Source organism: Actinophytocola sp. (assembly GCF_036555685.1).
Classification (GTDB): domain Bacteria; phylum Actinomycetota; class Actinomycetes; order Mycobacteriales; family Pseudonocardiaceae; genus Actinophytocola.
Map to the genome: position 1 here is coordinate 1 of NZ_DATBKY010000291.1, position 45,216 is coordinate 45,216.

Genomic DNA, 45,216 nt, shown 5'->3' on the forward strand with positions numbered 1-45,216 from the left:
GCCCTTCGCAAGGTTCTCCGCAACCACCTCGAAGAACTGGCCCTCCTCCGCCGTGCCTTCGGCCAACTGGATGACGTTGGACCCGAGATCGGTGGCGACGATGTCGGCCTGAAGACAGTACCGCTCGATGCGGAGAACCTCATCCTGCTCGATCAGCCCCTCCCTCCCGGCGGTCGGAGATTCGGCTAGCTCCCGTGCAACCTCGTCAACGCGATCCGCGATCACCCGGCCGACGCGCGTAACTAGATCCAGGTGCCGTGCGGCGCGTGACCGCTCGTCTGCCCACGAACGTTCGACCTGCCGGATGAGCGTGCCCTGGTGATCGACCGGAGCGCGCGCAGGTTCGCCGAACACCAGGTAGTCGAGGCTGACGTTGAAGAAATCGGCTAAGGCAAGCAGCTTGTTGAAGCTCGGCCTCGTCTGCCCTCGGGTGTACTGGGACAACGCTGCAGCGGTGATGCCGACTGATTCCAAAATTGCTCGACGATTTCGACTGTATCCGCGACTGTCGATCAAGTCGGCGAGCATTTCCTCCAGCTTTACCTCTCGTCGGGACACTTTACTCTCCCTGGCGGGTTACCGCTCAACTCAGACCCTTCATCACTTCGTGACAAAGTGGCGCTTTACGGATCCGTAGTCACGCTTCGTGCCCCCTCTGGACATTGACGTTACGGCACCTGACACTTGGCGCAAGGGGAACATCGCGTCGGGATCGACGATCTGGGAGAGGCGAGGATTCTGCGGAGAGCAAGGTGGTGTGCGTATGGCGACCGGATATGGGGTTCCGAGTAGCGCTGTCGAGGGGTGCGCCGACACCGGCTGGAGTGGACTTCGTAGATCGAATGGACAAATCTTGGACATGATGTCCGGCCAGCCGCACTACTTCGCATCTGGAGGGCTGGGACATGATGTCGAGTGCTAGCGGTCGCGGCTGTGGAAAACAAGACGCCAACGAAGTCGTCGCGGGCGAGAAACGTGATGACCTTTGTCAGGTTTTCGTCTCCTACTCACATGTGGACGAGGCTGAACGAGTAAGGCTCGACATGCACTTGGCGCCGCTGGTGCGAGAAGGGCTCATTCGGCTGTGGTCCAGTCGCTCGATCGCGCCAGGCTCGGACTGGCAGCGGGACATCGTGAAGGAACTGGAAAACGCGGACATCGTCATCCTCCTCGTGACCGCGGATTTTGTCGCTTCCGTCTTCTGCTTCGAGAAGGAGTTGGCGGCGGCGCTGCGACGCCAACAGCGCGGTGGAGTGCGGATCGTGCCGGTGCTGGTCAAGCCGGTGGACTTCGCGCACCTGTCGTTCGGTCGTTTCCAGGCGCTACCTCGTGACCTGCGGCCGATCAGCAGTTGGGACGACCCGGACGCCGGCTGGCTCGAGGTCGCGCTTGGCGTTCGGGAACTGGCCGAGGAGATCTGTCGTTCCCGCGCTGTCGTTCCGGCTCAGCGGTCGGGCTCGGAGTACGAGTCGGACAAGACGCATCTGGGGCGTCAGCTCAACTCGTACTACGGAGCCAGCAATTGTGTAATCGACGGGCCGGTCGCCGAGGATCGAAATATCGAGTGGATTCCTCTTGATGATGACTTCTCAAACATGCGGTTCGATAATCTCGTTCCCATCAGTACGCGATACCGGGACCGAACCTCGCGTTTCGGCGGTGAGGCCCTGCGGATGACCGCGTTTCGGTTCGGCATAGATCTCATCGCAGGAAACGTGTTCCACAGTGCGCGCCGGCATTTCCATGCCGATGTGCCGTCACTCGCCTTCGGGTGTGTGCGGCTAGGCGACGCCCTGGCGGTGAACTATCCCAACTACTTCGAGGCGCACGACGGCGACGACTGGACCTTTCTCGCGCAGAGTCTGTTCTACCTACCGTACCGAATGCATCCAGCCTTGCTGACGGCGACGCTGTGTCGAGTTCGCCACCGGCTGGCGGCGACGGATCGCTGCCCGAACGGTGCGCTCGCGGCATTGTTGCTCGCGATCGCGAACCTTTACCAGGACGGCGGAAACTGGGATAAGGCCGAGCAACTCTACGAACGGGTGCTCGCATTGAGGACAGCGGACGCTATACGAGCTGACGTACTCCGCCGACGGGCCACAGGGTGGTTGCTCGGCGGCACGAACATCGTATCGATGGACCGGGAGTTCCGGTCCATCGTCGGATATAGGACCAATGCGGACCTTTCGGTGTCACTTGCGATCACACAAGGCTGGTGGCACCTGCTGGAGGCACGCCCGGAACGGTGTCTCCGGGAGCTCGTACCGTTCGACTTCGAAGAGGAGGCGCCGATACCCGCTCCGATGTACAGCCCCCACACTCTCGTCGAGTTCAAGCTTGTTCAGGCTGCTGCGCTCGCGGCCCTTGGGCTCAGCTGCACGCCGCAGGTGCGCTTCGTGCGCCAGCACGCCCGCTCGCGGTTGCGGCCGGTGTTCACTGAGTTCATCGCGCCACGGGTACTGCCCCGACAGTTCGACGAAGTGGTCGAACCGCTCCGGGATCGGCATGCGCTTTCAACCGGCCTGCTCGACGAGACGGCCGCGGCGGTTCTCGCCGCACGGGCGGTGAACGTGTCCGGGCGGCCGATCTGGGTGGACTAAATCGCTGGTCGGCGACGTCTGGTCGCGGCCATGATCGGGCCATGACTTCCGCGGACGGGCGGGCCGGGATCGATGCCGCGCTGGTCGAGCGGCTCATCGGCGCGCAGTTTCCGCAGTGGGCTGGGCTCCCGGTGACGCCGGTGAAGGTTGACGGGTGGGACAACCGGACGTATCGGCTCGGGGACGACATGAGTGTGCGGCTGCCTACGGCGGAGGGCTACGTGCCGGCGGTGGCCAAGGAGAACGCGTGGCTGCCCCGGCTGGCGCCGCAACTGCCGCTGCCCGTGCCGACGGTCCTCGGGGCGGGGGTTCCTGGGGAGGGGTATCCCTACCCGTGGTCGGTGCGGGGGTGGTTGCCGGGGGAGGCGGCGGACCGGGCGCCGATAGCGGACATGGTGCGGTTCGCCCGGGAGCTGGCTGCGTTCATCAGGGCGCTGCAGCGCTGCGACGCGGACGGGGGACCCGCCGCCGGGCGGCACAGTTGGTACCGCGGGGCCTCGCCGGCCTTCTACGACCACGAGACTCGGCGCTGCCTCAACCAGGTCGACGGGCGGGTCGACACAAAGGCCGCCGGCAGGGCATGGGACGCGGCACTCCAAGCCGAGTGGCGCGGCGAGCCGGTCTGGTTCCACGGTGACGTCGCGGCCGGGAACCTCCTCGTCGAGGGCGGGCGGCTCGCCGCGGTCATCGACTTCGGGACGTCCGGGGTCGGGGACCCCGCGTGCGACCTGGTGATCGCCTGGACGATGTTCGACGGCGCGAGCCGCGCGGCGTTCCGGGACGCGGTCGGCCAGGACGACGGGACATGGGCGCGGGCCCGGGGCTGGGCGCTGTGGAAGTCGCTGCTTACGCTGGCCGGGAACCCTGGTCCGGAGCTGGCCGCGGTCAACCACCGCATCATCGACGCGGTCCTCGCGGAGGCATAGCACACCCTCGTTGCACCGTTAGCAGTCGCGTGGGTAGAGTGCCAACCGTACGGCGCCGACACCGCCCCGGCACCCGCGACGGCGGGGTGGCAGGAGCCGCAAGCAAGACAGGTAACTGCCAACGCTTTCGAACAGACCCGTGGAGGTCACCGCGGTGAGCGTGAACATCAAGCCGCTCGAGGACAAGATCGTTGTCCAGGCGAGTGAGGCCGAGGCCACGACGGCGTCGGGCCTGGTCATTCCGGACACTGCCAAGGAGAAGCCCCAGGAGGGCAAGGTCCTGGCGGTGGGCCCGGGCCGCATCGACGACAACGGCAACCGCGTTCCTCTGGACGTGAACGTCGGCGACGTCGTCATCTACTCCAAGTACGGCGGCACCGAGGTCAAGTACAACGGCGAGGACTACCTGATCCTCTCCGCCCGCGACGTGCTGGCCGTCATCAACTGACGACCTGCGGAGTCCGACTCGACGCCCCGGTGGCCCAGTGGGGCTGCCGGGGCGCCCGAGTTCAGAAAGGTAGGACATGCCCAAGGAGATCAGCTTCGACGAGGACGCTCGTCGGGCGCTCGAGCGCGGGGTGAACAAGCTTGCCGACGCGGTCCGCGTGTCGCTCGGCCCGCGCGGTCGGCACGTCGTGCTGGCCAAGAAGTTCGGTGGCCCCACCGTCACGAACGACGGCGTCACCATCGCGCGGGAGATCGAGCTCGAGGACGCGTTCGAGAACCTCGGCGCTCAGTTCGCCAAGAACGTGGCGACCAAGACCAACGACGTCGCCGGTGACGGCACCACCACGGCCACCGTGCTCGCGCAGGCCATGGTCCGCATCGGCATGCGCAACGTGGCCGCCGGCGCCAACCCGGCCGGGCTGGGCCAAGGTATCCAGCTCGCCGCGGACGCCGTGGTCGACGCGCTGAAGAGCAAGGCCACCCCGGTCAAGGGCCGGGACAACGTCGCCCAGGTCGGCACGGTCGCCTCGCGCGACGCGTCGATCGGCGCGCTGCTCGGCGAGGCCATCGAGAAGGTCGGCAACGACGGTGTGATCACCGTGGAGGAGTCCTCCACGATGGCCACCGAGCTCGTCATCACCGAAGGCGTGCAGTTCGACAAGGGCTACCTCTCCGCCTACTTCGCCACCGACCCGGAGGCGCAGGAGGCGGTGCTGGAGAACGCCTACGTGCTGCTGCACCGCGAGAAGATCTCGTCGCTCAACGACCTGCTGCCGATCCTCGAGAAGATCGCCCAGGCCGGCAAGGCGGTGCTGATCGTCGCCGAGGACGTCGACGGCGAGGCGCTGTCGACCCTGGTCGTCAACTCGTTGCGCAAGACAATCCGCGCGGTCGCGGTGAAGGCGCCGTACTTCGGCGACCGGCGCAAGGCGTTCCTCGACGACCTGGGTGTGGTCACCGGCGCGACAGTCGTGTCCTCCGACGTGGGCATCAAGCTCTCCGAGGTCGACCTGGACGTGCTGGGCAACGCCCGCCGCATCGTGGTCACCAAGGACGACACGACGATCGTCGACGGCGCCGGCGCCAAGGCCGACGTCGACGCGCGCGCCGAGCAGATCCGCAAGGAGATCGAGGCGACCGACTCCGACTGGGACCGCGAGAAGCTGCAGGAACGGCTCGCGAAGCTGTCCGGCGGCATCGCCGTGATCCGGGTCGGCGCGGCCACCGAGACCGAGCTGGCCGAGCGCAAGCACCGCATCGAGGACGCGGTCGCCGCGACCAAGGCCGCGGTCGAGGAGGGCGTCGTCCCGGGCGGCGGCTCGTCGCTCTTGCACGTCGGCAAGGAACTCGACAAGCTGCGGGACTCGCTCTCCGGCGACCAGGCGACCGGCGTGCGGATCGTGCAGGCCGCGCTGGCCGCTCCGCTGCAGTGGATCGCGGCCAATGCCGGTGAGGAAGGCGTGGTCATCGTCTCCAAGGTGCGCGACATGAGCTGGGGCCACGGCTTCAACGCCGCGACGCTGACCTACGGCGACCTCGCCGCCGACGGTGTCGTCGACCCGGTGAAGGTCACGCGTTCGGCGGTCACCAACGCGGCGTCCATCGCGCGGATGGTGCTCACCACCGAGGCCTCGGTCGTGGAGAAGAAGGAGGAGGAGCCGGAGGCTGCCGCCGGCCATGGTCACGGCCATGGTCACGGGCACGGCCCCGGATTCTGATTTCTCAGGAGAAACGCCGCGCCCGGCATGCCGGGCGCGGCGTTCTTGTTGTCAGGACGTCACAAATGTGGCGTCAGGTTGCCACTGCCAGAGTTCGCTTCTCGACTTTGATGATCGCCTCACGCTCTCCTTCCGAGAGGCCGCCCCAGATGCCGTACGGCTCGTGGACCGCCAAGGCGTGTCGACGGCACAGTTCCAGGACCGGACATGCCTGACAGATCGCCTTCGCCCTGGCTTCGCGCCGCGCCCGTGCCGGGCCGCGCTCGCCGTCGGGGTGGAAGAAGAACGCGCTGTCCATGCCGCGGCAGGAACCCTCGAGCTGCCAGTCCCACACATCTGCGTTCGGACCGGGGAGCCTGCGAGTGTCCGCCATGTTGTCCGCCTCCCTTGCCGGAAATTTGCACTAACCGGCTACTCCATTCGGCACAGCGGAATCAACGCTAGAACCGCGCCAATACTTGTTCAAGGGTGATCGACTCATTGATTGCCCAGTTCAGCCGATCGGGACGACACGTAGACGCTGCGTATTCGTCGATCCAGTTGCCGGACACCGCTGATCACTCGACGATGGGGAGCGTGGCGACGAAGCAGGCGGCTGTGGGCGATCAAGCTCCGCTGGTGCGCGAGGTGCCGCCGCTGCCGTCAGAAGGGGAGTTGGCCCTCCCGGTCGCTGCCGTGGCGCGGCGGCTCGGCGTCGCACCCGCCACGCTTCGCACCTGGGACCGGCGCTACGGCATCGGGCCGCGCGAGCACACCACCGGACGGCACCGCCGCTACGCACCGGAGGACGTCGCCCGGCTCGAGGTCATGCAGCAGGCGCTGTTGCGTGGCGCGTCCCCGGCGGAGGCCGCGAACTACGCCCTCCGCACGGCTGCGCCGGCCTACGACGTCGACATCGTCGCGCCCCGCGAGCCGCTGCTGCGCGAGGTCGTGTCGCGATCGTCGCAGGTGCAGAGGCTGAGCCGGGCGGCGATGGCCATGGACACCGTCGCGACCGAGCAACTGATCGCGGACTGCATCGCCCGCCTGGGGGTCGTGGCCGTCTGGCACGAGGTGCTGCGGCCGGTGCTCTCCGCGCTCGCGAGCCGCTGGGCGCAGTCCGGCGAGTGCGTCGAGGTCGAGCACCTGGTCAACGAGTGCACGCTGTCGGCCATGATCGGCGCGACGCCCGTGGTCGCCACGCCGCGCAACCCCCGTCCGGTGCTGCTGTGCGGCGCGCCCGGGGAACGGCACGGGCTACCGCTCTACGTGCTGCGCGCCGCGCTCGCCCGGGCCGGCATCGGCACGCAGATGCTCGGCCCGGCCCTGCCGGTCGAGGGGCTCGCCGGGGCGGTGCGCCGGAGCGGGCCGGCCGCGGTCGTCGTCTGGGCGCAGCTGCCGCGCTATCTCGGCCCGGACGTGTTCGAGCGGGTGCCGCGCACGCGGCAGCGGGTGCGGCTGTTCGCGTGCGGGCCGGGGTGGACGGAGCTGCCGAGCCGGGTGGGCCGGCTGGCGGACATCGCGGACGCGGTGCGCCGGATCGAGGCGCTGGTCGGCACGTGAGCGGAACTGATCACGAGCTCGAGCGGGCGGCGTTCGGGGACCGGCCGGACCTATCTATATACGGCACGCCCGCGCGGCCGCGGGACCGGTGGCTCGCGGCGGTCGTCCTCGGCGGCCAGGGCCGGTACGCACGCGCCGCGACGCTGCTCGGCGACCTGCTCACCCACCCGGACCCGGAGCTGGCCGCGCTCGCGTGCGCGACGCTCGCCTCGCACCGACGCCAGCTCGGTGGGCACGCCGCGGCCCGCGTGCTCGACGCGGCCGGGCATGCCCGGCTGTCCGGCCGCCCGGACGCCGTCGAGGCCCGGTCGGACGTCCTGCTCGGGCTCGCCGCCGACGCCGTCGGCGCCGGGCGGCTCGGCGAGGCGCGCCGGCTCGCCGCGCGGGCGCCGGCGGCCGGCTGGCGGGCCGCCGTCCGGGGTGGGTGGGTGAACGCCGAGATCGAGCTGTCCGCGGGCCGGCCGGCGGAAGCGGTCGCGCACGCCGAGCCGGCCGCCGCCCGCGCCGCGGAGTCGGGCTCGGTGCGGCACCGGATCAAGTCCGGGCTGGTTCTCGGCGCCGCACTCGCGGCGCGCGGAGACCATGCCGCCGCCAGGAAGATCGTGGGCCCCGCACTCGACGACGCGCGCGATCTCGAGCTGTTGTCGCTGGTCTGGCCCGGCGCGTTGATCATGGCCGAGCTGGCTCCCGATCGCGCGGACACGAATTGTCAGTGGGCGGCGATAGCTTTACGGAGCGTGTTGCGCCGGGCGGATCCGGTCGGTCGCCGGCTCGCCGAGGAGTCCGCGTGGGTGCCTCGGCTCGCTGGCCCAACCGGGTGACGGGGCGGGTACGGACATCTGGGCGAACTGGTCGGAAGAATTACCACCAGATCGTGTCAAGGTTCGCCCCGAAGCGTCCGATAGGGAGGAGTACGTCACTCGGCTGCAGGAAGGAGTCCCCGTGACGACGGTCTTGATTTGCGACGACCGCCGCGGTGTGCGGGAAGGCTTGACCCGTGTCATGTCCGCGGTTCCAGGGGTTAGTCGCATCGACTGCGTAGCGCACGGTGACGAGCTGCTCGCCAGATTCTCCCGGGCTCCGGTCGATGTCGTACTGGTGGGCACACAACGTGCCGTACCGACCGGGGTCGAGGCGACCCGCCGGCTGGTGTCGGCCAACCCGCAGGCCAACGTGATCGTCTTCGGCGCCCCGGACGACGCCAGCAGCATCGCGGCGGCGATCGCCGGCGGTGCCCGTGGGTACCTCCGCTGGGACGCCTCGCGTCCCGAGCTGGTGGCCGCCCTCGCCCACACGCTTGCGAGCACCTCGGTGCCCGCGCCGCGCCAGCCGTCCGACCCGGGCGTCCAGCTCACCGACCGCGAGCTCCAGGTGCTCCGCGGCATGGCCATGGGCAAGAGCAACGGGCAGATCGGGCGTGAGCTGTACCTGTCCGAGGACACCGTGAAGACCCACGCGCGCCGGCTGTTCCGCAAGCTCGGCGTTCGTGACCGCGCCCAGGCTGTCGCGCACGGCTTCCGGCGTGGCCTCGTCTCCTGACGGACCGGCCGACGAACTGACGTACGACGAACGAGCGTTCCGGACGACGCCACCCGCAGGCCGTGTGGGAGGCGTCGTTCAGCGCGTTTCTGGACTTTTTCTCGCGTGACCGGTAGGACGTCATGTAGAGGTTCGGTCACGGAGAGACACGACGCCGTGTCGCTCACCAGCGCCTAAGGAGCACCATTGTGTCCCACGGTACGGTGGGTGACGCCCGGATGAGTGGCGGCACAAGCCACTACGAGCTGTGACGCCGGGCTGACCGTACCTGCACGTAACACTGAGGCTGCTCGCTGCGATGACCACATTGGGGGACGGACTGGACGCATCAGTAGGTGCTGCCGTCGAGGGCGATCCACGCGCCATTGACCGGGTGCTCGCGTCCATCCGGCCCTTAGTCGTGCGGTACTGCCGCGCGCGAGTAGGCAGGCAGGAGCGTTCGTTCGCTTCGGCAGACGACGTAGCACAGGAGGTGTGTCTCGCGGTGCTCACGGCATTGCCCAGCTACCGCGACCAGGGGCGACCATTCCTGGCGTTCGTGTATGGCATTGCCGCGCACAAGGTCGCCGATGCACATCGGGCGGCAGGCCGTAACCGATCCGAGCCGGTCGCCGACGTTCCTGATGAACCGGAGACCGCTGCCGGTCCGGAGCAACGTGCCATGCAGGCAGACCTCAGCCGTCGGATGAACGACCTGCTGGAGGTCTTACCGGACAAGCAGCGGGACATCGTGCTGCTACGAGTCGTGGTAGGACTCTCGGCCGAGGAGACCGCGGAGGCGGTGGGCTCGACACCGGGAGCGGTCCGGGTGGCGCAACATCGAGCGTTGGCCCGGTTACGAAAGACGTTGTCCGCGGAGGAGGTGGTCTGAATGGGTGATCGGAGAAGTCACGGCGAGCCGGGTATCGGCCTGCCACAGGACGACCGGCCTACCGAGGCCGACCCTTCCGATGGCAACACAGCCGAGTTCGACCTGTCGCTCGTACATGCCGACGACGAGTACCTGGACATGCTGGGTGCCGCCAGCCTCGACGACCCGGACGGCGTGCCCGACGACGAGCTGAGCCGGCTGCTCATGTCGTGGCGCCGCGACGTCGAGACCGAGCCCATCGGCGACCTCGTCGACGAGCAGCTCGCCACAGTCACCGTGCAGGCGGCCCGGCTGCGCCGCAAGCGGCGCCCGCGCCTGCTCGTTCCCGTCGCCGCCGCGGCCGCCGTCCTCGCGATCGCCTTCGCCGGTGTCGGGCTCGCCGCACGCGACGCCCAGCCGGGCGACACGTTATGGGCGCTCACCAAGGTGCTCTACTCCGACCACGCGCGTTCCGTGGAGGCAGCCGAGGCGGTCAAGGCCGACCTGCGGGAGGCGCAGGCCGCGCTGACCGACGGCAACGTGGACGAGGCGAAGTCCAAGCTCGAGGCCGCGCACGCGCAGCTCCCGGTCGTCCTGACCGAGGACGGCCAGAAGGCGCTCGAGAAGCAGCACGCGCAGCTGCTGGCCCAGCTCCCCGGCAGCACGTCCGGCGAGGCGCCGCAGCCGCCGCTGCCCAACCCGACCACCGCGCCCGACCCGGGTACCGGCAGCGGGACCGGCACGGACCCGGGCACCGACCCACAGGAGCCGACCAGCCCGGACACCAGCCAGAGCACGCCGCCGGACACGACGCCGCCGGAAACGACCACGCCGCCGCCGTCCTCGACCGAGAGCCGCAGTGAGGAGCCGCCGAACGGTGACCCGGTGGGCGAGGGCGCGCCCCTCGGTGCCGAGTCCGCACCGGGCGTGAGCGACAGCAGCACCAGTGGCAGTGGCGACGAGACCGGCAGCGGCACGGTCAGCGAGCCGACCGGCTGAGCCCGGCCCGACGAACGCCATGCTCGCAGGTCACGTGTACAGCCAGGCACCGCGCTGCGCGGAATGCGGCGGCCGTGCGCTGCTCGTTGAGGAGGCCGTACGGGCCCTGGTGAGGGAGTCCCTCGGCCGGCTGGTGGCACGCAGGTGCCCGCAGGAGGACGGCTGGCACATCCACGACCCGGCCAACGAGTCCCGCTAGCCGCCGGTCGGCGCGGCCGAACCAGACCGGTCCGGCCGGCCGCGGTGCGTCAGTTCTTCTGTGGGATCGGGGCGCTCTTGGCCGTCGCGGTTACGCCGTCGATGAACCCGCGGCAGTACTCCCACGACACGTATGCCGACGGGTTCGGGTCGAAGGCCGGCTCGTGGGGGCGCATGCGGCCGTCGTTGAGCAGCTGTTCCAGCGAGGCGCGCAGCAGCGCCCAATCGTGGTAGTGGGGCTCCTGGCACTCGGCGCAGTCGACCACCACGCCGCGTACCGCGCGTTGTTCCAGCAGCGCCTGGTAGACGCCGAGGTCCCGTAGATCGGCGAGCAACTCGGCGCGTTCCTGCGCGGTGACCGGCTCCTCGCCGTGTTCGTCGGGGCTGTCCAGGGCCCGCGCCGGGTCGTTCGGATCGCCCGCGAACGGGTCCAGCGGCATCGCGTCTTCCCTCACGCCCCGCACGGTACCGGGCCGACCCCGCAACCAGTCCAGATACCATTGGATATCGGTGTCCAACCTGCACAAACGGAAGGCACACATGTCCACCCCTGACGGCGTCCCGGCCAAGTTCGCCATGCTCGGCCTGACCTTCGACGACGTGCTGCTCCAGCCGTCCGAGTCCGACGTGGTGCCCGGCGAGGTGGACACCAGCACCCGGCTGACCCGCAACGTCTCGCTGCGGATCCCCCTGGTCAGCGCCGCCATGGACACCGTCACCGAGGCCCGCATGGCGATCGCCATGGCGCGCCAGGGCGGCATCGGGATCCTCCAGCGCAACCTCTCGATCGAGGAGCACGCGCGCCAGGCGGAGACCGTCAAGCGCTCCGAGGCCGGCATGGTCACCGACCCGATCACGTGCCTGCCCACCGACACGCTCGCCGAGGTCGACGCGCTCTGCGCCCGCTACCGCATCTCCGGCGTCCCCGTCACCGACGCCGAGGGCACGCTCGTCGGCATCATCACCAACCGCGACATGCGCTTCGAGGTCGACCACACCAAGCAGGTCAGCGAGGTCATGACCAAGGGCCCGCTGGTGACCGCCCAGGTCGGCGTCAGCGCGGACGCGGCGCTCGGGCTGCTGCGCCGGCACAAGGTCGAGAAGCTCCCGATCATCGACAACGCCGGCAAGCTGCGCGGGCTGATTACCGTCAAGGACTTCGTCAAGACCGAGCAGTACCCGTTCGCCACCAAGGACATCGACGGCCGCCTGCTCTGCGGCGCGGCGGTCGGCGTCGGCGACGACGGGTACAAGCGCGCGATGACGCTGGTCGACGCCGGCGTGGACGTGCTCATGGTCGACACCGCCCACGGCCACTCCCGCGGCGTGATCGACATGGTCGCCAAGCTCAAGACCGAGCTGGGCGACGCCGTGGACGTCGTCGGCGGCAACGTCGCCACCCGGGAGGGCGCGCAGGCGCTGGTCGACGCGGGCGCGGACGGCGTGAAGGTCGGCGTCGGGCCCGGCTCGATCTGCACGACGCGCGTCGTGGCCGGCGTCGGGGTCCCGCAGATCACCGCGATCTACCAGGCCGACCTCGCGTGCCGCCCGGCCGGCGTGCCGGTGATCGGCGACGGCGGCATCCAGTACTCCGGCGACATCGCCAAGGCCATCGCGGCCGGCGCGTCCGCGGTCATGCTCGGCAGCCTGCTCGCCGGTACGGCCGAGGCGCCGGGTGACGTGATCCTGGTCAACGGCAAGCAGTTCAAGACCTACCGCGGCATGGGCTCGCTCGCGGCCATGCAGTCGCGCGGCGAGGCCAGGTCGTACTCGAAGGACCGCTACTTCCAGGACGACGTGCTGAGCGAGGACAAGCTCGTGCCCGAGGGCGTGGAGGGGCGGATCCCCTTCCGCGGCCCGCTCTCGCAGGTCGTGCACCAGCTGGTCGGCGGCCTGCGGTCGGGCATGGGCTACACGGGCTCGCGGGCGATCTCCGAGCTGCAGCACGCCCAGCTCGTCCGGATCACCGCGGCCGGGCTCAAGGAGAGCCACCCGCACGACGTGACGATGACCGTCGAGGCGCCCAACTACACGACCCGTTGACGCTGCGCTGAGGCGGCGCATTCAGGAAGGACCACCCCGGTGCCGGATGTTGTCGAGATCGGCATGGGCCGGACGGGCCGGCGCGGATACGGGCTGGACGAGATCCAGATCGTGCCGTCGCGCCGGACCCGCTCGTCCCAGGACGTGTCCACCGCGTGGCAGATCGACGCCTACCGCTTCGACATTCCACTGATCACGCACCCGACGGACGCGGTCGTCTCGCCGGACTCCGCCGTCGCGATCGGCGGGCTCGGTGGGCTCGGCGTGCTCAACGCGGAGGGCCTGTGGGCCCGGCACGCGAACGTCGAGGAGGCGCTCGCCAAGGTCCAGCAGGCTGCTGACGACGCCGACCTCACCGCGCTCACCCGCGTCCTGCAGGAGCTGCACGCCGCGCCGATCCGGCCGGAGCTGGTCGCCGAGGCTATCAAGAAGGTCACCGCGTCCGGGGTCACCGCCGCCGCGCGGGTCAGCCCGCAGCGCGCCGCCGAGCTCACGCCCGACCTGCTCGCGGCCGGCGTCGAGATCCTGGTCGTGCAGGGGACGATCGTGTCCGCCGAGCACGTGGCGAAGGGCGGCGAGCCGCTCAACCTCAAGTCGTTCATCGCCGAGCTCGACGTGCCGGTCATCGCCGGCGGCGTGCACGACTACCGGACCGCCATGCACCTCATGCGCACCGGCGCGGCAGGCGTGCTCGTCGGCTACGGCTCCGGCCCGGTGACCACGACCGACAGCGTGCTGGGCATCGGCGTGCCGATGGCCACCGCGATCATCGACGCGGCCGCCGCGCGGCGGGACTACCTCGACGAGACCGGTGGCCGCTACGTCCACGTGATCGCCGACGGCGGTGTCGAGTGCAGCGGCGACCTCGCGAAGTCGATCGCGTGCGGTGCCGACGCGGTCATGCTCGGCGCGCCGCTCGCGGCGGCGGCCGAGGCGCCCGGCAAGGGGCTGTACTGGACGGCCGCCGCCGCGCACCCGTCGCTGCCGCGCAGCCGGGTCGCGCCGGTCGCCGGCGACGAGGACGTCGTGGACCTGCGCACGCTGCTGTTCGGCCCGTCCTCGGACGCCGAGGGCCTGATCAACCTGTTCGGGGCGCTGCGCCGGGCGATGGCGAAGACGGGCTACTCCGACGTGAAGGAGTTCCAGAAGGTCGGCCTGACGGTGCGCGCATGACGGTTCGCGAGGTGGTGGCCGAGTCCGGCGGGCTGGCCCTGGTCGAGCTGGTCGACGGCGATCTCGAGCACCTCGCGGCGGACAAGGCCGGCCCGTTCGACGTCGACGAGGACCCGCGGCCGCCGCTGCACGAGCCGTGGGTGCACCGGCTGGGCGTGGTGCTCGACGGCGAGCTGGTCGGGACGGTGAGCTGGCACGCCACCGGGTACGGGCACTCGTTCCCCAACACGGCGTGGAACGTGGGCATCGGGCTGGTGTCGGCCGCGCGTGGCAAGGGCACCGGCGTGCGCGCGATGCGGCTGCTGGCCCAGTTCTTGTTCGCCACCACCGAGGTCGACCGTATCGAGGCGCAGACCGGCGTGGACAACACGCCGGCGCAGTGGGCGCTCGCCAAGGCCGGGTTCCAGGCGGAGGGCAAGCTGCGTGGCGCGCAGCAGCGCGACGGGCAGCGGCGGGACATGATCCAGTTCGGCATGCTGCGCACGGACCTCGACGCGCCACCGGCCGGCGGGCCGCGCGACATCGTCATCGAGCGCGACGGCGTGGGGCTCGCCGCGCCGGTGCCGGGTGAGCGCGAGCGGTTCTTCACCGAGGCGGGCGGCGACTTCGAGGTCGACCGGGACGAGCGGCCGAGCATCGCGGGGCCGGTGCGCACGTTCCTGCTGAGCATCCTCGACACGGACTCCGGCGAGCTGCTCGGCGGCGTGAGCTGGCACGCGGTCGACTACGGCGGCACGCTCGGCTGCCAGGCGTGGAACATCGGCATCGGGCTGGTGCCGGCCGCGCGCGGGCGCGGGGTGGGCACGCTCGCGCAGCGGTTGCTGGTCGAGCACCTGTTCGCCACGACCGAGGTGGACCGGGTCGAGGCGGGCACGGACGTCGAGAACGTCGGCGAGCAGCGAGCGCTCGAGAAGGCCGGCTTCCGGCGTGAGGGCGTGCTGCGTGGCACCCAGCTGCGCGGCGGCATCCGGCACAACCTCGTGCACTACGGCATCCTGCGGTCGGATCTCGACCCCGGCGAGGGCCCGCGGAAGACGTTCGCCGAGGGCGCGGGCGTCGTGCTCGCCGAGTCACGGGCCGAAGAACGCCAGCAGGTCTTCGCGGCCGGCGGCCCGTTCGACACCGATCCCGACCCGCGGCCCCGAGCCGGGAACGCCCCGGAGGTGCACCGCGCGTCGGTCCTCGAGGCGGGGACCGGGCGACTGCTCGGCACCACGGACTGGCACGTGGTCGGCTACGGCGACAGCCGTGCGTGCGCGGCGTGGAACTTCGGCATCTCGCTGCTGCCGGAGGTCCGCGGCCGGGGCATCGGCACGATCGCGCAGCGGCTGCTCGCCGAGCACCTGTTCGCCACCACGGACCTCGACCGAGTCGAGGCGGGCACCGACGTCGACAACCTCGCCGAGCGCCGGGCCCTGGAGAAGGCCGGCTTCCGCCAGGACGGTGTCATCCGCGGCGCGCAGCTGCGCGGCGGGCGGCGGACCGACATGGTGATCTACGGGCGCCTGCGGGGTGATCTCGAACCGCCGGCCGGGCCGCGGCGAACGCTCGCCGAGCGCGGCGGCGTGGCGCTCGCCGACCTGCTGCCGGCCGACCGCGAGCAGGTCATGGCCGTGGGCGAGGACGAGTTCGATGTGGACGAGGACCGCAGGCCCCGGCAGGCACCCGCGCCCATCGTGTACCGCGCCGCGATCGTCGACGCGGGCTCCGGCGAGCTGCTCGGCGCCACCAGCTGGCACGCCGTCGACTACGGCCCCACCCTCGGCTGCTCGGCCTGGAACCTCGGCATCGTCGTGCTGCCGTCCGCGCGCGGCCGAGGCGTCGGCACGATCGCGCAGCGGCTGCTCGCCGACCACCTGTTCGCGACCACTGAGCTGGACCGCGTCGAGGCGGGCACCGACGTGGACAACATCGCCGAGCGGCGCGCCCTGGTCAAGGCGGGTTTCATCGAGGACGGCACGATCCGCGGCGCACAGCTGCGGGGCGGGGAACGGCGCGACCTGGTCTTCTACGCCCGGCTTCGTACTGACCGGTAGCTAACGGGGCCGCGGTCAACTAGCGTCGCGCGCATGGATGTGGACTACGACGTCGTGGTGGTCGGCTCGGGGTTCGGGGGGAGCGTCGCGGCGCTGCGCCTCACGGAGAAGGGCTACCGCGTCGCGGTGGTCGAGGCGGGGCGGCGGTTCGCCGACGACGAGTTCGCCAAGACGTCGTGGAACCTGCGCAAGTACCTGTGGGCCCCCGCGCTCGGCTGCTTCGGCATCCAGCGCATCCACCTCCTCAAAGACGTCATGATCCTCGCCGGCTCGGGGGTCGGCGGCGGGTCGCTGGTGTACGCGAACACGCTGTACCGGCCGCTGAAGCCGTTCTACTCCGACCGCCAGTGGGCGCACATCACCGACTGGGAGGCCGAGCTCGCGCCGCACTACGACCAGGCGTCGAAGATGTTCGGCGTGGTCACGAACCCGACGGTCACGCCGTCGGACGAGGTGATGCAGAAGGTCGCCGCGGACCTGGGCGTGCCGGAGACCTACCACCCGACGCCGGTCGGCGTCTTCTTCGGCACGCCGGGCGAGACGGTGCCCGACCCGTACTTCGGGGGCGCGGGGCCGGCGCGGACCGGCTGCACGGAGTGCGGGTCGTGCATGACCGGTTGCCGCGTCGGGGCGAAGAACACGCTGGTCAAGAACTACCTGTACCTGGCCGAGCAGGCGGGGGCGAAGGTGCTGCCGCTGACGACCGTCACCGCCGTGCGGCCGCGTTCGGCGGGCGGCTTCTTCGTCGACCTGCGGCGGACCGGGCGCCGGGTGCGGGCGACGATCACCGCGGGGCAGGTCGTCCTCGCCGCCGGGACGTGGGGGACGCAGCGGCTGCTGCACTCGATGCGCGACGCGGGCGTGCTGCCCGGCCTGTCGCCGCGGCTGGGCGAGCTGACCCGGACGAACTCGGAGTCGATCATCGGCGCGGCACGGACCTCGGTCGACCCCGAGCGGGACTTCAGCCGTGGCGTGGCGATCACGTCGTCGATCCACCCGGACGAGACCACCCACATCGAGCCGGTGCGCTACGGCCGCGGCTCGAACGCGATGGGCCTGCTGCAGACGATCTCCACGGACGGCGCGTCGTCGGTGCCGCGGTGGCTGCAGGCGCTGCGGTTCCTGGTGCGCCACCCGGTCCAGTCGGGGCGGCTGCTGAAGGTCCACCGGTGGAGCGAGCGGACCGTGATCCTGCTGGTGATGCAGAGCCTGGACAACTCGATCACGACGTACACGAAGCGCGGCCTGTTCGGCCGGCGGCGGTACACCTCGCGGCAGGGCCACGGCGAGCCGAGCCCGACGTTCATCCAGGCCGGCTACGACGCGAACCAGCTCGCGGCCAAGCACATCGGCGGCATGGCGGGCGGGACGTGGGGCGAGGTGTTCAACATCCCGCTGACCGCGCACTTCATCGGCGGCTGCCCGATCGGCACGTCGGCTTCCGCCGGCGTCATCGATCCCTACCACCGGGTGTTCGGCTACCCCGGTCTGTCCGTTGTGGACGGCTCGGCCATCTCCGCGAACCTGGGCGTGAACCCGTCCCTGACGATCACCGCCCAGGCCGAGCGGGCCTTCTCCTTCTGGCCGAACAAGGGCGAACCGGACCCGCGCCCGGCGCCGGACGCGCCGTACGAGCGGCTGGCCCCGGTGCCCCCCGCGAACCCGACGGTCCCGGCGGACGCCCCGGCGGCGCTGTTCGTGTCGCCGACCCCGACCAAGAACGCGGAGCGCTTCGCCCCGTAGGCGTGGCAGGGTGGGTGGCGTGGCTAAAGCGTTCGCGTCCAGTGGGGACATCGAGGCCAAGGCGGAGACCTTCGTCGAGCTCGCGCCGGGGGTCTACGCGCTCACGGCCGAGGGGGATCCCAACGTCGGGGCCATCGAGGCCGAGGACTTCCTCGTCTGCTTCGAGGCCAGGGCCACGCCGGTGGCCGCCCGCCGGTGGCTCGGCAAGCTCCGCGAGCGGACCGGCAAGCCCGTCCGCTACCTCGTCCTCTCCCACTACCACGCCGTCCGCGTGCTCGGCGCCGGCGCGTTCGAGGCGCAGGAGATCGTCACCCACGAGCAGACCCGCCGGCTGATCGCCGAGCGCGGCCGGGCCGACTGGGAGTCCGAGCTCGGCCGGATGCCGCGGCTCTTCGAGGAGCCCGAATCGATCCCCGGGCTCACCTGGCCCACGCTGACCTTCAGCGACCGGATGGTCATCCCGCTGGACGGCGAGCGCGGCGAGCGCGAGCTCGTCCTGCAGTACTGCGGGCGCGGGCACACCGCGGGCGACATCGTCGCCTGGCTGCCGCAGGAGAAGATCCTCTTCGCCGGGGACCTCGTCGAGGCGCAGGCCGCGCTCTACACCGGCGACGCCTTCCACGACGACTGGGCTTCCTCCACATTGGACAACGTGGCCGCGTTCGGCGCGGAGCAGCTCGTCGGCGGGCGCGGGGCGGTGGCGCAGGGCGCGGACGCCGTCCGGGCGGCGGTCGCGCAGAGCCGGCACTTCCTCGACGAGCTGCGCCGCACGGTCGGCGCCGTGCACGACGCGGGGGGCGCCCTTGCCGAGGCCTTCAGCAAGGCGCACGACGCCCTCGCGCCCGAGTTCGGCGGGTGGCCGATCTTCGAGCACTGCCTGCCTTTCAACGTGCAGCGGTACTGGGACGAGCTCGACGGCGTCGACTGGCCCCGCATCTGGACCGCCGAGCGCGACCGCGAGGTCTGGGCCGCGCTGCAGGGGGAGTAGATGGATCCGGTCCTCGTCGCCGGCGCCGGGCCCGTGGGCATGGTCAGCGCCCTGCTGCTCGCCCGCCACGGCGTGCCCTGCGTGCTCCTCGAGGCACAGCCCCACCGCACCGCGGAAGGCAGCCGCTCCATCTGCGTCCAGCGCGACGTGCTCGACATCCTCGAGCGCGTCGGCCTCGGCGCGCAGGTCGCCGACGTCGGCGTCACCTGGACCCGCGGGCGCACCTACTACCGCGAGCACCAGGTCCTCGAGATCACCTTCCCCGAGGTCGGCGACTCCGCGTTCCCGCCGTTCGTCAACACCCCGCAGTCCATTGTGGAGCTGCTGCTCGAGCAGCGGGTCAGCGAGGAGCCGCTCGTCGAGCTGCGCTGGGACCACGCGGTCACCGGCGTCACGCAGGACGGCGACGGCGTCCGGGTGGCCACGACGCACGGCGAGCTGGCCGGCACGCACCTGATCGCCGCCGACGGGCCCCGCTCGGCCACCCGCGAGCTGCTGGGCCTGCCGTTCGCCGGAGTGTCCTTTCCGGACAAGTTCCTCATCGCCGACATCCGCGCGGAGCTCGGCTTCGCGGTCCCCGAGCGGCGGTTCTTCTTCGACCCGGTCTGGAACCCCGGCCGCCAGGTCCTGCTGCACCCGCAGCCGGGCGGCGTGTGGCGCATCGACTGGCAGGTACCCGACGACTTCGACCTCGCCGCGGAGCGCGCGGGCGGCGGGCTCGACAAGCGGATCCGGGCCGTCGTGGGCGACAAGGACTACGAGATCGTCTGGCTGTCGGTGTACCGGTTCCACCAGCGTCGGGTGCCGGCGATGCGGATTGGCCGCGTGCTACTCGCCGGCGACGCCGCGCACTCGATGAGCCCGTTCGGCGCCCGCGGGCTCAACTCCGGTATCTGCGACGCCGACAACGCCGCGTGGAAGATCGCCCTCGACCGGGCCGGATGTGCCGGGCCGGAGCTGCTCGAGTCCTACGACGCCGAGCGCGGTGCCGCGGCCGCGGAGAACCTTCGGGTCACCGACGAGACCATGCGCTTCCTCGTACCGCAGAGCGAGGCCGAGCGCGCGCACCGCGTCGACGTGCTCACCCGGTCCGTCGACGACCCGGAAGCACGCAAGGAGATCGACTCCGGCAAGCTCGCCGAACCCTTCTGGTACACCGGCTCCCCGCTCACCACACCCGCGCGCACGTTCCTCCCGTTCCCGACCGAACCCGGCGTCGCGCGGCCCCCCGTGCCGGGTGTGCTGTGCCCGGACGGCCGGCTCGACCGGGGCATGCGGCTGCGCGAGCTCGTCGGGCCGGGGTTCGTCGTGCTGGCGAACTGGTGCCCGTGGTGGCCGGCCGACGAGGACGAGCGGGCCCTCACCGGCCTGCCGGTCCTGCTCGATCAGGAGGAGGACGACCACCTCGCCAAGGCCCTGCGGCTGCCGCCGCGCTCGCTCGCGATCGTCCGGCCCGACGGGCACCTCGCGGCCGTGCTGCACGAGCCGCGGGAGGGTCCGATCGCGCCGCTGGTCACCGCGGCCCTGCGGCGCGCGACCGGCTGGGGAGCCGGACCGGCGGCAACCTGATCCACTACCCGTGCGTCTGCGTGGGGTGGGAGGTGTCGGGGACTTGGTCACCAGGAGAACGTTGCTCGGCGCGGCCGCGCTGACCGCCGTCGCGGGCGCCGCCACCGCGTGCACCGGCGAGCCGGGCACGCCGCGGCCCACGACCACGAGGCCGGCGGAGCCGGGACCACCGGACTGGCCGGCGCTGCGGGAGAAGCTGCGCGGCGGGCTCGTGCTGCCCGGCGACCAGGGTTACCCGGCCGCCGCGCGCGTCTACAACCCGCTGTTCGACGGGCGCAGGCCGGCCGCGGTCGCGCGCTGCGAGCGGCCGGCGGACGTGCGGGCGTGCGTCGAGGTCGCCGCGGGCTCGCGGATCCCGATCGCCGCGCGCTCGGGCGGGCACAGCTATGCCGGCTACAGCAACGCGGACGGCGCGCTGATCGCCGACCTCAGCCCGATGTCCTCAGTGGACGTACGTGGCGGGACCGCGGTGATCGGCGCCGGGGCGAAGCTGATCGACGTCTACGCCGGGCTCGCGGCGCAGGGGCGCTGCCTGCCGGCCGGGTCGTGCCCGACGGTCGGGATCTCCGGACTGACGCTCGGCGGCGGGATCGGCGTGCTGGCCCGCGAGTACGGGCTCACCTGCGACAAGCTGACCGCCGCGGAGGTGGTCACGGCCGACGGCAAGCTGGTCACGGCGTCGGCGGACGCCGAGCCGGACCTGTTCTGGGCGCTGCGCGGCGGAGGCGGCGGCAACTTCGGGATCGTCACCTCGTTCACGTTCGACGCGCCCGAGGCGGCCGACCTCGTCGTCTTCTCGCTGCGATTCGACGGCGCCGCGGCGGACGTCGTGGCCGCGTGGCAGGAGTGGATCGCCGGCCTGCCGAACGAGATGTGGTCGAACTGCGTGGTGTCCGGCGGGTCGCCGCCGACCGCGCGGGTGGGCGGCTGCTTCGTCGGCACCGAACGGGACTGCGAGCGGCTGCTGGCCGGGTTCGGGCCGGCGGCCTCGTCGCGGGTCGTGTCGACCAAGTCCTATTTGGACGCCATGCGGTACTTCGCCGGCTGCTCGGCGCAGAGCGTCCGGCAGTGCCACGCCGCGGCCGCGGGCGGCAACCTCGGCCGGGAGTCCTTCGTGGCCTCCTCGCGGATCCTCGCCGAGCCCGTCGGCGACACGGCCGCGCTGGTCGGGCTGGTGGACGGGCGGGCGAGGACGGACCTGCTGCTGGACTCGCTGGGCGGCGCGGTGGCCGACGTGGCGCCGGACGCGACCGCGTTCCCGCACCGCACCGCACTCGCGAGCGCGCAGATCTACGCGGGCGCGGAGGCCGGCGGCCAGGCGGCCACGCGCGCGGTGGACGAGGTCCGCGACGGGCTCGGCGAGCTCACCGGGCAGCTGGGCTACGTCAACTACATCGACCCGGACATGCCCGACTGGGCGAGCGCGTACTACGGCGACAACCTCGCCCGCCTGCGCGAGGTCGCCGACCGCTACGACCCGGACGGCGTGTTCGCCTTCGCCCAGGGCCTGACCCAACCTCGCTGACCGTCAGCCGGCAGGCCACACGAAGATGCAGAACGGGTGCCCGGCCGGGTCGGCGTACACGCGCAGCGGTTCCTCGGGATCGTCGCTGGCGTCGTGCAGCAGCTCGCCGCCGAGGCCGAGTACGCGCTGGTGCTGGACGTCCATCTCCTCGACCGACGGCACGGTCATGTCGAGGTGCAGCTGCTGCGGCACCCGGATGTCCGGCCACGTCGCCCGCGGCAGCTCGTCGACGTGCTGGAAGGCGAGCGGCGGGCCGTTGGGGTTCCGCAGCACCAGCCAGTCGCGGGCGCATGCGTCGTCCTCGCCCGGCGGCGGTGGCTCGTGGCCCGGCCGGTACACCAGACTCAGCAGCTGCCGGTAGAACTCGGCCAGCGTTCGGATGTCGGTGCCGTCGAGCACCGTGTGCCGCAGCACGGGCACGCTGTCCGCCACCGCCGTCTCCCCGTCAGAGCTCGAGGCCGGTGAGCACCATGATCCGCTCCTCGGTGAGGTCGTTCATGGCGCTGCGCACGCCCTCGCGCCCGAACCCGGAGCCCTTGACGCCGCCGTAGGGCATCGAGTCCGCGCGGAAGGACGGCACGTCGCCGACTATCACGCCGCCGACCTCCAGCTCCGCGCGAGCCCGGAACGCCACCTGCACGTCCTTGGTGAACACGCCCGCCTGCAGGCCGTACTGCGAGTCGTTGACCTGGGCGAACGCGTCGTCGATGCCGTCGGTGACGGACACGACCAGCACCGGGCCGAAGACCTCCTCGGCCCAGACCTTGGCGTCGTGCGGGACGTCGGAGAGCACGGTCGGGGAGACCGACGCGCCGTCGCGCTTGCCGCCCGCGAGCAGCTTGCCGCCCGCGGACACGGCCTCGTTGACCCACGCCTCCACGCGCTCCGCGGCGGCGTCGTCGACCAGCGGGCCGACCTCGACCTCCGGGTCGTGCGGGTCGCCGGTGCGCAGCGCGTTGACCGCGTCGAGGAGCTTCGGCAGGAACGTCTCGGCCACCGACTTGTCGACCAGGACGCGCTGCACGGCGATGCAGGACTGGCCGGCCTGGTAGTTGCCGAACGTCGCGATCCGCTTGGCCGCGAAGTCGAGGTCCGGCCAGTCCGGGCACACGACCGCGGCGCCGTTGCCGCCGAGCTCGAGCACGACGGTCTTGCGCGGCGCGTTGTCCATGATCGACCAGCCGACCGGACCCGAGCCGGTGAACGACACCACCGGCAGGCGCGGGTCCTTGACCAGCTCGACCGTCTCCTCGTTGCCGACCGTGAGGACCGAGAAGGCGCCCTCGGGGAGGTCGGTCTCGGCGAGCAACTCACCGAGCAGCAGCGCCGAGAGCGGCGTGCGCGGCGCGGGCTTGACCACGATCGGCGCGCCCGCGGCGATGGCCGGGGCCATCTTGTGCGCGACCAGGTTCAGCGGGAAGTTGAACGGCGCGATGCCGAGCACGGGCCCGCGCGGGACCCGGCGCACGACGGCCATCCGGCCCTCGGCGGTGGCGTCGGTGTCGAGGCGCTGCAGCTCCCCGGAGAACCGGCGGGCCTCCTCCGCGGCGATGCGGAACGTCGCGACGCAGCGGTTGACCTCGATGGTCGCCCACTTGAGCGGTTTGCCGTTCTCCGCGGTGATCATCTCCGCGACCTCGTCCGCTCTGGCCGCGATCGAGCGGGACACGTGGTCCAGCGCGGCGGCCCGCACGTGCGCGGGCGTGGTGCGGAACGGGACGATCGCGGCCTCGGCCGCGGCGACCGCGCGCTCGACCTGCTCGGCGGTCGGCACGCAGACGGTCGCGATCTCGTTCCCGTCGTAGGGATGGTGCACGCTGAGCGTCTGGTCGCTCTGCTCCGCGCGGCCGGCCACGTAGACGGGCCGGGGTGTCGGCAGGTGCGGCTCTGTCGCGTTCATGCCCTCCACCGTAGGCCCCCGGGCCCGTGACATGCTTCCCCTGTGACGGAACACCAGCACCGGCCGGTTCTCGTGGTCGACTTCGGGGCGCAGTATGCCCAGCTCATCGCCCGCCGGGTGCGGGAGGCGCAGGTGTACTCCGAGGTCGTGCCGCACACCGCGACGGTCGCCGAGATGCTGGCGCGCGACCCGCTCGCGATCGTGCTCTCCGGCGGGCCGTCGTCGGTCTACGCCGAGGGCGCGCCGGCCGTCGACCCCAAGCTGTTCGCTGCGGGCGTGCCGGTGTTCGGTATCTGCTACGGCTTCCAGGCCATGGCGCAGGCGCTCGGCGGCGAGGTCGCGCACACGGGGACCCGGGAGTACGGCCGCACCGAGCTGGGCGCGGCGGGTGGCGTGCTGCACGCGGACCTGCCGGGCCGGCACCCGGTGTGGATGTCGCACGGCGACAGCGTCACGGGGGCACCGCCCGGGTTCACGGTGACGGCCGGCTCGGACGGCGCGCCGGTGGCGGCGTTCGAGGACACCACGCGGCGGCTCGCGGGCGTGCAGTACCACCCGGAGGTGGCGCACTCCCCGCACGGGCAGGAGGTGCTGCGCCGCTTCCTTCACGACATCGCCGGCATCCGTCCTTCGTGGACGATCGCGTCCATTGTGGACGAACAGGTCGAGCGGATCCGGGCGCAGCTCGGACCTGCCGGCCGGGCGATCTGCGGGCTGTCCGGCGGCGTCGACTCGGCGGTCGCGGCGGCGCTCGTGCAGCGGGCCATCGGCGACAGGCTCACCTGCGTGTTCGTCGACCACGGGCTGCTGCGGGCCGGCGAGCGCGGGCAGGTCGAGCGCGACTACGTCGCGGCGACCGGGGTCAAGCTCGTCACCGTCGACGCGGCGGAGAAGTTCCTCGAGGCGCTCGCGGACGTGACCGACCCGGAGCAGAAGCGCAAGATCATCGGGCGCGAGTTCATCCGCGTGTTCGAGCAGGCCGAGCGCGACCTGAAGGCGGCCGGGGACTACCGGTTCCTCGTGCAGGGCACGCTGTACCCGGACGTCGTCGAGTCCGGCGGCGGCAGCGGGGCGGCGAACATCAAGAGCCACCACAACGTCGGCGGGCTGCCCGACGACCTCTCCTTCGAGCTCGTCGAGCCGCTCCGCGAGCTGTTCAAGGACGAGGTCCGCCGCGTCGGGCTGGAGCTCGGCCTGCCGGAGACGATCGTGCACCGCCAGCCGTTCCCCGGCCCGGGCCTGGGCATCCGGGTCATCGGCGCGGTGACCGCCGCGCGGCTGTCCATCCTGCGCGCGGCCGACACGATCGCGCGGGAGGAGCTGACCGCCGCCGGGCTGGACCGCGACATCTGGCAGTGCCCGGTCGTGCTGCTCGCGGACGTCCACTCGGTCGGCGTGCAGGGTGACTTCCGGACCTACGGCCACCCGGTGGTGCTGCGGCCGGTGTCCTCGGAGGACGCGATGACCGCCGACTGGACCCGGTTCCCCTACGACGTCCTGGAGCGCATCTCGACCCGCATCACGAACGAGGTGCCCGAGGTGAACCGGGTCGTCCTGGACGTCACGTCGAAGCCACCGGGGACGATCGAGTGGGAATGAACGACCGAATGCGATACGGGCCGCCGCCACGCAGGACCGCGGGCGCGGCGGCCTCCTGGCTCGTCGGCCTCTTCGTCGCCGTGCTGCTGGTGCGCGCCATGGTCAACGGCACGCTGTCGTTCGTGGTGGGTGCCGCCGGGGTGCTCCTGCTGGTGGCGTGGGCGGTCGTGTGGTGGCGGTACCGGCGGCGTGGCGTGTACGTCGACGTCGAGCGGATCTGGGTGTGCCGCGTGCTCCGCACGGACTCCGTGCCGCTGGGCGACGTCTCGGTCGTCGACACGATGCCGGCGAAGCCCGACGGCGTGCGCCGGCTGGTCCTGCACCTCGAGGACGGCCGGCACGTCGCCACGCCGCTGCGCGGGTACGCGAGGGGCCACGACGACCCGGCCGGGCCGCTCGGCGTGCTGCCCTCGGCGGGGTTCACCTCGGTGCTGACCGACCTGCAGCGGCGGGTGATGGCCGCGGCATAGGCGGCCACATGCGGCGGAACGGCGAAGGGCGGCCTCCCGGTGGGGAGACCGCCCTCGTGAGCGGGAGGTGCGTCAGCGCTTCCGCCGGCTGCCCCGAAGCGACGAGGCCAGCAGCAGTACGCCGACGAACAGGGCCGCGCCCGTGATCAGCCAGCGGGGGTCGACGTGGGGCAGCCACATGGCGCCGTCGGTCAGGACGTAGCCCGACGCGACCAGCGTGGCCAGGCCCATCACCAGGGTGAACACGTCCGGCCAGCGGCGCCGGGTCTCCGTGTCGGTCGCCTTCTCAGCCACGCTGCACCTCCACGCTTCCGGTGTCGACGTCGACGTTCAGGTCCACCTTGAGGCCACCGGCGCCGTCCGTGCCGTTGTCCTCGACCGTCACCAGGTTGTTGTCCGTCCCCGACTGCTGGCGGCCCAGGCAGTTCACGTCGCCCAGCCCGACGTCGCAGCGCACGTCCACGTCCGCGTCCGGCGGCACGATCACCGTGACGTCGCCCAGGCCCAGGTGGATCCGGGTGTGCACGTCGCCGGAGTCCGGCAGCTTCGTCAGGTCGAGGCTCACCGAGCCGGCCCCGCGCTCGTAGTGCGGCCGCACCTCCGACAGCGACATCGGAGTCGCCCTGATGTCGCCCACGCCGCCGTGCACGCCGTTCGGGAAGATCGTGGTCATCCCGATGCCGACCGCGGCCAGCGGCACCGCCAGCGCGATCAGGCCACGCCCGCCGCGGTGGAACGAGCCGATGACCATGCCGAAGCCGAGCACGGCCAGCACGATGCCGACGATGTGCTGCGGGTTGATCCAGCCGCCGGTCACGGTCGACAGCACGGCCGCGGTGATCAGGCCGACGCCGACGGTCAGCAGGCCGATCCGTGACTTGCGGCGCCGCGGCGCGGGCGGCTCCTCGTCCTCGTCGGTCGGCTGCGGGGTCGGGTCCGGCAGATCCCACGCGAACGGCGCGGCACCCAGCGGGTCCCAGGCCGGCGGCGTGTCCCGCGGCTCCTCGCGGCGCTCGGCTACCGGCGGCGGCTCGTTGGTCAGCGGGTCGACCTGCTCCTCGGGCAGCGGCATCGTGGTACCGGAGCCCCGGGTCGACATCGGTGGGGTCGACATCGGCGTGGCCGGCGTCGGTGCGGCCGTCGGTTCGGGCATCGGCGTGGTCGCCGTGTCCGGCCCGTAGGGATGCGGGCGGCCGAGGTGCCCGCGGTGGTAGTGCAGCAGGTACAGCGCCCCGCCCAGCACGACCACGCTCAGGAACCCCGGGAAGCCCGGGAAGAAGCCGCCGAAGAACCAGCTGATCCCCGGGATCAGGCCCAGGCAGAGCACGATGGTGAACGCGTTCGAGGTGGAGCTGCGGCCGCGGCCGATCAGCGACTCGAACGGCGACACCTCGTCGTCCTGCTCGGGCAGGAAGAGCCAGCCGAGCAGGTAGAGCACGATGCCCGCGCCGCCGTACAGCGATGCGACGACGAACGCGACGCGCACGAGCGTCGGGTCGATCCGGTAGCGGTTCGCGATGCCCGCCGCGACGCCCGCGATCTTGCGCCCCCGCCGCGGCCGTCTGGGCCGGGTCGCCCAGAAGTCCTTGACTGTGTCCTCGACACCGGCCATGCCGGTCTGCTGTGTCCCACTCACGCAAACGAGCATGCGTCCTTCGGCGGTCCGGCACATCAGGGAGCGACCCTGATGTTTGACCCCGGGGTATTTCCCGGATGAACGTGCACGGTGAGCATGTGACGATGGACGGGTGGCAGTACAGGTGGTGACCACGTCGATGCAACCGGACGCGCGGGACGTGGAGCGGAAGAAGGCGAACCCGCCGGCGACCGCCGACGACGTCGTGAAGATGCGCCGCCGGCGCAACGGCCGCGCCGTCGCCGGCGTGGCCGGTGGCATCGCCGACCACCTGGAGATCCGTGTCCTGTGGGTGCGCCTGGCGTTCGCGGTCCTCGCGGCGCTCGGCGGGGCCGGGGTGCTCGCCTACGGCCTGCTCTGGGTCTTCGTGCCGCAGCAGTCGCGCGAGGAGGCGCAGAACCAGGTCGAGAAGGAGGTCTCGCGCAAGGAACGCCAGCAGGCCCGCGGCCTGATCGCGCTGGGCATCGGCCTCGCGATCGGTGCGGGCACGCTGTCCGGCACGCTCAACGGCTGGGTCGCCGGCGGCATCGGCGTCACGCTCGTCGGTATCGCCCTGGTGTGGCGGGAGGCCGACGACTCGACCCGGCGCCGCGCGCGCAGCGGCTTCCTCGGCGCGGTGCTCGGCGACGGCGGGCGCAGCGCGCTGATCCGGGTGCTCGCCGGCGCCGCGCTGGCCGTCGCCGGCATCGTCGTTTTCCTGATCCGCAGCGTGGACCTCGACCAGATGCAGTTCGCGCTGCTGTCCGTGCTCGCCACGCTGATCGGCGTGGCCGTGCTGACCGTGCCGTTCTGGCTGCGGCTGGTCCGCGACCTCGGCGAGGAGCGCCGGGCCCGCATCCGTACCGAGGAGCGCGCGGAGATCGCCGCGCACCTCCACGACTCCGTGCTCCAGACGCTCGCGCTGATCCAGAAGCAGGCCGAGGCGCCGCGCGAGGTGCTGCGGCTCGCGCGCGGGCAGGAGCGGCAGCTGCGGGGCTGGCTGTACGGACCGTCCGGCTACGGTCGCAAGACCGACGGCGCCACCCCCGACGGCGCGGAACCGATGGCGCTCGCCGAGGCCATCGCGCAGGCGTGCGGCGAGGTCGAGGACCAGTTCGCGATCCAGGTCCAGCAGGTCGTGGTCGGCGACTGCGACCTCGACGAGAAGCTGACCGGCCTGGTGTTCGCGGCCCGCGAGGCGGTGGTCAACGCGGCGAAGCACGCGGACGTCTCCGAGGTCAGCGTGTACGCCGAGGTGGAGCCGGACCGGGTGACGATCTTCGTGCGCGACCGGGGCAAGGGGTTCGACGCGAGCGCCGTGCCCGAGGACCGGCATGGCCTCGCCGACTCGATCCGGGGCAGGATGGAGCGCAACGGCGGCGAGGTGCGGCTGCGCACGGCGCCGGGTGAGGGCACCGAGGTGGCGCTGCAGATGCCACGCGCCACGGTCGGGGCCTGAGGCGCAGGCGCACAGAAGGAGATTTCCGTGACTGAGGGCGAGAAGCGGCGGGTTCGCGTGTTCCTGGTCGACGACCACGGCCTGTTCCGCGCCGGGGTGCGCGCCGAGCTGGACTCCATCACCGACGAGGTCGAGGTGGTCGGCGAGGCCGGCACCGTCGGCGAGGCGGTCGCGGGCATCGGGCACCGCAAGCCGGACGTCGTGCTCCTCGACGTGCACATGCCCGACGGCGGCGGCGCCGAGGTCCTGCGCCGCGTGCGCAAGGACGACACCGACGTCGTGTTCCTCGCGCTCTCGGTGTCCGACGCCGCCGAGGACGTGATCGCCGTGATCCGCGCGGGCGCGCGCGGGTACGTCACGAAGACGATCTCCAGCCACGAGCTCGTCCGCGCGATCGTCCGGGTGTCCGAGGGCGACGCGGTGTTCTCGCCGCGGTTGGCGGGTTTCGTCCTGGACGCCTTCGCCGACCGGCCCGGGCAGGCGCCGATCTCCGACCCCGAGCTGGACCTGCTGACCCCGCGCGAGCGCGACGTGCTGCGCCTGCTGGCCCGCGGGTACGCCTACAAGGAGATCGCGGCGGAGCTGTTCATCTCGGTGAAGACGGTGGAGACCCACGTGTCCAGCGTCCTGCGCAAGACGCAGCTGTCGAACCGCTACGAGCTGTCCCGCTGGGCCTCGGACCGCAGGCTCGTCTGAACAGGGCTATTCAGCACTGCCGCAAAGGCGTTCTGCGGAGCTACAGTCAGCGGCCATGCGGAGCTTCCTGGTGGCAGTCCAGGTGATCTTGGTCGTGGCCGGCCTCGGTCTCGGCGGATATGTCGGGTACCGCGCGTTCACGCTCATGGGCAAGGACGACACGGGCCAGCTGCAGTCCTACCTCATCCTCGCCGTGCTGGCGCTCGTCCTGGTGGTCGCGGCCGGCGTCGTGAAGCCCGCCGCGGGCGAGCCGGCGGCGTTGTCGGCACCCCAGCGGCGGGCGCCGGGCCAGCCGCAGTTCCAGGCGCCGGGCGGGTACGGGCGCGGTGGCCCGCACACCGGCCAGCAGCCGCCGATCGGGCCGGGCGGACCGCACACCGGCTCGCAGCCCCCGATCGGCGGGCCGGAGCTGTACGGCGGCCGCACCGAGCAGTACCCGCGCCCCTAGCGCGCGGCCACCGCCGGCACCGGATCCGCTTGCCCGGCCGGGGTCCGGCGGCGCACCCGCGGCGTCGCGACCCGGCGAGGTCGACCATGCCGGCGATGACGCGCGGGCCGAGGTCCTCGCCGAGCACGAGCGCGCCGAGCGGCACCGACACGACCGGCAGCGGGTAGCCGACGGTCGCGGCCGGGCGACCCGCAGCGGCGTCGGTCAGCCGCCGTCGCCGACGCGGACGAAGTTCTCGATCAGCAGCTGGCCGTTCTTCTGGACGAGCGCGAAGGAGGTCGCCTCGCGGGAGGTGCGGCCCGACTTGGTCTTGTAGAGCAGCTCCGCCGCGACGCGGTTGCCCTCCACGTCGGTGTCGAGGACGTCGACGGACTCGATCGTGTTCCAGAAGCGCGTGTAGGTCCGCTTCCCGCGAGACTTCTCCTTGGCCCGGCCGGTGAGCAGGTCGTACGCCTCGTCGGTCTGGTCCGGAAGTAGCGCGTAGTAGTCCCGGACCGCCCGGTCGTAGTCTTCCGCCTGCGGTTCGCGCTGGGACGCCGGAGCCTCCTGCGGGGACGTCTGCCGGGCGTTGTCGCCCGAGCTGTTGTTGCCCGTGTTGGACAGCAGCGTCGCCACCAGGATTCCGACCAGCATGGCCGCGACGATCGCCAGCACGGTCAGCGCGACGGACCGGGCACGGTTGCGTTCGCGGGGCGCGCGGGGTAGCCGCGGCGTCGGGCCGGAGGGCATCGGCTCCCGGTGCAGCGAATTCCCCGGCCCGCTCGGTATCGGCTCGGAGAACGGGTGCACGTCGAGCCGCGTCGCCTCCTTCGGCGGTCCGGCCCACTGGTGCGGCGGCGTCGCCGGGCGGGGCGGTGTCGACGGACCAGTGGGAGCCTGCGGCAGCCGGGCGCCGGCGATGCGGTTGGTCGGCGCGCTGGCCGTGTCCATCACCGGGGCCGGCCGCCCGTCGGCGACCGCCGAGAGGCTGTCCCGCGCCACCACGAGCGACGGCCGCTCGGCCGGGTCCACCCGCAGCAGCTGCATCAGCAACGCGGTGAGCGGGCCGGCGTGCCGCGGCGGGGTGATGTTGCCCGCGGCCACGGCGTACAGCAACGCCAGCGTGTTCTCCGAAAGCCCGAACGGCGAGTGCCCCTCGACGGCCGTGTACAGCGTGGAGCCGAGCGAGAAGACGTCCGCCGCCGGCGTCGGGTCCTGGCCCTTCGCGACCTCGGGCGCGAGGTAGGCCGGCGTGCCGGCGAGCATGCCGGTCGCGGTGACCGTGACGTCACCCGTGGCCCGCGAGATGCCGAAGTCGGTGATCTTGACCGTGCCGTCGTCGGCGAGCAGCACGTTGGCCGGCTTGATGTCGCGGTGCACGATGCCCGCGCCGTGCGCGGCCACCAGCGCCGAGGCGACCTGCGTGCCGATCCGGGCGGCCTCCTGCGGGCTCAGCGTGCCCCGCTCGGAGAGGACCGTCGCCAGGCTCTTGGACGGCAGGTACTCCATGACCAGCCACGGGTCGCCCTCGTGCTCGGCGACGTCGTAGACCGTGATCGCGTTGGGATGCGCGAGCCGCGCCGCGATGCGCCCCTCCCGCATACATCTTCGCCGCGCCTCCTCTGCCTGCGCGTCGGTCAGGCCGGGCTGCAGGAGCAGCTGCTTGATCGCCACGGTCCGATGTAGACGTTCGTCGTGGGCCTGCCACACGATCCCCATCGCGCCGCTGCCCAGCCGCTGGCCGAGCCGGTAGCGGCCCGCGACCACGCCCCCTTCACCCGTCACGACATTCCCCCAGCGCCCTCGATCCCGTCCGCGTCCACTTAGCGCCTCACCCCGCCGCGGCCGTGGTGGTCGTGGCGGTCTCTTGCGGTGGCGGTTCCGAAGTCGGTGGTTGGGTGGTCGTGGTGGTGGTCGTCGTCCTCTTGGTGGTGGTCGTCGTCGGCCGCTCGGTCGTCGTGACCTCTTCCTCCGTGGTCGTGGGTTCCTCTGTGGTCGTGGTCGTCGTGGGGGGCGCTTCCGTCGTGGTCGTGGTCTGGGGCGCCGGGGCCTCGTTGTTCACCGTGGGATCGGTCTGCTCCGGCCGCTGGCCGTCCCGCGTGCCCAGCAGCCAGGCGCCCGCGGCGACCAGCGCCGCGAGCAGCACGCCGGCGAACACGAGCGGCTTGCGGGACCGGGAGGACGGGGGTGGGGCGGCGGGCATCGGGCGGACCGCGCGGGTCCGGTCGTCCGCACCGACCAGCTGGGTGGCCTCGTCCCCGTACTCCCCGAACTCGTCGTACTCGTCGTATCCGTCGTAGTCGTCGTACGAGTTCACCATTCGCGTCGCCGCGTCCCCCGCCACCGGAAAGGCACGGGGCATCGACGGCACGGACGGCGTCTCGCCCGCGGCCACGGCGGCGAGCAGGTCACGTGTCCTGGACGTGGACGGGCGGTCCTCGGGGTCGGTGGCGAGCAGCCACGTCAGCACGCCGGTGAGCGGGCCGGCCTGCAGCGGCGGGTTGATCCGGCCGGCCGCGACCGCGTGCAGCAGCTGCAGCGTGTTCTCGGTCAGCCCGAACGGCGGCTCGCCCTCGACCGCGGCGTAGAGCGTGGAGCCGAGGGAGAACACGTCCGACGCGGGCGTCGGCTCGTTGCCGATCGCCGCCTCGGGCGCGAGGTAGGCGGGCGTGCCGGCGATCATGCCGGTCTTGGTGACGGTGACGTCGTCGGTGGCGCGGGAGATGCCGAAGTCGGTGATCTTCACGGTGCCGTCGTCGCCGAGCAGGATGTTGCCCGGCTTGACGTCGCGGTGCACGATGCCGGCCGCGTGCGCGGCGGCGAGCGCGGCCGCCGACTGCGCGCCGATGCGGGCGACCTCGCGGGCGGGCAGCGGGCCGCGCTCGGCCATCACCATCGCGAGGCTCTTGGAGGGCAGGTACTCCATGATCAGGCAGGGCGCGCCCTGCTCGTCGACCACGTCGAAGACAGCGATCGCGTTTGGATGGTGGAGCTTCGCCGCGATGCGGCCCTCGCGCATGACCCGCTCGACGGCTTCGTGCGCCTCGTCGGGAGGCAGGCCCGGCTGCAGCAGGAGTCGCTTCACCGCGACGGTTCTGTTCAACCGCTCGTCGTGCGCCTGCCAGACGACGCCCATCGCACCGGTGCCGATGCGGTAGACCAGACGGTAGCGCCCGGCTACCAGGCGACCCTCATCGGTCATCGCGCCGAGTCCCTCCCTGCCTGCGGGCCATCGCTCATACCGACTCCGGATGTGATTGGTTACCTGGACCGCGGGTCACAGAAACCTCCCCGGCTGGCGGCGGGCGTGTTCATCGCCACACGTAACGTGGCGGGACCCACGTACGCCGACCCGCACCAGGCTAGGCGCTCACTCTGCGCACACGAATACGGACCACACAGTGCACAACGGGTAGAGAGCTTAGTGGATCAGTTGCGTTGCGCCGAAAGCAGCTCGACATCCACGATCCGGCGCGGCGAGTCGGCGACCGTCAGCAGCTGCTGCAGCTGGATGTGCCGGCCGTCGGCGAGCTGCATGCGGATGATCGCGAGCACGCCGTCCGCGCGCTTCTGCAGTCCCAGCACGTCGACCGAGCGCACGCGTGACCAGGACTCGAGGAACCGGCCGAGCGTCGAGTGCAGCAGCTCGGGGGAGATCAGTCCGAACGCGACAGCCGGGTCGCGCGGCACGGTCTCGTAGAACCGGCGGACGACGTCCAGATCCGACACGGGCGTGGGGGCGGCCGCGCCCGTGTCGGCCGGAGCCGTGGCCGGGGCCGTGGTCGTCGTCGTGGCCGGCGGCGGATTCGCCTCGGCTCGAGGCGCCTGCGTGACCGGGTCGGGCGCGGGCGGCGCCACGGCCTTCGCGCCACCGCGCGTCAGGGTCCGGTCGAGCTCGTCGGGCAGCAGAGCCTGCTCGCCGCTGATCGGCTCGGCCGGGCGGTTCGCCGCCTCGTTCTCGACCTGGCGCTGGTGGGCGATCGTGGACGCGATGCCGACCGCGCCGCACAGGACGGCGGTGGCGACCCCGAGTCCGGTGATCTTCGCGAACTGCGCACCGTGCATCGCGGGCCGCCGGTGCGAGGTCGGCGTCCCGCCGGAGACGATCGGCAGGTCCGCGGTCACGTCGACGTCCCCTTGCGGGGACTCGGGTCTTGCGGCCTGTTTGGTGATCAACTCGGTGACGGAAACCGAGCCGGCACGCACCCGCCGACGCCCGGTCGTCAGACGATCCACTTCTCCAGGCCCTTCGTGCGTCTCGAGTAGGGCCAAATAGGTACCGTGCGCCCCTGTTGGACCGCCAGTAAATCGAAGCGGATCACCCGAACGGGTCTTCGCTAGAACCCAAACTTCACTCGATCGGAGTAATTGACGGCGCAATCGTTCGCGGCGCGTTACCGGCCTGTGGCCGAGCCCCACGGCCTCGACGCCCCGCCGTGATCCTAGGGCCGGTCGACTCAGCCGGCCTGGGTGTCGTCGCTGATCTTCGGGTCGCCGCCCCACGTGAACGTGAGCCGCCGCTGCTCGACGGTCTCCGTGCCGTCCTCGTGGACGATCTTCACGGTGCTCGTCGTCATCGCCTGGTTGCGGTCGATCGCGATGTCCTGGACCTCGACGTGGTCCACGCCCGCGTACCGCGACTGGATGCCCTCCGGCCCCTCGCGCGCCATGCTGCCCGTGCACATGTCGTGCGCCGCCTTCGGGTCCTCGGTCACCAGCGCGAAGTACTGCTCCGTCCGGTCGCCCATCGCCTGCGGGTCCGTCGGCGTGACCGGCCGCGGGCCGACCGTCGTCCGCTGCGGCGACGGTGGCTGGGTCGGTGGCTGGGTCGGTGGCCGGGTCGGTGGCCGCGTCGATGCATCGGCCGGGACGCTCCCCGCCGAGCCCGTCCCGTCGGCCGGCGACCCCGGCCACGGTGCGCCGTGCGTGTGGCTGACCGTGTCCGGGCGCGCGCTGGACGACGAGGTCGCGGACGGCCGGTGGGTGGAAGTCGACACCGCCGTCGCCGTCTCGTCGGCCGGCAGCTCACCCAGCGACTGGGTCGGGAACTCCGGCAGCGCGTCGATCGTGTCGCTCGACGTGGGCGAGCCGACCAGCCGCACGGCTGCGAGCGCGAGCCCGCACACCACCGCCGCCGACGTGCTGACCGCGAACCACGCCGCCTTTCGCCCCGACCGCGGCGGGGTCACCGACGCCGGCACGATGCCGAGGTCGAACTTCCGCAGCCCGCGCGGCAGCGTCTCCGACGTCTCCGACGTCTCCGACATGACGCGCGCGACGGCCGCGTCGGACTCGGGTGAGCGTTGCCGCGGCACCAGCGCCATCGGCGTCGTGTCACCGTCCGCCGGCGGTGGCGGACCCCAGCTGACGCGGGCGTGGGACGGGATGCGGCCTACCTCCGGCGGTCGCACCGCCGGGGTCCAGGCCGAGTTCACGTGGCCCCGCCGGTGCCTGCCATGACGCGGCCCCGGCGTGGGCCAGCCCCCGGTGCTCATGGCCGTGCGACCTCTCTGCTCGCGGATCGTGCCGTGTGCGACGGACCGACCACGAGCTCAGCGGGTGTCGACCAGCTGGAAGATCTCGGCGATCCGCCCTTCGCCGAGGCCCGCGGCCCGGGCGATCGCCCCGAACCCCGCGACCGGTGGGCGTGCGGGTTGCGCGAGTCCGGGAACACCGCGGCGAACACGGCCTCGCCGGACGCGCGGTGGTCGGGAAAAACGGTCGCCGGAGGTGCGGACGCTGTACGTGACGGCGATGCCCGCCGCCGTCCACGTCGCGATCGTGCCTGCGGCACCGGAGTCGAGATCGTGCGGATGTGCGGCCACGACGAGTGCGGACCGCACGTCCTCGAGAGGGGCCGGGTGCTCACGTAGCCCAGAGTATGCGGTTGCTCACTGTGCGAGTTTCGGGGCGTGCACGTCGCACCCACGCCACTCGACCGGGTGATGAGCAGGCTTGGGGGTTACCCGCCGGTGCGGTACCGCTCCTGCGTCGACTGGAGAGCCTTGGTCGCGGCGACGCCCGAGCCGCCGGCGAGCAGGATCGCCAGCACGTCGGCGAACCCGGAGCCGCTGGTCAGGATCCACGCGAGCAGCGCCCCGGCGGTGGTGACGCCGGCGACCGGCCAGCGCGACCGCACGTACTGCGCGACCGGCGCCCCGCTCGCGCCCTTCTTGTTCGCGGCGGAGTTCAGCATCGCGAGGTAACCCGCATGGGCAACGGTGGCCACCACCGCGGCGATGGCGATGATGACGGCGATCAGGTTGAGCATGACTCCAGTGTGCCCGGATCGCCGAGCCCGCGGATCGGTGACAACCCTGAATCTGAGTGTTCTCTCAGCGGCCGAGCGGACCCCGGCCGAGGTTCAGCAGGGCCATCGCCAGCCGCCTGCCCTCCGAGCCGAGCTCGCGGTAGCGCGCGAGCACGTCGATCTCCCGGTTGTAGACGATGCGGGGCCCGCCGGCCGCCATTCTCGCCGCGCCGATCGTCTGGGACACCTCGATCCTGCGCTTGACCAGGCGCAGGATCTCCGCGTCGAGCCAGTCGATCTCCTTGCGCAGTTCGGCGATGTCGGCATCGGCCGGCAGGCTGTGCTGATCGTTCACCGTGTCGTCTCCCGCGGTCGGGGTCGTGGAGGGAGTCGTGGAGGGCATGCTCGTGATCCTCGGTTCTGGTGGAGCCCCGGCCCCGCGCGAAAAGCCCCGGGTCCGATGACTCCGGGGCTTCGCTGTCGTTGTTGGGCGCTACGCCACGACGGGAGCCGGAGTCCGGGTCCCGTAGGAAAACTCGAAGTCGTGGTGCCGCACGTTAGGGATTCTGGCACCACGTCTCGTGAACTGTCCACCCACCCGGCTTGCCGCGGCGTCGATGTCGGTGCGGGCCGGTAACGTTGGAGGCAATGAGCACTCTGTTCGAATTGCCTCCGCAAGCCCCTGCCAAGCCGTCGCGCCGCACGTCGGCCGATCTGCTCGCGGACCTCAACGACCAGCAGCGCCGGGCCGTCCAGCACGCGGGCTCGCCGCTGCTGGTGGTCGCGGGCGCCGGCTCCGGCAAGACGCGGGTGCTCACCAGACGGATCGCGTACCTGCTCGCCGAACGCGACGTGCATCCCGGCCAGATCATGGCGATCACGTTCACCAACAAGGCGGCCGCGGAGATGCGCGAGCGCGTGGTGGAGCTCGTCGGCCGCCGTGCGAACGCGATGTGGGTGTCGACGTTCCACTCCATGTGCGTGCGCGTGCTGCGTCGGGACGCGACGACGCTTGGTATGAAGTCGAGCTTCTCGGTCTACGACGCGGACGACACGCGCCGGCTCGTCACGCTGGTGGCGCGCGATCTCGACCTCGACCCCAAGCGGTACACCGCCCGTGGCCTGGCCGCGCACATCTCGAACCTCAAGAACGAGCTGGTCGGCCCGGGTGAGGCCACCGAGTCCGCGGCCAACGACTTCGAGCGCCGGGCGGCCGAGGTCTACGTCGAGTACCAGCGCCGGCTGGGCCTGGCCAACGCGTTCGACTTCGACGACCTGATCATGCGTACGGTCGAGCTGCTGCAGACCTACCCGGACGTGGCCGAGTACTACCGGCGGCGGTTCCGGCACGTGCTGGTCGACGAGTACCAGGACACCAACCACGCGCAGTACATGCTGGTCCGCGAGCTCGTGGGCACCGGCGAGCACGGCACCGAGCCGGGCGAGTTGTGCGTGGTGGGCGACGCGGACCAGTCGATCTACGCCTTCCGCGGCGCGACCATCCGCAACATCGTCGAGTTCGAGCGCGACTACCCGCAGGCCACGACGATCATGCTGGAGCAGAACTACCGATCCACGCAGACGATCCTGTCCGCGGCCAACGCGGTCATCTCCCGCAACCCGAACCGGCGCGACAAGCGGCTGTGGACCGCGCTCGGCGACGGCGAGAAGATCGTCGGCTACGTCGGCGACAACGACCACGACGAGGCCGCGTTCGTGGCCGGCGAGATCGACCGGCTGATGGACGCCGGGGACGGGCTCACCTACGGCGGCGTCGCGGTCTTCTACCGCACGAACAACCAGTCGCGCGTGTTCGAGGAGATCTTCGTCCGCATGGGGCTGCCGTACCGGGTGGTCGGCGGCGTGCGGTTCTACGAGCGGCGCGAGGTACGCGACGCGCTGGCCTACCTTCGAGTGCTGAACAACCCGGAGGACACGGTCAGCCTGCGGCGGATCCTCAACGTGCCCAAGCGGGGCATCGGCGACCGGGCGGAGGCGTGCGTCGCGACCCATGCCGAGCGCGAGCGGATCTCGTTCAACGCCGCGCTGCGCGACGCGGTCGAGGATCGGGTCCCGATGCTGAACCCGCGCTCCCGCAACGCGATCACGGGTTTCGTGGAGCTTGTCGACGGGCTGCGCGAGCTGATCGACGAAGGGGCCGAGGTCGCCGAGATCCTCGAGGCGGTGCTGGAACGCACCGGTTACCGCGTGGAGCTCGAGGAGAGCGACGACCCGCAGGACGCGACGCGGGTGGAGAACCTGACCGAGCTCGTGACGGTGGCGCGCGAGTTCGCGCACGAGCTGGACGGCGTGGAGGACCCGCCGGAGACCGGCGTCGAGCCGGGCTCGCTGGCCGCGTTCCTGGAGCGGGTGTCGCTGGTGGCCGACGCCGACCAGGTGCCGGACGAGGACGAAGAGAACAGCGGCGTCGTCACGCTGATGACCTTGCACACCGCGAAGGGCCTGGAGTACCCGGTCGTGTTCTGCACGGGCTGGGAGGACGGGATCTTCCCGCACATGCGGGCGCTGGGCGATCCGGTGGAGCTGGCGGAGGAGCGGCGGCTGGCGTACGTCGGCATCACCCGGGCACAGCGGCGGCTGTACCTGTCGCGGGCGATCGTGCGGTCGGCGTGGGGCCAGCCGATGACCAACCCGCCGTCGCGGTTCCTGGACGAGATCCCGGCGGACCTCGTCGACTGGCGGCGCGTCCAGCCGGAACGGTCGGCCCCGAGCGCGCCGACGTCGTGGGGCGCACGCCGGTCGGAGGCGATCCGCTCGCGCGGGACGGCCTCGCCGTTCGGCCCGGCGAAGGGCTGGAAGGACACGCCGGCGCTGTCGCTGGACGTGGGCGACCGGGTCAACCACGACAAGTACGGCATGGGGACAGTCGTGGCCACGGACGGCGTAGGCCCGCGGGCGACGGCCACCATCGACTTCGGCACGTCCGGCACGATCCGGCTGATGCTGATCGGCAGCGTTCCCCTGGTCAAGCTGTAGTTCACAAGATCCTCTGGCTGGTTTCGAACTGGTGTGCGAGAATTGTCGGTGCCATCCGGTGTAATCCACACCGACGGGACGCACCGGTCCCGCACGAGGTCAGAGGGGGTCTCTAGGTGTGGACGAGATGTTGTACCGGGTGTTCGCGGAGACGGTCGGCCGCTACCTGGACGGGGTCGACCGGCTCGGCGAGGAGCCGGCCGGGCGGCCGCTCGCGGTCGAGGCGCGGCGGCTGGTCGCCGCGTGGCGGGCGCTGCTCGAGCTGCACCGTCCCGCGGGGCGCCGGTGTGCGGCGTGCGCGCGCAGAGGTTCGATGTGCAGCGTGTGGCGGGTCGCCAACGCCTACTTCGTCCGGCGGTTGCCGGATGAGGTCAGACGTTGATGCCGTGCTCGGCGAGCCAGGGCAGCGGGTCGATCTTCATGCCGCCCGGCTCCCAGACCTCGAAGTGGAGGTGGGTACCGGTCGACTCTCCGCGGTTGCCCATGCGCGCGATCTGCTCGCCGGCCTTGACGTGCTGACCCTCGTAGACCGAGAAGCTGTCCATGTGGCCGTAGACGGTGATGGTGCCGTCGGCGTGCTGGATGCGGACCCAGAGGCCGAAGCCGCTCGCGGGGCCGGCCTCGATCACGACGCCGTCGGCGGCCGCGACGATCGGGGTGCCGAGCGAGTTGGCGATGTCGATGCCGTAGTGGGTCGTGCCCCACCGGGCGCCGAACGTCGAGGTCAGGCGGCCTTCGGCGGGCCTGACGAACTTGGGCCGGTTCTGCTCGGCCCGGATAGCGGCGAGCTTGGCCGCACGGGCGTTGACGATCCGGTCGCTCGCGGCGATCTTCTGCGCCTCGACCGGGGCGCCCGAGGTCTGGACGTTCGGTTTGGCAACGGTCAGGAAGGAGGGGGCCGCCGCTGAGGAGTCCCCGCCGATGCCGATGGCGGCCGACGCGTTCTTGCTGTCCGCGAGCGGCTGCACGTCGGCGGACTGCTGCTGGTCGTCACCCTTGAGGGTCTGCCCGGCAGTGGCGGCGGCGAACGCACCCATGGCAACCGCGGCGATGACCACACGGCCACGCAACGCGGAGGACGGAGGAGACACCCTGTGTACGCCACGGCCGCGGTTCGGGGTGCGCTCTTCCATCGCGTCTTCGAGCGCGATGCACTCCCACGTCTCGCCGCCGGGTGAGCGGTGTCGAGCCAAGACCTTGCTGCCCTTCCGTCTCGGGGAGTCCTGCCTCGAACGCTTCGCTCGTGGGGTACGAGCTCCACGTGGGCGCCAGGCGGGGGATCCCAGCTGGCCGGCAATTCGGGTTGCCGACCCTGCCCATTTCGTGACCGGACCGTGACAACGGACCGGGGGACAGTAACGAAGGGGAAGCGGTTAGGGCAACTTCCGTGAACCGTGTCGGCCAAACGGGTGGCGCCGAACAAGGACACAACCAGGGAAAATGACCAACTGTGAAGTGAAGTTTACCTTCGCGATGTGATCCAGGTTACTAACCCACCATGTTTAAACCCGCGCCGTTGCTCACCGCCCAAACCCACGTCACGCAGCCACAACCCCCGCGAAGGACCCGAATCGAGAACCCCGCCGCCGCCCAACCGCGCGGGGCGACTCCGCCGTCCTGGTGCGTGCCACGACACTCCCCGCTGATTTCCGTGGCCACGACGTCCCCATCGCGCTGAGCTACGCCTACCGTCCCCGGTCGGGAACCGTCGCGACCTCTGCGATTGCTGCTGGCCACCGCCCAGGCCTTCGCCGCCGGTCAGCCGTCCAGATGCCCCAGCCCGTTGCCCGGCAGCGTTCCTGGCTGACGCCGCTCTGGCTGATGCCGCTCTGGCTGATGCCGCTCTGGCTGACGCCGCTGTGGTTGCGATCGCCGCCCGGTCATGGGCCACCGCCTGGTCATCCGGACCGCCTCCGCAGAGGATCCCAGTCGCCAGGCCGCTGCCGTTCCGGCCGAGTCGCCCTGCCCTCATCTCCGTGGCCGCTCGACCTGCCTCTATCGCCTGACCGCAATCGCTCGGCGGCCATCGCTCCGCGGCAATCGGCGGCTTGGCCGCCGTTGGGCGCTGTCGCCGGCCGTTGGCCGTCGTCGGTCGGCTGCCGCTGCTGGGCGCCGTCGCCGGTAGCTGCCGCTGGCCACTATGGCCTGGTCGCTGTCGCCCGGACTGCCGCCGGATCAGTCGCCATGTCGTCCAACCGCCCAGCCAGCGCCGGCGGCCGCCGCTGATCGTCGCGATGGGACTGTGCCGCTGAAACACCGCCGTGCGCTCACCGCAGCACGCGGCCATTTGGGCGAAAACGCGCCGTGGCTTTCGGGCACCGAGCTTCGTCCGGCGCCGGTCTTGCTAGCGTGCTCGGCAATGACTTCGGGGACCCGATCGCCGCGTGGGCGGGTGGACAGGCGGCAGGCCGGCACCCGCCAGTTCGAGCAGGCCGAACGGCTCGGCTGGGCCGACGCACCGCCGCAACTACGCCTTGCGCTGGGACTTTCCGCTCTCGGCGCGGTGCTTCTCATCGCCGGTCCGGAGGTGGGCGTCGTCCAGGACGCGCCCGCGCGCGGGTTCGCCAGCACCGCCCTGCTCGCGATCCTCGCCGCCGCACCACCGCTCGCCGCGGTCGTGCTGATCACGGCCGGACGCGCGCTCACCGCCGCCGGCGTGCTGACCGGCACCGCCCTGCTCGCGCCCGGCCGGGCGCTCGTCGACCTGCAGGTCGTGCAGGACGGGCTCACCGTCTCGCGCCCGGAGCTGTTCGTTCCCACGAGCCTCGCCGCGCTCGCGCCCGCCGCCGGGCTCTGGCTGCTCGTCGGCGGCCACGTCGCCACCGGCGTCGCCGGGCTGCTCGCCGCCGGCCGCGGGGGCGCCGCGCCCGACTCGGCCTACGCGCTCGAGCTCGACGCCGGCCCCACGTCCGAGAAGACGCGCGGCCGCGCCATGGGCTGGTCCCTCGCCCTCGCGACCATCGCGGCGGTCGGGCTCGTCATGCCGCCCTTCCGCTCCACCAACGCCTTCCTCCCCGGCCACGACCTGATCGACAGCCCGCTCCTCGCCCGCGTCGGACTGCTGCTCGTCTGCGCCGCGGTCATCGGCGGCTGCGTGTTCGCGGCCGGCTCGGCACGCCCGGCGGTCGCGCGCGGCGTCGTGCTCGGCGTTCTCCTCGCGACGGCCGGCGTGGCGCTGCCGCAGCTCGTCGCGGGCCTCGCGGTCGACCGGCTCAGCCCGGACCTCGGCCCCTACCTCGCGCTGGCCCCGCTCGCCCTGCTCACGATCCTGATCTTCGTGCTCCGCGGCACGACGCCGCCGCAGGACGACGAGGACGACACCGAGCTCCAGCTCGAGGAGGGCCGCGTCCACCTCGTCACCGGCGTCCTCGGCATCCTCGCCGGCGTGGCCGCGGTCATCGGCGCGGTCGGCCCGCAGCTCGTCGTCGACGGGCTCAACGAACCGGAGAGCTACGCGAACCGCCAGCTCATCCCGGTCGGCATCCTCGTCGCCGTGCTCGGCGCGACTCTCCTGACCAACCGGTGGGCCGCCCCGGTCCGCCCGGCCTTCGTCGTCAGCCTCGGCGCCGTCGTGCTCGTCGTCGCCGCGACGCTCGACTCCGCGTTCACCGGCGCCGGCATCAGCGAGACCGTCCACATCGGCGCCGGCGTCTGGTTCGCCGCTGCCGCCGTCCTCATCGCGGCCGCCGCCGCGGTCAGCGCCGCGATCGCCGGCAGCGCCGAGCGCGATGACGTCGACCTGACCGAACGCAACACCCACCTGTCCGTCGCCGCCCCCGCCGGCGCGGCGATCCTGTTCAGCATCGGCGCGTTCGGCTTCCCGATGATCACCGCGCCCGACTTCGTGGCGCCCGGCATCTGGTCGCAGTTCCGCCTCGCCTCGTGGGGGCTCGTCATCGCGATGGCCGTCGTCATCGCGGCCGGCGCGCTCGCCACCGTCGCCCGCCCGCACCGCGCCACCGCGCTGCTGCTGGGTGCCGCGGCGGTCGTCGGCGTGCACGCGCTCGAGTACCCCATGACGAGCGACCGCACGGCCGACGCCGGAGTCGGCTCCGGCACCTGGTTCGCGCTCGCCGCGTGCGTGGCCTTCCTCGCCGCGGCCGGCGTCGCGCTCGCGGGACCGGCACCGCACGAGGAGCCCGCGGCCAAGGAACCCGAGGCGCCGCAACAGGAACGCACGCCGAGCCGGCCGGTCGGCAAGCGCGGCCGCAGGGCGTGAGGGACCTCACCGGACGCCGCGCGCCGGGCGTCCACGCACGTCGCTAGGGTCTTCTACCGTGCCGAACCCACCGCGGCACGCAGTCGTAGATCAGGAGAGGCGTCGAGTGGATCTGTACGAGTACCAGGCCAAGGACCTCTTCGGGGCCCACGGTGTACCGGTGTTGCCGGGGAAGGTGGCCGACACCCCCGACGATGCCCGCGCGATCGCCGAGGAGCTCGGCCAGACCGTCGTCGTCAAGGCGCAGGTCAAGACCGGCGGCCGCGGCAAGGCCGGCGGCGTGAAGCTGGCCGACGACCCGGACGACACCCGGGCGAAGGCCGAAGCCATCCTCGGGCTGGACATCAAGGGGCACGTCGTGCGCCGGGTGCTCGTCACGCCGGCGTCGGACATCGCCGAGGAGTACTACTTCTCCTTCCTCCTCGATCGCGCCAACCGCACGTTCCTGGCGATGGCGTCGGCCGAGGGCGGCATGGAGATCGAGCAGCTCGCGGTCGAGCGCCCGGAGGCGCTGGCGAAGATCCACGTCGACGCGCTCGCGGGCGTGGACCTGGCCAAGGCGCGGGAGATCGTGACCGCGGCCAAGTACCCGGAGGCCATCGCCGAGCAGGCGGCCGAGGTCGTGGTGAAGCTGTGGGAGACGTTCGTGGCCGAGGACGCCACGCTCGTCGAGGTGAACCCGCTGGTCCGCGACCCGCAGGACAAGATCGTCGCGCTGGACGGCAAGGTCACGCTCGACGACAACGCGAGCTTCCGCCACCCCGGGCACGCCGACCTGGTCGACATCGCCGCCGAGGACCCGCTGGAGGCCGCGGCGAAGGCCAAGGACCTCAACTACGTCAAGCTGGACGGTCAGGTCGGCATCATCGGCAACGGTGCGGGCCTCGTGATGTCCACTTTGGACGTGGTGGCGTACGCGGGGGAGGAGTTCGGCGGCGTGAAGCCCGCGAACTTCCTCGACATCGGTGGTGGCGCGTCGGCCGAGGTGATGGCCAACGGGCTGGAGATCATCCTCTCCGACCGGGACGTGCGCAGCGTGTTCGTCAACGTCTTCGGCGGCATCACCGCCTGCGACGCGGTCGCGAACGGCATCGTGCAGGCCTTCCAGCTGCTCGACAGCCGCGGCGACACGGTGAGCAAGCCGATCGTGGTCCGGCTGGACGGCAACAACGCCGAGGAGGGCCGCCGCATCCTCACCGAGGCCGCGCTTCCCGGCCTGGAGCAGGTCGACACCATGGACAACGCGGCACGCAAGGCCGCCGAGCTTGCCGCACAGGGGGCGTGAGATGGCGATCTTCCTCAACGAGGACAGCAAGATCATCGTGCAGGGCATGACGGGCGCGGAGGGCACCAAGCACACCCGCCGCATGCTCAAGTCCGGCGCGAACGTCGTCGGTGGCGTCACGCCCGGCAAGGGCGGGCAGAGCGCCGACTTCTCCGACGTCAAGGAGGGTCTGACGCTGCCGGTGTTCAACTCCGTCGGCGACGCCATGTCGGCCACGGGGGCGGACGTCACGGTCGTGTTCGTGCCGCCGAAGTTCGCCAAGAGCGCCGTCGTCGAGGCGATCGACGCCGGCATCGGGCTCGCGGTCGTGATCACCGAGGGCATCCCGGTGCACGACACCGCGAGCTTCTGGGCGCACGCCTGCGCGACCGGCAACAAGACGCGCATCGTGGGCCCGAAC

Annotated in this window: 41 protein-coding genes and 1 pseudogene; 27 read left to right on the plus strand and 15 right to left on the minus strand. The window is 71.7% G+C overall.

What is annotated here, in order from left to right; translation table 11 throughout:
* The coding region (locus VH969_RS29400; protein WP_331980132.1) for a helix-turn-helix domain-containing protein at positions 1-558 on the minus strand (558 nt) is incomplete at its 3' end.
* A 347-nt stretch (positions 559-905) separates the two neighbouring features.
* Here VH969_RS29400 and VH969_RS29405 point away from each other — a divergent pair.
* The 4 genes from VH969_RS29405 to groL all read left to right on the plus strand — a co-directional run bounded on the left by VH969_RS29405 (position 906) and on the right by groL (position 5,694).
* Positions 906-2,603, plus strand: coding sequence for a TIR domain-containing protein (locus VH969_RS29405; RefSeq protein WP_331980134.1), 1,698 nt, complete (start codon positions 906-908; stop codon positions 2,601-2,603).
* A 41-nt stretch (positions 2,604-2,644) separates the two neighbouring features.
* The gene (locus tag VH969_RS29410) at positions 2,645-3,529 is read left to right on the plus strand and encodes an aminoglycoside phosphotransferase family protein (protein WP_331980136.1); all 885 of its coding nucleotides are present in this window, start codon (positions 2,645-2,647) and stop codon (positions 3,527-3,529) included.
* Positions 3,530-3,683: 154 nt separating this feature from the next.
* Positions 3,684-3,977, plus strand: coding sequence for a co-chaperone GroES (gene groES, locus VH969_RS29415; protein ID WP_414638634.1), 294 nt, complete (start codon positions 3,684-3,686; stop codon positions 3,975-3,977).
* A 76-nt stretch (positions 3,978-4,053) separates the two neighbouring features.
* Positions 4,054-5,694 carry a chaperonin GroEL gene (groL, locus tag VH969_RS29420; protein WP_331980140.1) on the plus strand — a complete coding sequence of 547 codons (1,641 nt, stop codon included), beginning with the start codon at positions 4,054-4,056 and terminating at the stop codon, positions 5,692-5,694.
* A 73-nt stretch (positions 5,695-5,767) separates the two neighbouring features.
* Here the strand turns inward: groL and VH969_RS29425 are convergent, their stop codons facing one another.
* A complete protein-coding gene (locus VH969_RS29425) occupies positions 5,768-6,067 on the minus strand; it encodes a WhiB family transcriptional regulator (RefSeq protein ID WP_331980142.1) in 300 nt (99 codons plus the stop codon).
* A gap of 203 nt (positions 6,068-6,270) precedes the next feature.
* Here VH969_RS29425 and VH969_RS29430 point away from each other — a divergent pair, with 203 nt between their 5' ends.
* The 6 genes from VH969_RS29430 to VH969_RS29455 all read left to right on the plus strand — a co-directional run bounded on the left by VH969_RS29430 (position 6,271) and on the right by VH969_RS29455 (position 10,823).
* A complete protein-coding gene (locus tag VH969_RS29430) occupies positions 6,271-7,236 on the plus strand; it encodes a MerR family transcriptional regulator (protein WP_331980144.1) in 966 nt (321 codons plus the stop codon).
* Positions 7,233-8,057 carry a hypothetical protein gene (locus VH969_RS29435; protein WP_331980146.1) on the plus strand — a complete coding sequence of 275 codons (825 nt, stop codon included), beginning with the start codon at positions 7,233-7,235 and terminating at the stop codon, positions 8,055-8,057. The genes VH969_RS29430 and VH969_RS29435 overlap by 4 nt, the downstream gene beginning before the upstream one ends.
* 121 nt (positions 8,058-8,178) lie before the next feature.
* A complete protein-coding gene (locus tag VH969_RS29440) occupies positions 8,179-8,775 on the plus strand; it encodes a response regulator transcription factor (protein ID WP_075129007.1) in 597 nt (198 codons plus the stop codon).
* 298 nt (positions 8,776-9,073) lie between these two features.
* Positions 9,074-9,646: a sigma-70 family RNA polymerase sigma factor gene (locus VH969_RS29445; RefSeq protein ID WP_331980151.1), complete on the plus strand. Its 573-nt coding sequence runs from the start codon at positions 9,074-9,076 to the stop codon at positions 9,644-9,646.
* A complete protein-coding gene (locus tag VH969_RS29450) occupies positions 9,647-10,624 on the plus strand; it encodes a hypothetical protein (protein WP_331980153.1) in 978 nt (325 codons plus the stop codon).
* A gap of 34 nt (positions 10,625-10,658) precedes the next feature.
* The gene (locus VH969_RS29455) at positions 10,659-10,823 is read left to right on the plus strand and encodes a hypothetical protein (RefSeq protein ID WP_331980155.1); all 165 of its coding nucleotides are present in this window, start codon (positions 10,659-10,661) and stop codon (positions 10,821-10,823) included.
* A gap of 49 nt (positions 10,824-10,872) precedes the next feature.
* Here VH969_RS29455 and VH969_RS29460 read toward each other — a convergent pair whose 3' ends face one another.
* Positions 10,873-11,262: a DUF5319 domain-containing protein gene (locus VH969_RS29460; protein ID WP_331980211.1), complete on the minus strand. Its 390-nt coding sequence runs from the start codon at positions 11,260-11,262 to the stop codon at positions 10,873-10,875.
* A gap of 100 nt (positions 11,263-11,362) precedes the next feature.
* Between VH969_RS29460 and guaB the strand changes: the two genes are divergently transcribed.
* The 7 genes from guaB to VH969_RS29495 are packed head-to-tail and all read left to right on the plus strand — an operon-like array spanning position 11,363 to position 21,899.
* The gene (gene guaB, locus VH969_RS29465) at positions 11,363-12,865 is read left to right on the plus strand and encodes an IMP dehydrogenase (RefSeq protein WP_331980157.1); all 1,503 of its coding nucleotides are present in this window, start codon (positions 11,363-11,365) and stop codon (positions 12,863-12,865) included.
* Positions 12,866-12,904: 39 nt separating this feature from the next.
* A complete protein-coding gene (locus VH969_RS29470) occupies positions 12,905-14,038 on the plus strand; it encodes a GuaB3 family IMP dehydrogenase-related protein (protein ID WP_331980159.1) in 1,134 nt (377 codons plus the stop codon).
* Positions 14,035-16,074, plus strand: coding sequence for a GNAT family N-acetyltransferase (locus VH969_RS29475; RefSeq protein ID WP_331980161.1), 2,040 nt, complete (start codon positions 14,035-14,037; stop codon positions 16,072-16,074). Before VH969_RS29470 ends, VH969_RS29475 begins: the two co-directional genes overlap by 4 nt.
* A gap of 33 nt (positions 16,075-16,107) precedes the next feature.
* Positions 16,108-17,817, plus strand: a complete 1,710-nt coding sequence (locus tag VH969_RS29480) for a GMC family oxidoreductase N-terminal domain-containing protein (RefSeq protein WP_331980163.1) — start codon at positions 16,108-16,110, stop codon at positions 17,815-17,817.
* A gap of 19 nt (positions 17,818-17,836) precedes the next feature.
* Positions 17,837-18,805 carry an MBL fold metallo-hydrolase gene (locus tag VH969_RS29485; protein ID WP_331980165.1) on the plus strand — a complete coding sequence of 323 codons (969 nt, stop codon included), beginning with the start codon at positions 17,837-17,839 and terminating at the stop codon, positions 18,803-18,805.
* Positions 18,806-20,374, plus strand: coding sequence for an FAD-dependent monooxygenase (locus tag VH969_RS29490; protein WP_331980167.1), 1,569 nt, complete (start codon positions 18,806-18,808; stop codon positions 20,372-20,374). It abuts the gene before it with no gap.
* 43 nt (positions 20,375-20,417) lie between these two features.
* Complete coding sequence (locus tag VH969_RS29495; RefSeq protein WP_331980169.1) at positions 20,418-21,899, plus strand: FAD-binding oxidoreductase; 1,482 nt, start codon at positions 20,418-20,420, stop codon at positions 21,897-21,899.
* A 3-nt stretch (positions 21,900-21,902) separates the two neighbouring features.
* Here VH969_RS29495 and VH969_RS29500 read toward each other — a convergent pair whose 3' ends face one another.
* On the minus strand, positions 21,903-22,331 hold the full coding sequence (locus VH969_RS29500) for a VOC family protein (RefSeq protein WP_331980171.1): 429 nt from the start codon (positions 22,329-22,331) through the stop codon (positions 21,903-21,905).
* Between the two features lie 13 nt (positions 22,332-22,344).
* A complete protein-coding gene (locus VH969_RS29505; RefSeq protein WP_331980173.1) occupies positions 22,345-23,799 on the minus strand; it encodes an aldehyde dehydrogenase family protein in 1,455 nt (484 codons plus the stop codon).
* Positions 23,800-23,841: 42 nt separating this feature from the next.
* On the opposite strand from VH969_RS29505, the gene guaA reads away from it, so the two are divergent.
* On the plus strand, positions 23,842-25,398 hold the full coding sequence (guaA, locus tag VH969_RS29510) for a glutamine-hydrolyzing GMP synthase (protein WP_331980175.1): 1,557 nt from the start codon (positions 23,842-23,844) through the stop codon (positions 25,396-25,398).
* On the plus strand, positions 25,395-25,868 hold the full coding sequence (locus VH969_RS29515) for a hypothetical protein (RefSeq protein WP_331980177.1): 474 nt from the start codon (positions 25,395-25,397) through the stop codon (positions 25,866-25,868). The genes guaA and VH969_RS29515 overlap by 4 nt, the downstream gene beginning before the upstream one ends.
* 72 nt (positions 25,869-25,940) lie before the next feature.
* On the opposite strand, the gene VH969_RS29520 is transcribed toward VH969_RS29515, so the two are convergent.
* Both VH969_RS29520 and VH969_RS29525 read right to left on the minus strand, forming a co-directional pair.
* A complete protein-coding gene (locus VH969_RS29520; protein ID WP_331980179.1) occupies positions 25,941-26,162 on the minus strand; it encodes a hypothetical protein in 222 nt (73 codons plus the stop codon).
* On the minus strand, positions 26,155-27,504 hold the full coding sequence (locus tag VH969_RS29525) for a PspC domain-containing protein (protein ID WP_331980181.1): 1,350 nt from the start codon (positions 27,502-27,504) through the stop codon (positions 26,155-26,157). The genes VH969_RS29520 and VH969_RS29525 overlap by 8 nt, the downstream gene beginning before the upstream one ends.
* A gap of 139 nt (positions 27,505-27,643) precedes the next feature.
* Here VH969_RS29525 and VH969_RS29530 point away from each other — a divergent pair, with 139 nt between their 5' ends.
* From VH969_RS29530 to VH969_RS29540, 3 genes are read left to right on the plus strand one after another with little or no spacing between them, the layout of a single operon-like run.
* Positions 27,644-28,942: an ATP-binding protein gene (locus VH969_RS29530; protein WP_414638635.1), complete on the plus strand. Its 1,299-nt coding sequence runs from the start codon at positions 27,644-27,646 to the stop codon at positions 28,940-28,942.
* Between the two features lie 27 nt (positions 28,943-28,969).
* Positions 28,970-29,638: a response regulator gene (locus VH969_RS29535; RefSeq protein ID WP_331980183.1), complete on the plus strand. Its 669-nt coding sequence runs from the start codon at positions 28,970-28,972 to the stop codon at positions 29,636-29,638.
* A 55-nt stretch (positions 29,639-29,693) separates the two neighbouring features.
* Positions 29,694-30,086: a hypothetical protein gene (locus VH969_RS29540; protein WP_331980185.1), complete on the plus strand. Its 393-nt coding sequence runs from the start codon at positions 29,694-29,696 to the stop codon at positions 30,084-30,086.
* 204 nt (positions 30,087-30,290) lie between these two features.
* On the opposite strand, the gene VH969_RS29545 is transcribed toward VH969_RS29540, so the two are convergent.
* The 7 genes from VH969_RS29545 to VH969_RS29575 all read right to left on the minus strand — a co-directional run bounded on the left by VH969_RS29545 (position 30,291) and on the right by VH969_RS29575 (position 36,670).
* Positions 30,291-31,850 carry a serine/threonine-protein kinase gene (locus tag VH969_RS29545; protein WP_331980187.1) on the minus strand — a complete coding sequence of 520 codons (1,560 nt, stop codon included), beginning with the start codon at positions 31,848-31,850 and terminating at the stop codon, positions 30,291-30,293.
* 46 nt (positions 31,851-31,896) lie between these two features.
* Positions 31,897-33,267 (minus strand): serine/threonine-protein kinase, encoded by a 1,371-nt coding sequence (locus VH969_RS29550; RefSeq protein WP_331980189.1) that lies wholly within the window; start codon positions 33,265-33,267, stop codon positions 31,897-31,899.
* 227 nt (positions 33,268-33,494) lie between these two features.
* The gene (locus tag VH969_RS29555; RefSeq protein WP_331980191.1) at positions 33,495-34,241 is read right to left on the minus strand and encodes a hypothetical protein; all 747 of its coding nucleotides are present in this window, start codon (positions 34,239-34,241) and stop codon (positions 33,495-33,497) included.
* Between the two features lie 281 nt (positions 34,242-34,522).
* Positions 34,523-35,560, minus strand: coding sequence for a hypothetical protein (locus tag VH969_RS29560; protein WP_331980193.1), 1,038 nt, complete (start codon positions 35,558-35,560; stop codon positions 34,523-34,525).
* Between the two features lie 57 nt (positions 35,561-35,617).
* Positions 35,618-35,908 carry a hypothetical protein gene (locus tag VH969_RS29565; RefSeq protein ID WP_331980195.1) on the minus strand — a complete coding sequence of 97 codons (291 nt, stop codon included), beginning with the start codon at positions 35,906-35,908 and terminating at the stop codon, positions 35,618-35,620.
* A gap of 119 nt (positions 35,909-36,027) precedes the next feature.
* The gene (locus VH969_RS29570) at positions 36,028-36,336 is read right to left on the minus strand and encodes a hypothetical protein (RefSeq protein WP_331980197.1); all 309 of its coding nucleotides are present in this window, start codon (positions 36,334-36,336) and stop codon (positions 36,028-36,030) included.
* A 64-nt stretch (positions 36,337-36,400) separates the two neighbouring features.
* On the minus strand, positions 36,401-36,670 hold the full coding sequence (locus tag VH969_RS29575; protein WP_331980199.1) for a chorismate mutase: 270 nt from the start codon (positions 36,668-36,670) through the stop codon (positions 36,401-36,403).
* 293 nt (positions 36,671-36,963) lie between these two features.
* Between VH969_RS29575 and pcrA the strand changes: the two genes are divergently transcribed.
* Positions 36,964-39,312, plus strand: a complete 2,349-nt coding sequence (pcrA, locus tag VH969_RS29580) for a DNA helicase PcrA (RefSeq protein ID WP_331980201.1) — start codon at positions 36,964-36,966, stop codon at positions 39,310-39,312.
* A 118-nt stretch (positions 39,313-39,430) separates the two neighbouring features.
* The gene (locus VH969_RS29585; RefSeq protein WP_331980202.1) at positions 39,431-39,694 is read left to right on the plus strand and encodes a hypothetical protein; all 264 of its coding nucleotides are present in this window, start codon (positions 39,431-39,433) and stop codon (positions 39,692-39,694) included.
* On the opposite strand, the gene VH969_RS29590 is transcribed toward VH969_RS29585, so the two are convergent.
* The gene (locus tag VH969_RS29590; RefSeq protein ID WP_331980204.1) at positions 39,684-40,370 is read right to left on the minus strand and encodes a M23 family metallopeptidase; all 687 of its coding nucleotides are present in this window, start codon (positions 40,368-40,370) and stop codon (positions 39,684-39,686) included. The two genes, VH969_RS29585 and VH969_RS29590, sit on opposite strands and share 11 nt — an antisense overlap.
* 1,334 nt (positions 40,371-41,704) lie before the next feature.
* Here VH969_RS29590 and VH969_RS29595 point away from each other — a divergent pair.
* The 3 genes and pseudogenes from VH969_RS29595 to VH969_RS29605 form a co-directional block, all read left to right on the plus strand.
* A complete protein-coding gene (locus VH969_RS29595; RefSeq protein ID WP_331980206.1) occupies positions 41,705-43,531 on the plus strand; it encodes a hypothetical protein in 1,827 nt (608 codons plus the stop codon).
* Between the two features lie 106 nt (positions 43,532-43,637).
* Entirely contained in the window at positions 43,638-44,816 is a 1,179-nt protein-coding gene (gene sucC, locus VH969_RS29600; protein WP_331980209.1) for an ADP-forming succinate--CoA ligase subunit beta, read from the plus strand.
* A gap of 1 nt (position 44,817) precedes the next feature.
* Positions 44,818-45,216: pseudogene (locus VH969_RS29605) on the plus strand (succinate--CoA ligase subunit alpha); the annotation flags it as partial.

What these genes read in the sequence shown, in the direction of transcription:
- guaB (WP_331980157.1), top strand. Translation starts at nt 11,363, where the DNA reads ATGTCCACCCCTGACGGCGTCCCGGCCAAGTTCGCCATGCTCGGCCTG.
- VH969_RS29505 (WP_331980173.1), bottom strand. Translation starts at nt 23,799, where the DNA reads ATGAACGCGACAGAGCCGCACCTGCCGACACCCCGGCCCGTCTACGTG.
- VH969_RS29405 (WP_331980134.1), top strand. Translation starts at nt 906, where the DNA reads ATGATGTCGAGTGCTAGCGGTCGCGGCTGTGGAAAACAAGACGCCAAC.
- VH969_RS29425 (WP_331980142.1), bottom strand. Translation starts at nt 6,067, where the DNA reads ATGGCGGACACTCGCAGGCTCCCCGGTCCGAACGCAGATGTGTGGGAC.
- groL (WP_331980140.1), top strand. Translation starts at nt 4,054, where the DNA reads ATGCCCAAGGAGATCAGCTTCGACGAGGACGCTCGTCGGGCGCTCGAG.
- VH969_RS29490 (WP_331980167.1), top strand. Translation starts at nt 18,806, where the DNA reads ATGGATCCGGTCCTCGTCGCCGGCGCCGGGCCCGTGGGCATGGTCAGC.
- VH969_RS29550 (WP_331980189.1), bottom strand. Translation starts at nt 33,267, where the DNA reads ATGACCGATGAGGGTCGCCTGGTAGCCGGGCGCTACCGTCTGGTCTAC.
- VH969_RS29530 (WP_414638635.1), top strand. Translation starts at nt 27,644, where the DNA reads ATGCAACCGGACGCGCGGGACGTGGAGCGGAAGAAGGCGAACCCGCCG.
- VH969_RS29560 (WP_331980193.1), bottom strand. Translation starts at nt 35,560, where the DNA reads ATGAGCACCGGGGGCTGGCCCACGCCGGGGCCGCGTCATGGCAGGCAC.
- VH969_RS29460 (WP_331980211.1), bottom strand. Translation starts at nt 11,262, where the DNA reads ATGCCGCTGGACCCGTTCGCGGGCGATCCGAACGACCCGGCGCGGGCC.
- VH969_RS29475 (WP_331980161.1), top strand. Translation starts at nt 14,035, where the DNA reads ATGACGGTTCGCGAGGTGGTGGCCGAGTCCGGCGGGCTGGCCCTGGTC.
- VH969_RS29515 (WP_331980177.1), top strand. Translation starts at nt 25,395, where the DNA reads ATGAACGACCGAATGCGATACGGGCCGCCGCCACGCAGGACCGCGGGC.
- VH969_RS29480 (WP_331980163.1), top strand. Translation starts at nt 16,108, where the DNA reads ATGGATGTGGACTACGACGTCGTGGTGGTCGGCTCGGGGTTCGGGGGG.
- VH969_RS29445 (WP_331980151.1), top strand. Translation starts at nt 9,074, where the DNA reads ATGACCACATTGGGGGACGGACTGGACGCATCAGTAGGTGCTGCCGTC.
- VH969_RS29450 (WP_331980153.1), top strand. Translation starts at nt 9,647, where the DNA reads ATGGGTGATCGGAGAAGTCACGGCGAGCCGGGTATCGGCCTGCCACAG.
- pcrA (WP_331980201.1), top strand. Translation starts at nt 36,964, where the DNA reads ATGAGCACTCTGTTCGAATTGCCTCCGCAAGCCCCTGCCAAGCCGTCG.
- VH969_RS29410 (WP_331980136.1), top strand. Translation starts at nt 2,645, where the DNA reads ATGACTTCCGCGGACGGGCGGGCCGGGATCGATGCCGCGCTGGTCGAG.
- VH969_RS29570 (WP_331980197.1), bottom strand. Translation starts at nt 36,336, where the DNA reads ATGCTCAACCTGATCGCCGTCATCATCGCCATCGCCGCGGTGGTGGCC.
- VH969_RS29540 (WP_331980185.1), top strand. Translation starts at nt 29,694, where the DNA reads ATGCGGAGCTTCCTGGTGGCAGTCCAGGTGATCTTGGTCGTGGCCGGC.